This is a genomic window from Amycolatopsis sp. NPDC047767 (assembly GCF_040704195.1).
GTDB lineage: Bacteria > Actinomycetota > Actinomycetes > Mycobacteriales > Pseudonocardiaceae > Amycolatopsis.
Genome location: NZ_JBEYSJ010000003.1, coordinates 337,579 through 394,500 on the forward strand (window position 1 = coordinate 337,579; position 56,922 = coordinate 394,500).

Consider the following 56,922-nt stretch of genomic DNA (forward strand, 5'->3'; position numbering starts at 1 on the left):
TGCCGTCGTGTTCCACCCATTGTTCGGCGAATCCGCCATAACGTACGTATAACGGTCCGGATTCGTAACGAAGGTCGCTGAGCACATAAGCGCCGTGTTCGCCACTCAGCCGTTCGGAAAGATCTTGAAGAACTCGCGCCAGTTCGCACTCGTCGACCGGATAAAGCGTGATCAACTTGCCGCTTCCGTCGCGCGGTGCGTATTTCGAATTCCGCGCCAGGAGGATGGTTCGGGACCGCAGGTGCTTGAACGCCACGCGACGGTCCACGCAGTACTCGTGCACCGCCGCCAGCACGCGGTCCGCATTGTCCATTCCGGCCGAAACGTGGACCTTCCAGCCCTGTTCGGGCAGGTCACCGCCCTGCGGGTGCAGCACGCGCCAGATGCCGCGGGTGCCCACCGTCCACATCGGTCCCGGCGCCGGCAGCGCGGCGGCGAAGTCGTCGGAGGGCGCTCCGGTTTCGCGTTGTTCGTCGAAGAACAGCGGATCCGCGAAGCAGAACGCTTCATACCGCATGTCCATGAAACCGCACCCTCCGCGTACTTCCGCACTCCCTGACGAGGAATATTCCCGCACGTCGGAGGTGCACAGGCCAATCCGCCAACCCGGGGGTTCGGCTGGGCTGATCAGGGTAGACAGAAGTGCCGCCGGAGTCCGAAACCGGGGACCCTGTGTGATTTCACGGATTACTCGACCACTCGGTCGTGGTGTAACACCCGGCGCTGCGCATTGTTCATGCAGGTCCCGCGAAGTGCGGCGTACTGTGCCGATCGTTACTGATCCGACCACAGTCACGGCCGAATGCCTTCGTGGCGGCGGTTACGTGCCGCGTGGGGGTCGGCCTACTTTTGGCCGGATCAGTAACTGTACCGTGAAATTGGCAGAATGCCATCAACGGATTCCCGTGTCCGATTTCGACGGCCGCGTGGACCTGGGGGAGGGCTCAGTCCACACGAGACCGACGGCCGTGGCGCCGGCCACGTCGGCAGCCCTCGGCGAACAGCCCCGGAAACGCCAGCGGGTACCTTGTGGCCAGCGCGGCAGAAGGAGGAACGGGTGATTCTCGGTTTCGCGGTGGCGGTGGCGGTGTGCGCACTGCTGGTCGCGCTGTGGAGCTTCGTGCAGGCCGCGCGCAAGCGCCTGCCGGACACCCCGCTGCTCGTCGCGCTCGGTGTGGTGGAGGTGCTGCTCGTCGCCCAGCTCGTGGTCGGCATCGTGCTGCTCGTGAGCGGTGAGAAGCCGGGCAGTCTCGCCACGTTCCTGGCCTACCTGATCGGCTGCCTGGTCGTGCTGCCGGTCGGCGCGGCGTGGGCGCTGGCCGAGCGGAGCCGGTCGAGCACGGTCGTGCTCGGCATCGCCTGCCTGGCCATCCCGGTGATGGTGCTGCGACTGAACGAGGTGTGGAGTGGAGCAAGCGCGTAAGACGGCCACGGGCCCGGGCCGGGTGCTGGTCGCGGTCTACGCGATCTTCGCGCTGGCCGCGACGTCGCGCGCCGGCGTCCAGATCGGCACGAAGTTCCACGAAGCGCCGTTGGCCTACGTGCTCTCGGCCTTCGCCGCCGTCATCTACATCCTCGCCACGGTCGCCCTCGCCAAAGGCGGCGAACGCTGGTGGCGCGTCGCCCTCGTCGCGTGCAGCATCGAGTTCCTCGGCGTGCTGACCATCGGCACGCTCAGCATCTTCGACCGCCAGGCCTTCCCCGACGCGACCGTGTGGTCGGTCTACGGCCAGGGCTACGTCTTCATCCCGCTCGTCCTGCCGCTGGTCGGCCTGTACTGGCTGTGGCGGACCGCCCCCAAGCGCGTCTCGGCCTGAGCCCCGCAGCTGGTTCTCGCAGGTCGCGGGCGTCTGACGGATCGTGACCACGCCGCTGCCCGCCGGGGACGGTGGCCCGGGCCCGCCCGCGACGGGAAGGGTCCGCGCCACTTCGTCGTTACGCACTACAGAACCCGCAGCGGAACGAGGAGACCCATGTCCCAGGCAACGCAGCAGAAGATCCCCGGCCCCGACCACCCCATCACGGTCGAGGTCAACCCGGCGCGCGTGGTCGTGAAGCTGGGCGACACGGTCATCGCCGACACGACGCGGGCGCAGGTGCTGCGCGAGTCCACGTACCCGGCGGTGCAGTACATCCCCCGGGAGGACGTCGACTTCGCCGCCCTCGCGCGCACCGAGCACCACACGTACTGCCCGTACAAGGGCAACGCGTCCTACTACTCCCTGACCCCGGCTGGCGCCCAGGGTGACAACGCCGTCTGGACGTACGAGGAGCCCTACGACGCGGTGTCCCCGATCAAGGGCCACCTCGCGTTCTACGCCGACCGCGTCTCGATCGAGGAACTGCCCGCCTGACGCAGGAAAAAAAGCCGGGCGCGCCCCCAAGGAGCGCGCCCGGCAATAGAACTCAGCGCGTCACAGTCAGCGACGCCGAACCCGTCACGCCACCGCTGGTCACCGAGATCGTCACCGTGCCCGCGCGGCGAGCGGTGATCTTGCCCGTCTTGGCGTCCACCGAAGCGACGCGAGTGTCGCTCGACGACCACACGTGCGAGGCCGGATCGGCGATCGGCATCGTGGCCGCAGGGAGGTTGTCACCGCCGACCTCGGCACCGGTGGCCGAAGCCACTGCCGAGGCGCCCACCTGCAAAGAGGGCACCGTCACGGCGATCGACGACAGCACCGGCTCCACCGAGAACTGCACGTCACCGCGAGCGGTGTGCAGCAGCACGAAGTGGTAGATGCCGCCCTCGTCCGAAGGCGCGTACGCCGGCATGCCGAGGTCCGCGATCGTCAGCTGCGGGATGCCCCCGGCGGCCGGCGACGTCGGGTTGCCCAGCGGGTCGATGACCTGGTCGGCGAACCCGCGCGCGTGGCCGTAGAGCATCACCACGTGCTTGTCCGGGTGCGTCTGCTGGTAGCGCTGCACCAGCCGCACGTACATGCGCGCTTCCCACCGGTCGCTGAACTGGCTGTTGGCCACCGGGTGCGGGTCGTACGCCGGCATGTGCGTGGTCACCAGCACGGTCTGCGACGAAGCGTCCGTGAGCTGCTTGACCAGCCACGGGTACTGCGCTTCGGCCGGCGACTGGAACGCGTCCGACGACTGCAGGCTGCCGTGCGCGTTGTCGGTGACGATCACCTGCGCGTCGCCGGCTTGGTACTCGTAGTGCGTGGCCCCGAAGACCTGGGCGAAGTTGCCGTTCTCCGGCAGCACGCCCTGGCTGATCTCGTGGTTGCCCACCACGTCGTGGTACGGCACGCCCAGCGCGGCGATCTTCTGCTGAGCGAACTGCAGGTCGGGCACCGCACCGTCGTCCGACATGTCACCGAGCGCCTGCACTGAAGACGGCCGCGCCTGCGAAGGCAACGCCGGCAGCCGGCCCTTGATCGTGTCCATCACGTTCGACGACGCCGAACCCGGGTCGCTCGCCACCAGGTGCGCGTCGTCGCCCAGCAGCATCGTCGAGCCCGACCGCGAGAAGTCCGCCGCGTTCTCCGAGAACTTCAGCCACGACGGGTTCTGCGGAATCGCCTGGTACGGCGGCGTGACCAGCGGACGCGGTGAGTACAGCGCCTGCAGACCGCTCACGTTCAGCGTGCCCGACGTCGTCTGGCTCGGGTTGATCGTGAGGAAGTCGACGAAGCTGATCCGCAGCGGGAAGTTCAGCCCCGGCGGCAACGTCGCGATGGCGAGGCGCCAGTCCTTCCACGTCACCGTGGTCGGGTACAGCGTGGTGGTGGCGCCGTCGATGCCGATGTACGACTCGGCCAGCTGGATGCCGGTGCCGTCGCCCTTCACCCACACGCCGATGCCGGTCGGGTTCTGGCCGCCGGCGTTGGCGCCGGCCGTGATCGTGGCCTTCGGCGACAGCACGAGCTGCTTCACGCCGGAGCCCGCGGGCATCGTGTACGTCAGCTGCGTCGAGGCCGAAGCCGTCGACCCCGGCGGGACGACGCCCGGCGCGGCGACCATCGTGGCCGGCTGGCCCGTGGTGTTGCGCAGGTTCCACGCCGACGGGTCGCTGAAGTCGTTGAGCTCCTGCGACACACTGCCGATGGCCACGGTCGCGGTCGCCGTGGCGCCGCCGACCTTCGCCGTCACCTTCTCCAGGCCCGAGTTCACCGCGTCCGCCGTGAACACCCCGGACTTGTCGACGCCGCCCAGCGACGCGTCGCTCACCGACCACGAAGCCGCGGCCGCGGGGATGGCGACCGCGGTGCCGGAGGACGTCGAACCGGACAGGGTGAACGTCTGCGTCCCACCGTTGTTCAGATCCGGGTCGGTCGGGGAGATCTGCAGCGACCCGAGCCGGTCGACGACGCGCAGCGGCTGCACGGAGACCGCGATGCCTGCGTGGGCGATCAGCACACCGGTGCCCGCGCGGCCCGCGGTGAACTGGCCGTCCTGCCACGAACCGAGCGTCGACGGCACGACCTGCACGGACGCCTTCTCCCGCGCGGGGTTGCCGAGCGAGTCGAGGCCGAACGCGGGGACCGGCACGGTCGCGCCGGGCACGGTGTCCACGCCCTTGTTGCCGTTGACGACCATCGACCGCGCGAAGCCCGGGGCCTGCTCGGTCGAGTAGATGAACAGGCCGTTGGCGACGGGCCGCTCGTGGCCGTCGGACGGGCTGTTCATCACCGAGACGGCCGGGTCACCCGGCTCTCGGGCCACCATCTCGGTGGAGCCGCCGCCGTCGAAGAGCACCGCGTTGTACGCGCCGTGGGCCACCATGTAGCCCGCGACCTGCGCCGGCGTCACGCCCAGCGCGGCGCTCGCGCCGAGGCGCCCGTCGAGCGTGGCGATGATCGTGTGCTTGCCGTCCTTGCTCACACCGACCACGGTCTCGGGGTTGACGCCGCCCGGCGGGTTGCCGGTGGGGTCGTTGTAGACCGCGCCGTCCTTGACCAGCATGGTCGAGCCGGACAGCAGCTGCTTGAGACCGCCGGTGTCGGCCGTGACCGAGACCGAGTCTCCACTGTGGACGGTGGTCGACAGCCACGTGCCGCCCGCGCCACCGCCGAGGAGGCCGAGCTGGCCCTTCGTCAGGGCCGGCGCCGCGGTGACGCCCGGCTGCACGGAGTCGACGACGAAGGTGCCCGCCTTCGTCTCGTGCCCGAGCACGAGCGTGCTGGCCGGGAGAGCCGTCGCGCCGCCGAGGTCGGGGGTGATTTCGGTGATGCCGCCGGACGCCACGTCGTTGACAACGTTGACAGAAGTCAGGGGAGTGCTGGCGGCGCCGTCTGTGATCGAGCCGGAGAACGTCTGCGGGCCGAGCACCATGGTGCCGTCGGCGCGCACGCCGAGCTGCGCGTTGAAGTTCGGGCGCGGGCTCTTGAGCAGCTTGCCGTTCGTGATCACGCCGCCGAGCGGGCGGCCGCTGGCGTTGATCTCGAAGAAGTCGCCGTTGACGCCGGCCACCGCGTGGGTGCGGGCGGCCATCGAGCCGACCGTCTCGTCGGCCGGGTTGGTGATCACGTCGCCGGCTTCGACCACGCCGAGGCGCACGTTCGGGTCGGCGAGGTTCACGTCGAGCACCTGGGTGTGCTGGCGGCCGCCGACGGTGTCGTAGGTCTCGGAGTACTGGGTCACGCCGCGCGTGACGGTCACCGGTGTCGTCTTCGTCTGATCGACGACGAGGCTCCAGTTCGCGGGAGTGGCCGGCAGCCACGGCTTGGGTGCCGCGGCCTCCGCCGTTCCGGTGGCCCCGAAGGTGACCACGCTTCCCGCGAGCAGAGCGGCCACCACCGCGCTGCTTCTTCGACTGCGTTTCAAGACAGCTCCTCGTTCCGGTGCACGGGGATGTGCGCACGTCACCCCAGCACCGCCCCGTGAAAACAAGATGTCCCGTCGTCGGCGCGCAGGGGTGCGGCAGGGAACGGGCGGCTCCGATCCGGGCGAAACGCCGCGTGGGTTGCGCCACATGAGCGGGGGTAGCCGTGAGAAGCGCCGCTACGCGCTGGTGTTGCCTAGGTCATAACGTTGATACGGGAATGCTCTAGCGCGGATACGAGTTCAGATGTAACGTTGGTACCAACAGAACGAAACGACGATACGGAGACTGAGATGACCAGCAACGAGACCACGCAGCGCGTCGCGATCGTGACCGGCGGGTCGGGCGGGATCGGCCGGGTCGTGGCCGAGCGCCTGGCCAAGGACGGCATGCAGGTGCTGGTGCACTACTCGGGCAACCCGCAGCGCGCCGACGAGGTCGTGGCCGCGATCACCGCCGCCGGTGGCACCGCGAGCTCGGCGCAAGCCGACGTGGCGGACGAGGCCCAGGTAGAGGCCCTGTTCGACATCGCGGAGCAGCGTTACGGCGGGGTCGACGTGGTGGTGCACACCGCCGGGATCATGCTCCTGGCCCCGCTGACCGAGCTCAAGCTCGACGACCTGGACCGCATGCACCGCGTCAACATCCGCGGCACCTTCGTGGTCGACCAGCAGGCCGCCCGCCGGCTGCGCTCCGGCGGCGCCCTGATCAACTTCTCGACGTCGGTGACCAAGCTGGCGCTGAACAACTACACCGCCTACGCCGCTTCCAAAGGTGCGGTCGACGCGATCACCCTGATCCTGGCCCGCGAGCTGCGCGGACGTGACATCACCGTCAACGCCGTGGCCCCCGGACCCACCGCGACCGCCCTGTTCCTCGAAGGCAAGCCGCAGGAGGTCATCGACCGCCTCGCCAAGGTCCCGCCGCTCGAGCGCCTCGCTGTGCCCGAAGACGTCGCCGAAGCCGTCGCCTTCCTCGCCGGCCCGGCCCGCTGGGTCAACGGCCAGGTCATCTACGCCAACGGCGGAGCCATCTGAGTCAGCCCGTCCCGGCAACTGAGGCTTCGAAGGAGAACTCCCATGTCCCAGACCATCGTCATCACCGGTGCTTCCAGCGGCTTCGGCGCCCTCACCGCCCGCGCCCTGGCCGACCAAGGCCACACCGTCTACGCCGGCATGCGCGAGACGACCGGCCGCAACGCCCCGCAGGTCCAGGCCGTCGCCGACTACTCGAAGGAGCACGGCGTCGACCTGCGGGCCGTCGAGCTGGACGTGAACTCGCAGGAGTCCATCGACGCGGCCGTCGCGAAGATCGAGGCGGAGAGAGACTCGATCGACGTGCTGATCCACAACGCGGGCCACATGGTCACCGGCCCGGCCGAGGCCTTCACGCCGGAGCAGCTCGCGGAGCTCTACGACGTGAACGTGCTCAGCACCCAGCGCGTGAACCGCGCCGTGCTGCCCGGCATGCGCCGCCGTGGCGAGGGCCTGGTCGTGTGGGTCTCCAGCTCCAGCGTCAAGGGCGGCACCCCGCCGTACCTCGCGCCGTACTTCGCCGCGAAGGCCGGCATGGACGCCCTCGCCGTGAGCTACTCGACCGAGCTGACCCGGTGGGGCATCGAGACCTCGATCGTCGTCCCCGGCGCGTTCACCTCGGGCACCAACCACTTCGCGCACTCGGGCCGCCCGGCCGACGACGCCGTGGTCGCCGACTACGAGACGAAGTACGCCGGCCTGATGGAGCAGGTCTCGGGCAAGCTCGCCGCCCTCGAGCCGGCCGACGCCGACGTCTCGTCGGTCGCCGCCGAGATCGCCCGCATCGTCGCCCTGCCCCGCGGCGAGCGCCCGTACCGCGTGATCATCGACCCGTCCGACGACGGGTCGGCCGAGGTCTCGGCGGTCGCCGACCGCATCCACCGCGAGTTCTACGAGCGCATCGACCTGGCGGATCTGCTCACGATCCGGAAGTGACCGTCCGGAAGGGACCGTGGGTAAAGGGAGGGGAGCTCCGGCTTCCCTCCCTTCGCCGTGTCTACTTCACCCGGATGACGATCCCCGTGAGTCCACTCAGGATGCTCGCCACCCCCGCGCGCACGGCCGCCGCCGCCCGGGCCGGGGTGAAGGACCCGGGGTCGTCGCCCGTGGCCGCGGTGAGTCCGGAGCCGCGGAAGGTGGCGCCCGCCCAGTTGGCGGCGGTGACGTTGAAGGTCGGTTCGGCGATCTCCGCGCCGAGCACGAGGAACTGCCGGTCGAGGTGGCTGGCCGTGACCACCGTCACCGCGTCGATCAGCTCGCTGCCGGCGGTGATGATGAGGTCCGGGGCGAGGTTCATGGCCTCGACGATGCTGTCGATGTGGCGGGCGGGGTCGTCGGCCGTGACGACCTTGAGGCTCACCTTCTCCTGCGCGGCCCAGTCCTTGACCGCGCCGACCAGCGTCTTCGTCTGCGGGTCGGCGCCGGCGGTCAGGAGCACCACGCGGTAGCCGGGCGCCGGGTGCACGGTGTCCCACGAGCCCGGCCGCGGGGTGATCGTCGCTTCCGGCGTCGGCGGCGTGCTGGTGAAGCCCTGGCCGAGCACGCCGACGGCGGTGGGCGCGGGGTGTGGTCCCGACCAATCGTCGGTGGCACCGCATCCGCTCAGCAGCACTGCCGTCAGTGCACCGACGACCACGAATCGTGAACGCAAGCCGGATCGTCCTTTCAGGGCAGTGGTGAGCGAGTCGGCCTCCTTCCTACCCGATCGCCGCCGGTTTCCGGTGCACCGCTTTCTTCCGTCGGAATCCGGTCGCTGCATGTTCGCCCGCTCTCCGCCAGTTGTTCGCTTGAGCCCAGCAAAGTGCGGGCGAGCAACCGGGAAAGAGGAAGTCCATGCCCCGCCGCATCAGAAGTTTCGCCCGCCTGGCAACAGTTTTCGCGTTCGCCGCGCTGGCGGTTATTCTCGGTACTTCCACCGCTTCGGCGCATGGTTTCTCATCGGTCGTGTACGCCGGCGTCACCTCACCCGGCTCCGGACAGGTGCGGGCGGAGCTCGGCCTCGAGTACGACCTGCTGGTGGTTTCCGTCGCGGACGCCGAACACGACGACCCGCTGTTCCAGCAGGGCACTGCTGCGTTCGACGCACGCGATTCGGCCGCACAGGCGAAAGCGCTCGAAGACCATTCGGCCGCGGTGATCAAGTACGTGACGGAACGCTTCCACGTGAGCACGGAGAGTCCCTGCGCGCCAACGAAAGACGGCGGCTTCCGCATGGAGCAGCGGGAAGGCGTCCCGTACGCGGTGCTCGACCTCGACTACCGCTGCGGCAGTGCCGACGCCCACGAGGTGCGCAGCGCGCTGTTCGCCGACGCCGAGGGTTACGTCCGCGACACCAAGACGGTCGTCACCTACGACCTCGACCTGACCTCGGGCAGTGCCGCGCTCGATGCGCACCAGCCGTCGTTCTCCACGCAGCAGTCGTTCGGCGAGCGGTTCTGGGAGTTCTTCCGGCTCGGCGCGGAGCACCTGCTCACTGGTCTCGACCACATCCTCTTCCTGCTCGCGCTCATCGCCGGCTCCCGGCGCCTGCGCGAGATCGTGCTGGCGGCGACCACGTTCACCCTCGCCCACTCCGTCACCTTCGTGCTGGCGGCACTCGGCCTGGTCACGGTGCCCGCAGCGATCATCGAACCCCTCATCGCCCTGTCGATCGCGGTGGTCGCGGCCTGGCCGCTCTGGCGCCTGTGGCGGCGCAAGGTCAACGGCATCGACGACGACCTCCTCGGCGAAGGCCACTTCAGCCTCGACCGCACCGGGTGGACCCGGCTCGCCGTGGTCTTCTGCTTCGGTCTCTGCCACGGCCTCGGGTTCGCTTCGGCGCTGGGCATCGACACGGCGTGGTCTTGGACGCTCCTGTGGTCGCTGCTGGTGTTCAACGTCGGCATCGAGACGGTGCAGCTGGCGATCATTGCGATCGTTTTCCCGCTTCTCGTGCTGATCCGCCGCCGGGCGACCTTCGCTCCACAGTGGACGACCGGCGTGATCGCCGCGGCCGTTTCAGTGATGGGGCTCACCTGGTTCGTGCAGCGCATCGCGGCTGGGTGACCGCGCTATTCCTGGGTGGTCCACCCGTCCTTCGGGTGAAGTTCACCTACCGCACACCGAGGGCGATAACGCTACCAATCGGTCTTCCCGACCCATTGACCCGAAAGGGAAAGCAAATCCGATGAAACCACTCAGAACCGGGCGTAACCTCGCCTTCGGTGTCGCCACGGTGGGCGTGAGCCTCCTGCTGGCGTTCGGCAACGGTTCGGCGACCGCCGCCACCTGGACGCCGACCGCGCCGGCCAAGGCGAACACCATCGTCCTCGGCGTCGGTGCCAAGGAATCGCAGCGCGTCTTGTCGTGGTACACCGACACCAACGCCGACCAGACGGTCGAACTGGTGCCGACCAACTGGCTCAACCACGGCAAGTTCCCCACCAACGCCAAGAAGTTCGCGGCGGTCATTGGCAGCAACGCGGTCAACGGTGGGTTCAACGCGCACGCCACGCTCGACGGCTTGCAGCAGAACACGGCGTACTCCTACCGCATCGGCAACGGTGACGGCTGGTCGCCGACGTACTCCTTCAAGACGCAGTCCTTCAAGGGCGACTTCGACTTCCTGTTCTACGGTGACCCGCAGATCGGTTCGTCGGGCGACGTCGCGAAGGACGGGGCCGGCTGGGCCGACACCCTGAACGTGTCGCTCGCCGCCAACCCGAAGGCCGAGCTCCTCGTGTCGGGTGGCGACCAGGTCGAGACCGCCAACACCGAGGCGGACTGGGACGCGTTCCTCGGCTCGGACAAGCTGCGCCAGTACCCGTGGGCCGCCACCATCGGCAACCACGACGTGGGTGGCAAGTCCTACGAGCAGCACTTCTGGACGCCGAACACCGACCGTTCGACGCCCTTCTACAACGGCTCGCAGAACACCAACTCCGGTGGCGACTACTGGTACACCTACAAGGGTGTGCTGTTCATCGACCTGAACAGCAACGCCTACGCCAACGGCGCGGACGACGCGCACATCGCGTACGTCACCGACGTGATCAAGAAGCACGGCAAGGACGCCAAGTACACGGTGCTCGTGTACCACCACTCCATCTACTCGCCGGCCGACCACGCCAACGACGGTGACAACCAGCTGCGTCGCCAGGACTTCCCGACGGCGTTCTCGAACCTGGGTGTCGACCTGGTCCTGCAGGGCCACGACCACAGCTACTCGCGTAGCTACGTGATCAAGAACGGCAAGAAGGCCAACCCGGCCGAGCAGCCCGGCGCCACCTCGGTGGTCCAGGGCCCGGGTGGTGTCGTCTACGTGACGGCGAACTCCGCGTCGGGGTCGAAGTACTACGACCTCACCGACCCGGACACCACGAAGGACCCGAACTACGGGGCCGACCCGCTCAACCCGGACAACCACTGGGCCAACTCCGTCGAGAACCAGGAGCACGTGCGCACGTACGTGAAGGTCCAGGTGCGGGACGACAAGCTCGAGGTCCAGGAAGTCCGCAGCGGCACCTGCGCCGCTCCGAACGCCGCCGTCGAGCGCGGCAACGTCAAGTGGTGCGGCCCGAACGAGGGCGCTTCGCCCGCGGGCAAGGTCGGTTCCGTGATCGACCAGGTCGTCATCCACACCAAGGGTGACAACGGCCACGGCAACAACGGCGGTGGCAGCAGCAACGGCGGCCACGGCAACGACGGTCACGGTCACGACGACCACGACGGTCCGCGCTGGGTCAGCCAGACCCTCGGCAAGCTCGGCTCCACGCTCACCGCGTTGAACTGAGTCGCCTGATCCCCCAGGCAGGGGCGGGTGCTCGCCGGCACCCGCCCCTGCCGCCCACCCCGCTCTGCCCACCTGCCCGAGGACTGCACATGCGTTCCACGCTCACCCGCGCGCTCGCCGCGGTGCTGCTCGCCGCCGGGTTCGCCGCCACGGCGGCGATGCCTGCCGCCGCCCAGGACACGGCTTCCCAGGACACGGCTTCCCAGGACACGGCTTCCCAGGACACCGTCCCCTGGGCCGTCAGCACCGCGGCCAACGAGTTCGGCGCCGACCGTGTCAACTACAGCTACACCGCCGGGGCCGGGGAGCAGGTGCACGACGGCCTCAAGGTCGTCAACAACGGCACGGCGCCGCTGGAGCTGGCCGTGTACACCGCGGACGCGTTCACCCGGCCCGACGGGCAGGTCGACCTCCTCGCGCGCGACAAGAAGTCCAGCGGCGTCGGCGCGTGGGCGCGCGCGGCCGCCGACCACGTGAAGCTCGGGCCCGGCGAATCGGCCGACGTGCCCTTCACGATCACCGTTCCCTCCGGCACGAAGGCCGGTGACTTCCTGGGCGGCATCGTGACCTCGGTGCAGCAGGGCACCGTCGAGCGCCGCCTCGGCATCCGGATCCGCCTGCGCGTGGGCGGTGACCTGGCTCCCGCGTTGTCCGTCGAGGACGCGCACGTCGACTACTCGGGCACGGCGAACCCGTTCGGCTCGGGCGACGCCACGCTGTCCTACACCCTGCACAACACCGGCAACGCCATCACCGCCGCGCGCCAGAGCGCGTCGGTCTCCAGCCTGTTCGGCGCCTGGACCGCTCCGGCCGCCACGATCCCGGACTCGCCGCAGCTGCTGCCGGGGGAGACGTGGCACGTTTCGGTGCCAGTCCACGGTGTGGTTCCGGGGGTGCGGCTGTCCGCCGACGTCTCGCTGACGCCGTTGCTCACGGACGCGTCCGGCTCGGTCGCGCCGCTCGCGGTCGTGACGGGTTCGGCCGGTGGCTGGGCGATTCCGTGGACGTTGCTGGTCGTGCTGGTTTTGCTGGTGCTCGTTGTGGTTTTCGTGATTCGCCGGCTGCGGAAGCGCCGGGCGGGCTCGGCGGAAGGAAGCCCGGCCGAGCTCCCCTCCGAGACGCCTGAAACCGCTGCCGAGCCCGAAACCGCCGAGTCCGAAGCTGCTGTGTCCTAAACCGCTGTGTCCTCAAGGTTCGGGTGTCGCTGCGCCCATGGTGCGACAGCTTCGAACGCCTTCGCCGCCGAGAACACCGTCTCGTCGTGGTACGGCTTGCCGACGATCTGCAGGCCCGTCGGCACTCCCGAGTCGCTGACGCCCGACGGCACGGTGAGCACCGGCAGCTGGCTCAACAGGTTGAACGGGTAGGTCAGCGCCCACGCGAGGTACGCGTCGACCGGTTTTCCGTTGACGGTGAAGGACTTGTCGTCGTTCTGGTGGTCCGCGGCCAGCGCGGGCACGGCCTGCGTCGGGCACACCATCAGGTCGTGGTTCGCGAACACGGCGGACCGCTTCGTCCACATTTCCGTGCGCACGAGCTCCGTCTTCTTGACCCGCACGTGGTCGAGCTGCTGGCCCTGCCGGATGAGCCGGCGCACGAACGGGTCCATTTTGTACTGCCACTGCGGGATGTGCTCCCCGGCGATGGCCGCGAACAGCCCCTGCCAGTGCGTGACCCAGGCGTCGTACGTGCTCTCGTTCCAGCCGAGGTCCACCTGCTCCACCACGGCGCCGGCCTCGGCGAGCTTCGCGACGGCTTCCTCCGTCTTCCGTGCCACCTCGGTGTCGACCTCGACGTAACCCAGGTCCGGCGAGTACGCGATCCGCAGGCCCTCGACAGAGCCCGGACCGGCGGGAATGGTCACGCGCTCGCGTAGCGTCGTGATGTCGTCCGGGTGCTGGCCGGAGACGACGTTCTGCGCGAGCGCGACGTCGCCGACGTTCCGGCCGAGCACGCCGACGTGCACGATGGCCTCGAACATCGTGTCCAGCAGCGCCGAGGGGTTGCGCCCGAACGGCGCCTTGTACCCGACGATCCCGCACGACGACGCGGGCATGCGCAGCGAGCCGCCGCCGTCGTCACCGCCGGCCAGCACGGCCATGCCGGTCGCGACGGCGACGGACGAGCCGCCGGACGAGCCGCCGCTGCTGAAGTCGAGGTTCCACGGGTTGCGGGTGATGCCGTAGAGCGGGCTGTGGCAGTGGCCGCAGTGGGCGAACTCCGGCGTGGTGGTGCGGATGTGCATGATGGCGCCGGCGTCGAACATGCGCTGCATGGCCGGCAGCGTGTGGTCGGCTTCGACGCCTTCGAAGATCTTGGAGCCCCACGACGTCGTCACGCCCTTCACCGGGTGCAGTTCCTTGACGGCGAAGGGAATTCCCTCGAGCGGGCGCGCGGTTCCGTCGCGGTAGCGCTGGTCGGCGTCGGCCGCCTGCTGCCGGGCCTGGTCGTAGAACCGGTTGGTGATCGCGTTGACGTGCGGGTTGACCTCTTCGCAGCGCTCGATCACGGCGGCCATGAGTTCACTGGGTGCGAGGGTGCGATCCTTGAACCGGCGCAGGGCTTCTTCGGCGGGCAGGTAACAGAGGGACTCGTCAACAGCGGCGGTGCTGCTCATCGCGGTGCCCTTCCTGTTCGGCTGGTGGGCTTTTCGAAGGTAGGACACCGCGGTGCCATGACACAAGGTTTCCTATCGTCAACCGTGTATCATTATGAGACATCGACCAGGTGAGAGGCTTCGACACGTGAGGACCCTGCGGATGCTGCGCCGGGAACGCGGCTGGACGCTCGACGAGCTCGCCCGCCGGACGGGCCTCACCAAGTCGTATCTGTCCAAAGTGGAGCGGGGAAACAGCACGCCCTCCATCGCTGTCGCGATCGGCCTCGCGGAGGCCCTGGGCGTCGACGTCACCCAGCTCTTCGGCGACGCGCAGGACAGCGCCAACCTCGAAGTCCGCCGCGCCGGCGCCGCTGCGGACCCGACGGTCCCCGACTCCGGCTCGAGCTTCGTGCACCTCGCCGGCGGCGTGGTCGGCAAGCAGATGCTGCCGTTCCTCATCCACCCGCCGACCGACGAGGTCGAGTGCCTCTACCGCGCCCACTCCGGCGACGAGCTCATCCTCGTGCGCTCCGGTGAGATCGAGATGCGCTTCCCGGACCGCACGGAACGCCTGGCCGCGGGCGACTCGGTGTACTTCCGCGGCGGGATTCCCCACTACGTCAAGTCGATCAGCGCCGAGCCCGCCGAGGTGCTCGTGGTGATCGCGGCCCCGGAGGAGCAACCGTGACCAGGCGCGCGTTGGCGGTGCGACACGTGGCTTTCGAGGACCTCGGCGTTCTCGAACCGCTGCTGTCGGCCCGCGGCTACACCGTCGACTACCTCGAAGCCGGCGTCGACCCGATCACGCCGGAGCTGTTGTCCGCCCCGGACCTCGTGGTCGTCCTCGGCGGCCCCATCGGCGTCGGCGACACCGCGTTGTACCCCAACCTGTCGGCCGAACTCACCGCGATCGCCGCGCGGCTCTCGACGGGCCGCCCCACCCTGGGCATCTGCCTCGGCGCCCAGCTCATCGCCGCCGCCCTCGGCGCCGACGTCACCCCGACGGGCAAGAAGGAAATCGGCTACGCGCCGCTGACCTTGACCCCCGCCGGCGGCGACTCCGTTCTGTCTCCTTTGGACGGTGTCCCGGTCCTGCACTGGCACGGCGACCAGTTCGCCATCCCCGCCGGCTCGACGACGCTGGCCGAAATCCCGGGCTTCCCGCACCAGGCATTCAGCCCCGCCCCGGGCACCCTCGCCCTCCAGTTCCACCTGGAGGCCGACCACACCCGCCTCGAACCCTGGCTCATCGGCCACAGCGTGGAACTGGCCGCCGCGGGCGTCGACCCCCGCACCCTCCGCGCCGACGCCGCTACCCATGGCCCGGCCTTGGCCCGCGCGGCGCGAACCGTCTTCGCGTCGTGGCTCGAAGAAGCCGAAGAGATGCTCGCCGGTCTCGCGTGACCAGGTAAAATCGGGAAAGTTCCGTTGGGATCCCAGCGGCTTCACGGAGGCCGGCGGGATCGGAACCCGCCTGCACGGGCACGACAGGAGAACAGGCGGAGTGGATGAGGAGAGGAAGATGTCGGAAGAGCTCGACGAGCTCACCGAGGCCATGCACGGGCTCACCCGCGCGCTCGAGGACGACGAGCAGGGAACCGCGCTCTTCGAGGTGATCTGCGCGGAAGCCGTGCGCGCCGTGCCGGGCGCCGACTTGGCCAGCGTGACCGTGATCCGCTCGGGCAAGGGCGAGACCGCCGCGACCACCGACCCGCGTGCCACCCAGGTCGACGCCGCGCAGTACGCCGCCGGCGAAGGCCCTTGCCTGCAGGCCGCCGACACGGGCGAGATCGTGCGCCTGTCGCTGCCCGCCGCGGACTACCGCTGGCCCGAGTTCACCGACGTCGCCAAGGAATTCGGCCTCGGCAGCTACCTCGCGGCCCCGCTGCGCATCGACGAGGAGCTCTCCGGCGCCCTCAACCTCTTCGGCTTCGGCGACCACGGCTTCCGCGAGCTCGACAGCCAGCTGCTCAAGGTCTACGTCACCATGGTCGCCTTCGGCCTTCGCACCCACCACCGCTACCGCGCCGCCCGCGGCCGCGCCGAACAGCTCGACCACGCGATGCAGTCGCGCGCCGTGATCGAACAGGCGAAGGGCATGCTCATGGCCATCCACCGCATCACCGCGGACGAAGCCATGCAACGCCTGATCACCGAATCGCAGACGACCAACACGAAACTCCGCGACATCGCCACGCGTTTCGTGACCACGGTCTCCGACCGCTGACCCATCCCGCCGCGGCGACGGCGAAACCGGTACCACCGGATCGACCGGACATTCCCGCGCAGCCGCGATTCCTGTGCGGCTCAGCCGGGGTGCGCACGTCCGAGTCGCACTGCGAGACCGTGGAGCTGGGGGACCCGCGACGGGTAGCGTGCCGGTCGTGGAACCCATCGCGATCCCCCTGGGCGGCCCGCGCGAGGAGCGCGCCGACGCGGCCCGCAACCGCGCGCACCTGATCGAGGTCGCGCGCGCGATGGTCGACGAACTCGGCGCCGACAAGGTCACGATGGACGGCCTCGCCGAGCGCGCCGGCCTCGGCAAGGGCACCGTCTTCCGCCGCTTCGGCACGCGCGCCGGCATCTTTCTCGCGCTGCTCGACGTGGAGGAGACGGCGTTCCAGGAGCGCGTGCTCAACGGCCCGCCGCCGCTGGGTCCGGGCGCGCCCGCCGTCGAACGCCTCGTCGCCTTCGGCCACGCGCGCATGGCATTCCTCATCGAGCACACGGTGCTGGCCCGCGCGGCACTCGACCCGGGGCAGCCCATCCCGGTCTCGGCGAGCCCGTCGCTGTTCCACGTGCAGATGCTGCTGCGCGAGGCCTGCCCCGACGTCCCGGGAGTCCACGCGCTGGCCCTGCAGCTGACGGCCGCGCTCGAAGGCCCGCTCCTGCTCTACTTGCGCGCCCCGGACGGCACCGCGCCCGCCACCATGCCGCGGGACCTCGCGGCCGGCTGGAAAACCCTGGTCGAACGCGTCTGCGGCTGATCTTCACCGTCGGTGTTGCCGCGGTCACGTCCACTCGGCGAAGCGGGGTATAGTCCGTTTAAGGGTCTCAGGCCGAGGCCCCCGATACGAAAGGTGCGGACATGCCGCTGACCGGCGAATACGAGCCGAGCCCCTTCGATTTCAGCCGTGACCAGGCGGAGCTGATCGAGAAGTCCGGTGGCCAGGACGGCACGGACAACCAGGGCAAGCCCGTCATCGTGCTGACCTCGGTGGGTGCCAAGACCGGGAAGCTCCGCAAGACCCCGCTGATGCGCGTCGAGCACAACGGCGAGTACGCCGTGGTCGCCTCGCTCGGCGGCGCGCCGAAGAACCCGGTCTGGTACTACAACGTCGTCGCGAACCCCCACGTCGAGCTGCAGGACGGCCCCGTCAAGAAGGACTACGAGGCCCGCGAAGTCCACGACGCCGAGTACGCCACCTGGTACGACCGCGCGGTCGAGGTGTGGCCCGACTACGCCGAGTACCAGACCAAGACCACCCGCAAGATGCCGATCTTCGTCCTCAGCCCGATCGAGGCCTGAGCGCTCTCGACTTCGTCGCGGGCGTCGGTGGCCAGAACTGCCCGTCGCACGGCACGTTCTGGACCATCGCCCGGGCATCGGTGGCAGTTGGAACCCACGGGCCGGCGATCAGCGCCGGCCCGTGGAGTGTCTTGGGAGTGCCTTCGATGTCCTCAGCGTTGCCCAGCACGGCGTCCCCCGCTGCCGCCCGGAGACGGTGGTGGGGGCTGATCGTCCTCGCCGTGGCGCAACTGATGTTGTTGCTGGACACCACCGTCGTCAACGTCGCGCTCGCCCCGATCCAGCACGACCTCGCCTTCTCCCACGTCGGGCTTTCGTGGGTGGTCAACGGCTACACGCTCCCGTTCGGCGGTCTCCTGCTGCTGGGCGGGCGGATCGCCGACGCGCTCGGGAGGCGCCGCGTGTTCCTGGCGGGCTCGCGTTGTTCGCGGTGGCGTCGGCGATCGGCGGCGTGGCGGTGACGCCGGCGATGCTCGTCGTGAGCCGCGTGCTCCAGGGTGTCGGCGGCGCGTTGGTGGCGCCCGCCGCGTTGTCGCTGGTCACGGTGCTGTTCACCGAACCCGCCGAACGCGCCCGCGCGCTGTCGACGTGGGGCGTGCTACGCGGTTTGGGCGCCGCGCTCGGTGCGGTGCTGGGCGGCGTGCTGGTCACGTACCTGTCGTGGCGCTGGGTGTTTTTCGTGAACCTGCCGATCGCGGTGGTCGCTTTCGTGTGCGCGCCCGCGTTGGTGCCGGAAAGCCGGAGCCCGCGGCGCGGCCGTCCTGACATCGCGGGCGCCGTGCTCGCGACCGTGGGCCTGACCCTGATCGTCTACGGCCTGCTCGCGTCCGCCGGCCGGTGGGCCGCGGTGGTGGGTGTCGTGCTGGTCCTCGTGTTCGGCTGGTGGCAGTCGAAGGCGAGCAACCCGTTGGTGCCACTGGGTTTCCTGCTTTCCCGGCGCCGCGCGATCGGCAACTTCGTGTTGCTGACGTTCAGCGCGGCCATGGGGGTGCTGTTCTTCACGATGGCGCTGTACCTGCAACAGGTCGCCGGCCTGAACGCCCTGTACTCCGGGTTGTCGTTCCTGCCGATCGGCCCGTTGTTCATGCTCACCGGCTGGCTCACGGCCCGGCTCATCCCGCGCATCGGCCAGCGCGCGGTCATGGTGCTCGGCCTGCTGCTGCTCACCGCCGCGTTCGTGATGTTCGCGGGCGTGGACGTCGGTGGTTCCTATGTGCGTGACGTTCTCATCGGCATGCTGCTTTTTCCGCTCGGCGCCGGCTTCGCGGTGATCTCGGGGATGATCGCCAGCGTCGACGGCACCACGGGCGCCGACGCGGGTACGGCCAGCGGAATCAACAACACGTCCCAGCAGATCGGCATGGCCCTGGGCCTGGCCACGCTCGTCGCGGTCGGTGACGCGCCCACCCGTTCGCTGCTTTCGTCCGGGGCCGACGGCGCCCATGCCGCCGCCGGTGGTTACGCGCTGAGTTTCGCCGTCACCGCGGGTCTGATGGCCTTCACCGCGCTGGTCGCGCATCGTGCGCTGGTCGGGTTCGCGTCGTCGTTGGGCCGTGCGTTCGCCCGCCGGTTCGGTGCGACCCCCACGACCTTCCGCGAGCGCTCACAGGCACTGGCGGCCAAGTTGGTCGGGCGACGGCGCGATCGCCACCAGTGTGCGCGAGGTCGGTTTTGGTTCGCCGTCGTCGTTGGGCCGCGCGTTCGCCCGCCGGTTCGGTGTGGCCCCAGCGGCCTTCCGATCGCCACCATTGCGCGCGAGGTCAGGTTCGCTCGGACGTTGTTGCGGCGCGCTTTCGCCTGCCGGTTCGGGCGACCACCGAGCCTTTCGCGAGGCGGTTCACCAGTACTGGCGGTCGAGTTAATTGTTTGCCGCAGTCTGCGTGGTCTTGTCTGATCGGGCCATGTCGATCGTGCTGAGCACCCCGGCCGTCGCTGAGCTGCCCGAGGTCGTGGACGCGCTGCGCGGGTGGCAGCGCGACCGCGCCCCGTGGCAGCTCCACCCGGGTGACGTGGGCTGGTTCTGGCGCGCCGGCGCTGCGCGGACGGCCGAGGCCCTGCGCACCTGGCGCCGCGCCGGGCGGCTCGTCGCCGTCGGTCTTCTCGACGGCCCCACACTGCTGCGCCTCACCACGTCGCCCGACACCCGTCGCGACGACGGCCTGGCCCAGCGGCTCTTCGCCGACGTCACCTCGCCTCATCGGGGCGTCCTCCCCGCGGGCCGCGTCAACCTGGAGGTCCCCGCCGACGCCCTGCTCCACGGCCTGCTCGCCGACGCCGGCTGGCCGCTCGACGAGCCGTGGACCCCGCTTCGCCGCGACCTTTCGGCCCCGATGGAGGCCCCCGGTGTGCGCTTCGAGATCGTCGGCCCGTCGCAAGCGACCGCGCGTGCCGCCGTCCAACGCGCCGCCTTCACCGCGTCGACGTTCACCGCCGATACCTGGCACACGATGGCCGCGGGCGCCCCCTACGCCGACGCCCGTTGCCTCCTCGCCGCCGACCCCCACGGGACCCCGGTCGCCGCCATCACGGTCTGGTCGGCCGGCCCCGGTCGCCCCGGCCTCATCGAACCCCTCGGCGTCCACCGCGACCACCGCCACCAGGGCTACGGTCGCGCGATCACCGTCGCCGCGGCCGCCACCCTCCGGTCGCTGGGGTCGTCGAGCGCCCTCGTCTATACGCTGAGCTCCAACACGGGCGCGGTGGCCACCTACCGGTCCGCGGGCTTCGAGGCCCTGCCCGAAATCCACGACCGCTACCGCCCCGCCTAGCTCGGCGACGTCTCGCTCACCTCACCCGCGGGCAGATCGACCATCGTCCGCAACGGCGACAAGACGAGCGGCACCGCGGCCAGCAGCATCCCGCCGCCCGCCACCCACAGCATCGGCCGCAACCCGATCCCCGTCGCGAGCACGCCCGCAAGCAGGCTGCCGACCGGCGCGGCGCCCCAGTAGAGGAAGTTCATCGTCGCGTTCATGCGGCCGAGCAGGTGATCCGGGCACAGCGTCTGCTGGAAGCTCACCTGCACGACGATCACGATGATCACGCACGTGCTCGTGAACAGCCCCGCCACCACGTACCACGCCAGCTGCCACCCGGGCCCGGTCAGCGGGACCAGCAGGTACGCCAGCCCCTCCACCACGGCGACCGTCACCAGTAACCTCGCCGCGCCGACCTTCCTGCTCAGCCGTCTGGCCAGCACCGACCCCAGCAACGCCCCCACCAGGCCGAGGCTCCCCAGCAGCCCCACCGCCCCGGCGGACAGCCCGATCACCCGCACCAGGAACAGCGTCGAAATCGCCAGGTACGCGCTCGAGAACAACGCCGACACCATGTTGTTCAACGCGATCGCCCGCAACACCGGATGACGCAGCACCAGCCGCAACCCCTCCCGGATCTGCTCCCGCAACGCCGCTTCCCGCTGTTCAGGCCCGACGACCTCCCGCACCCGCACCGTCCTCAACCACGCTGCCGACCACAGATAACTGACCGCATCCACCAAAACGGCCACCGGCGCCGCCAGCCACTACACGAGCAGCCCACCCAGCCCGGGCCCCACCAACGCCGCCGCGGACGTGCTGAACTTCAGCTTCGCGTTCCCCTCGATCAAATCCGCTTTCGCCACCAGCCTCGGCAGAAACGACTGGTGCGCCACATCGAAAAACACCGTCAACACCCCCGCGACGAAAACCGCCGCGTACACCTGCCAGATCGTCAACGCCCCGAACACCGCGGCCACCGGAATCGACCCCAGCGCCACCGCCCGCCCCAGATCCGCACCCACCAGCACCGGCCGATTCCGCACCCGGTCACACCACGCCCCCGCCTGCAGTCCGATGAGTAAGTACGCCAACGTCTGCAGCGTCCGCAGCACCGAAACCTCGAACGTCGTGGCGTGCAGCGTGATCACGACCAGCAGCGAGATCGCGGTGCCACTCACCCTTGTGCCGACTTGGCTGATCGCGTCGGCCAGCCAAAAATGCCGGAAATCGCGATGTCGGAACAGTCCACCCATTTTCTGTTTCGCCACGCTCGACACCGAATGATCTTACCGTGCCGAGCATTGCAATTGCCAGGCTTGACAATCAGCGGTTCTACCTGGCTGGGTTGATTATGTGGCGGTTATCGTCGGAAACAATGGTTCGCGCCCTTCTTGGTTTCCTCTGACGTAGAGACGAGCACTGCATTCTTCCGAAAACGCACCCCATCCCGGCCGACGGTTGAACCGTCGATGATCGTTGCGAAGTGAGCACGAGGGCACTAGCGAGCCGTCTGACGTCGGAAGACCCCAACTGCCGAGGCTGACCTGTCCGAAGCAAGCCGATTACTCGACTACCGTGAACGCTGGGTTTCGCGCGGACAGCACCTTCCAGCAGATGGCCACGAAAGTTGACACGAGGAGCCATGGGGACCAGTCCTGATGTCGACAAGTCGCTCACTCTCGAGCAGATCGAAAACAGTCACTGGGGCAACCCACCGGCCGATGCAACCCGGCTGGTCGAAACCGTCTACGAGCTGCGGCAGAAGCCAATCGGTGCCATGGACACCGAAGACCTTCGCGTGCTGCTGCTTCAGCAGGAAAGCGTTGACGTCCTGATGCCCCTTGCCCTGTCCCGCCTCGACCAGCGCCCACTCTCCGAAGGCGACTTCTACCGTGGCGACCTGCTCGTGGCTGTCCTGAAGATCCCACAGCCGTACTGGCAGCAGCACCCCGACCAACATCGTCGTGCGTCGGCCGTGATCGGAGCAGTCGAAGCCTTGGGCAACCTTGACGACCACGACGCACCACGCGACACCATCTGGCACCAGATCGACGAGTTCCGTCGCGCCGAAAGCGACCCACGAGACACTCGGGCAGAACACGCCACGAAGACAGGTCGTTCGACTCAATCAGAGCTCTGACCTGCGGAAAGTGGTGGGCCGCCAGGGGCTCGAACCCTGGACCCGAAGATTAAAAGTCTCCTGCTCTACCAACTGAGCTAGCGGCCCGCGGGGTCAGTTTAGCGGGCGGTCGCCGTCTCATCAGCAGGGTGGGCCTTGATCCTCGTCACCTTGTGGGTGGGGTGGGGGATCCACAGTGGACAGGGGCTCACCGGGCCCGGTCGTAGACCATGGCCATCTCGCCGAGGGCGCCGGTTTCCTGCAGGGAGAGCTGCCACTTGGTGGCGGGCAGGCCGTCGTCGAAGAGGCGTTGGCCGGCGCCGGCGATTTCGGGGGTGAGCATGAGGTAGAGGCGGTCCAGGAGGTCGGCTTGGAGGAGGGCCTTGATCACGGTGGTGCTGTTGTTGACCAGGATGTCGCCCTCGCCGCTGGCCTTCAGGTCGGTGATGACGTCGGCGACGGGGGCGTTGGCGATGCGCGCGTGGGGCCACGGGGCCTCGGTGAGCGTGGTCGACAGGATGACCTTTTCCGTGTCCACCAGCCACTTCGCGTAGCCGCGGTCGCGGGGGTCGGCGTCCTCGTTGTCGATGACGGTCGGCCAGAAGCCCAGGAAGCCTTCGGCGTTCACGCGGCCGAGGACGGCCGTGGTGGCGCCCTCGTGGAGGCGGGCGAGGTGGTTGCGGGCGACCTCCGTCATGGCGTACGGGACGATCGCGGCGAGGTCGCCGGGGCCGCCCGCGCCGTTGTAGCGGCCGTCGAGGGTGATGCTGATGTTGGCGGAAACCGTGCGGGTCATTTCTGTGCTCCCAGGGTGTCGGTCTTGATGGTGTCCATGAGGTTGTCGAGGACCTGGCCCCAGCCGGTCGCGATGCCGGCGATGTGCGGCGCCGCCTCGACCGTCGTGTCGGTGATGCGCAGCCCGAGCCGCAGGTGGGTGCCTTCGGCGACTTCGTCGAGCTCCAGGTCGTACTCGGTCGTGAACGACGCGTCGCCCAGCACGGCCAGGTCGAACACGAGCCGCTCGTTCTCGGTGGCTTCCCGCACCTGGCCCTCGGACCGGTAGCTGGCCTCGGCGTCGCGGAACTCCGCCACGGCCGCGCCACACGGCACCGGGTCGAGCACGACCTCGACCACCGAGAACGCCGGCGGCGCCCACCAGCCGGCCAGCTTCGCCGGCTCCACCCAGTACCGCCACACCACGTCCGGCGGCCCGGGCACCAGGCGCTCGAACGAGAACTCCCGCCCGTCCGCCCACTTGTCCCGATCCGCGGCCGCCGTCTCGGCCTCGACGGCCGCCCGGTACCGCTCGAGCACGTCTCGCTCGCCGGCGTGCGCCTCGACCTTGCCGAGGATGACCTCCAGCCGATCCGTGAACGCCCTCAGCGGCACGGCGTCGACCGCGTACACCCGCCTCTGCCCGAGCGGCGTCACGGACACCAGCCCGACCTTCGCGAGTGCCTGCAGGTGCTTCGTCGTCTGCGGCTGACGCAGCCCCGTGAGCTCCGCAAGCTCCCCCACGGACCTCGGCCGCCCCGCCAGCAACTCGACGATGCGCCACCGCGCCCCGTCACCCAAAGCTGCTGCGATCTCGTTCATGCGGAGAAGTATTCCTCGGCAAGAATATTCTTGTCAAGGAATATACGTAACCAGACCTCTGACCTGTAGGTTCACCAAGAAAAATCAGCCGACAGAAGCCTGTGGAGCCCGAAGACTCAGCCTTCCGACCCCTTCACCCGAGCCGCCTCCCGGCGCACCTCAGCCTGCGTGGCGCGTTCCCGCTCCAGCCACTCCGGCTCCGCGGCCTTGATCTCGTCGATCTGGGCCGTCGTCAGCGGCTCGGTGAGGCCCGCGCGCGAAAGGCCGCCGATGGAGATGCCCAGCTTCGCCGCCACCACGGGGCGCGGGTGGGGGCCGTTGCGGCGCAGGTCGCGGAGCCATTCGGGCGGGTCGGTCTGCAGGGCGTTGAGCTCGTCGCGCGACACGGCGCCCTCCTGGAACGACGAGGGGGTCGCCTCCAGGTACACGCCGAGCTTCTTCGCGGCGGTGGCGGGCTTCATCGTCTGAGGGGTCTTGCGCGAGGTCATGGGGCCCAGGGTAACCACCGTCGGTAACCTGGCCTGCGTGACCGGCCCGGACGCACCGCCCTCGTTCACGCTCGGCTACGTCCCGGGCGTGACGCCCGGCAAGTGGGTCCGCACCTGGCAGGAGCGCCTGCCGAAGGTGCCGCTGATCCTCAACACGATCGACCCACCCGAAGCGACCCAGAAGATCCACGATCGAGAAGTCGACGCCGCGCTCCTGCGCCTGCCCATCGACCGCACCGGGCTGCACGCGATCCCGCTCTACATCGAGACCACCGTGGTCGTCGTGCCGAAGGACCACGTCGTCGCGGCCGCCGACGAGGTCACGCTCGCGGACCTGGCCGACGAGCTCTTCCTCCACCCCCACGACGACACCCTCGACTGGCCCCACCCGCCCGGCAAGCTCGCCGAGCACCGGCCCGAGACCACGGCCGACGCGATCGAGCTCGTCGCTGCCGGCGTCGGGCTGCTCGTGGTGCCTCAGTCGCTCGCCCGGCTGCACCACCGCCGCGACCTCACCTACCGGCCTCTCGCCGACGTCCCGGAATCCCAGGTCGCGTTGTCCTGGCTCGAAGACGAGACCACGGACCTGATGGAACAGTTCATCGGCGTCGTCCGCGGCCGCACCGTCAACAGCACCCGCGGAAAAGCGCCGGAACCCAAACAACCCAAGGCCAAAGCCAAAACCAAGAACCCCAAGAAACCCCAACAGCCTCCCAAGCGCGGCAAACCCCGCCGCCGCGGCTGACCCCGCCTCGGCCATTCGGCCGAACCTCACCCGCGAACCCCAGCCGAACGGCCAGCCCACCCCGGCCGTTCAGATGATCAACAAAAACGCCGTTCCCAGCAGGCTCGGACTCCGGATCAAGCACACCGGAGCACGAGGTGACTGGGGACATGCTGCAAGACCAACCCGCCAAGCGAAAACTGCTCTTCGCTGCCGCCGCAGCGGTGATCGTCGGGGGAGTGCTCGCCGTCGTCGGCAGCTTCGGCCCCGTCGACCTGCAGGTCTACCGCTTCGGCGCCGACGCGGTCCTCCACGGCGGGGACCTCTACGGACAGCTCCCCGCCACCACCGCCGGCACCGCTCTGCCCTTCATCTACCCACCGTTCGCGGCCGTCGTCTTCACGGTCATGACGCTCCCGCCGCTCGCCGTCTCGGCAGTGCTGATGGACCTCGTCTCCGTCGTCGCCCTCTGGGTCACGCTCTACGCGACCGTCCGCCGCGTGAAACCGAGCCTCAACGCCGTGCTCCCGGCCACCGCGCTCACCGTCGCCGCGCTGGCCTTCGAGCCCGTCCGTTCCACGCTCTCCTTCGGGCAGATCAACCTCGTCCTGATGGCCCTCGTCGCCGTCGACATCCTCATGCCCCACCCGCGCCGGCCCCGCGGCATCGGCGTCGGCATCGCGGCCGCCATCAAGGTCACCCCCGCGGGTTTCCTCCTGTTCTTCCTGCTCACCAAGGACTTCCGCTCCGCCCGCAATGCCCTGATCGCCGGCGCCGCGGCCACCGCCCTCGGTTTCCTGGTCGCCCCGGCCGCCTCCGCGAAGTACTTCTTCCACGGCGGCCTCACCGGCGCGGCCGGCCTCAGCGGCTCGCCCTACGCCACCAACCAGACCATCGAAGGCGCGCTCCACCGCCTCAACCTGCCGCCGCTGGCGTACGACGTGCTCTGGCTCGGCATCTCCGCTTTCGTCATCGCGGCCGCCGTGGCCGTGATGCGCCGCGTCGACCCGCCGCTCGCCTTCGTCGTCAACGCGACGGCCGTCCTCGTCCTCTCGCCGATTTCCTGGTCCCACCACTGGGTCTGGGTCGCCCCGGCGCTGATCATCCTGGCCACCCGCGTCCGCACCACCCGCCAAGGCGCGGCCCTCGCCGCCGGCGCGCTCGTGTTCATCGCCGCGCCCCACGCCTTCCTGCCCAACAGCGACATGCGCGAACTCGCCTGGACACCCTGGCAGCACGTCGTCGGCGACTCCTACCTCCTGCTCGCCCTCGGCTTCCTCACCTGGCTGCTGGTCGTCACGCAACCGGCCGCGGTCCGCCTCGAAGAACCGGCGCAAACCGCCACCGGACGCTTTTCCCCACTCACCGAACAGAATTCATAATCGCGACCGCCGAAACAGAACAATTTCCCTCCCCGTCGAGTGACCGCGCCAAACAATCGGTCACCCCGCCGCGAGCCCGCCAGGGCTGAGTCGGTGAACGCACTGCTCTGTTCGGGGGAATTGCCACGCACAACGTCCGGGCCGCGCGAAAGGTCCCGCGGTGCGCCGTGATCACACGCAGCGTCACATCGGGAAACGCGAAGAGTGGCGACAGGCCGGAAATCCCTCGTCAAACCACTGCCGTGAGGCCCTATTAGCACCTCGCCAGGGCACTGGTGCTCGCAGCCTGGATGTGATGGCGCTAATATCCGGGTCCCGTCATCCAGGCATGGGGGAGCGGCGCCACCGGCGGGAAGCGAAAACCGCGCTTTTGCCGAAAGCCGTGAACCAGCGAAGAGCCCGAACAACGAGCCAGAACGACGAACCGGAACAGCAAGCAACACCACCAACCCGGCGCACGGCCTGCCACCAACCGGACGCGAGGACTTGAAGCCATGTCGGAACAACTGCCCGCCCGCCACGCGCAGCAGCGCGGGCGCGCCGTCCCGGCCGCGGTCGCGGTCCCGGTGACGGCGGTCGTCGCCGGTGCGCTGTGGGCGTGGGTGACGCTGGAGGTGCCCGAGCAGAACCGGGTGCTCGTCGCGGTCGTCGCGGCCGTCACCTGGGTCGCCCTCGTCGTCGCCGTCTACCTCGCCACGCGCGGGTCGTCGGCGCTCACCGAGATCGAGGAGCGCGCCCGCCACGCCGAGCATCGGGCCGAGGTCGAGGCCCGGCACACGACGGCCGTGAACCTCGAGCTCTCCATGATGGTCGACCAGATCCTGCCGGCCGTCGCCAACCGCCTGCGCGACGGCACGAGCGCCGCCGACGTCTACAACTCCACGCAGCTGCCGGAAGACCCGTTCCAGAACCGGATCATGCGCCTGTTCATCGACGAGGTCGCCCAGGGCGAACGCCGCCGCGCCGCCGCCACGGCCGCGTGCGCGAACGCCGCCGGCCGCGTGCAGGCGCTGTCCACCAGCATCCTCGCCGACCTGCGCGAGATGGAGAACCACTGCCCCGAGGACATGCTCGGCGAGGTCCTCAAGGTCGACCACAGCACCGCCCAGGCCGGCCGCCTCGCCGACTCCATCGCGGTGCTCACGGGCGCGCGCTCGGGCCGCCGCTGGGCGAAGCCGATCCGCATGGAGAGCATCCTGCGCGGCGCCATGGGCCGCATCGGCGCGTACACGCGAGTCCGCATCCACTCCACCAGCGGCAGCGCCATTGCTGGTTACGCCGCCGAGGACGTGATGCACGCGCTGGCCGAGCTGATGGACAACGCCACCAAGTTCTCCGCCCCCTCCGAAGAGGTCCACGTCTACGTCGAGGACCTCCACAACGGCGCCGTGATCACCATCGAGGACGGCGGCCTCGGCATGAAGCCGCAGGCGCTCATGCGAGCCGAGCTCGCCGTGGCGCAGAACGAAAAGCTCGACCTCACCACGATCTCCGGCACGCGCCTCGGTCTCGCCGTCGTCGGCCAGCTCGCCCGCAAGCACCAGCTGCACGTGTTCTTCCGCCCGTCCTCGCGCGGCGGCACGGGCGTGGTCCTGCGCATCCCCAACCACCTGATCACGCAGCCGCGCACCGACCCGTTCTCGGACCCGGTCCTGGACACGCCGTCGCGCCGCGAAGCGGTGGTCAGCGCCGTGCGCGTCGAGGAACGCGAGTCCACGCGCGGCACGCTGGAGCCCGCGCTCAGCGAGTCGGGCGGCCTGCCGAAGCGCCCACGCGGGCAGACGCTCGCGGCGTCGCGCCAGCTGGCGCCGAGCCCCGGCCCGCGGCCGACCAACCGCAGCCACGGCGACAGCGGCGCCCGGTTCGGCGCGTTCCAGCAGAGCCGCACCCGCAGGGTCGCCACCAGTCCGGCCGAGTCGCAGGCGGACGCCGATGACAACGACTGAGCCCCTGCCGCACCGGAACCCCCAGATTGGAGTGAGGGGGCGCGCGTTTTCCGCCCCCGGATCCTCGATGACCCAGAACACGAACCTCGAATGGCTCCTGGAGAACCTCGTCGGCAACACGCCGGGAGCCGTCCACGCGCTGGTGCTGTCGAAGGACGGCCTCAAGCTTTGCCACACCGCCGGCCTCAGCGTCGACAAGGCCGACCAGCTGGCCGCGATCGCCGCGGGCGTGCAGGCGCTCTCACACGGCGCGTCGGCCGAGTTCGGTGACGGCAGCGGCGGCATCCGCAACTCGATGACCGAGTTCCACGGCGGCATCCTGTTCATCGTCGAGGCCGGCATCGGCGCGCACCTCGCGGTGATCGCCGCCGAAGACGCCGACGTCGGCCTGATCGGCCACAACATGGACGAGCTGGTCGAGCAGATCGGCGCGTTCCTGACCGCCGCTCCGCGCTACGCGCAGGCCGGTCCGACGGCATGATCCGCCGCGCTGTCGAGGAAGAGGACCCCGACCGCCTCTACACGCTCACCGGCGGGCGCAGCCGCACCGACGACATCGAGCTCGACCTCGTCACGATCATCGTCGCCGAGTCGGCGCCGTCGGCCGGGATGCAGTCCGAGCAGGTGCGGATCCTGCGGATCACCCTGCACCCGACGTCGGTCGTCGAGCTCTCCTCGGAGCTCTCGCTGCCGGTGAGCGTCGTGAAGATCCTGGTCACGGATCTGCTCGACAGCGGCAAGGTCTCGGCCCGCCACCCCTCGTCGGCGCTGCAGCGCGCGTCCATCCCCGACTCCGAATTCCTCAAGAAGGTGCTCGTTGGACTCCGCAATCTCTGAACGCACCCCTCGCGCCCCGCTGGCCGCCACCGCCGCCGACGGGCTGAAGATCGTGATCGTCGGGGGCTTCGGCGTCGGCAAGACCACGATGGTCCGGTCGGTCAGCGAGATCCGGCCGCTGAGCACCGAGGAGACGATGACGCAGGCCGGTGTCGGTATCGACCAGGGCCTGCAGGGCAAGACCACGACCACGGTCGCGTTCGACTTCGGCCGCATCAGCCTCGACGAGCGCATGGTGCTGTACTTGTTCGGCGCGCCCGGCCAGGAGCGCTTCTGGTTCCTGTGGGACCGGCTGTTCTCCGGCACGCTCGGCGCGGTGGTCCTCGTGGACACCCGCCGCCTGGCCGACTCGTGGTACGCGATCGACCGGCTGGAGCACCACGGCACGCCGTTCATCGTGGCGCGCAACAACTTCGAGCCGCCGGCCCACGATCTCGACCAGGTCCGCGACGCGCTGGACCTCTCACCCGACGTGCCCCTGATCGACTGCGACGCGCGCCGCCGCGACTCGTCCAAGCAGGTGCTGATCTCGCTCGTCGACCACCTCTACTCGTTGTCCACCGCCCGGGAGAACCAGCCGTGACCGAACACCGGCCTGAAGTGTCCACAGAGGACTTCATCAAGCTCTACGGCGCGCAGTTCCAGGAAGATCCGGCCACCCTGTACGGGCGGATCCGCCAGGAGTACGGCGGTGTCGCCCCGGTGCTGCTCGACGGCGACGTCCCCGCGTGGCTGGTCTGCGGCTACCGCGAGGTGCACCAGGTCACCAGCGACTCCCAGCTGTTCGCCCGCGACACGCGCCGCTGGAACCAGTGGGAGAACGTGCCGGCCGACTGGCCGCTGCTGCCCTACGTGGCGCACAACCCGTCGGTGATGTTCACCGAGGCGCTGGAGCACCGCCGCCGCGCCGGCGCGATCGGCGACGCACTGTCCGCAGTGGACCAGTTCGACCTGCGCGCGCACTGCGAGCAGATCGCCGACCGGCTGATCGACACGTTCGCCGGCGCCGGCGAGGCCGATCTCATCAGGCAGTTCGCGATGCAGATCCCCTTGCTGGCCATCGCGAAGATGTACGGCATGCCCGAGGCCGAGACCCCGGCGCTGGTGCGCGACGTCGCGATCTCCCTCGACGTCGGCCCCGACGCGATCCCGGCGTACGGCCGCGTGCAGGAGGCGATGGGCCGGCTGCTGGCGCTCAAGCACCGGCAGCCCGGCCACGACGTTCCTTCGCACATGGCCCAGAACCCCGCGGGGCTCACCGACGCCGAGATCGTGCAGGACCTGCTGGTGGTCACGGCCGCCGCGCAGCAGCCGACGGCCAACTGGATCGGCAACACCATCCGGCTGATGCTCACCGACGACCGCTTCGCGATGACGCTCTCGGGCGGGCGCGGCAGTGTCGGCGAGGCCCTCAACGAGGTCCTCTGGCACGACACGCCCACCCAGAACTTCATCGGGCGCTTCGCCACGCGCGACACACAGCTCGGCGGCCGCCGCATCCGCACCGGCGACCTGCTCGTGCTCGGCCTCGCCGCCGCGAACGCCGACCCGCACGTGCGCCCCGACCTCGCCGGCGGCGCCGTCGGGAACCACGCGCACATGTCGTTCGGCCACGGCGAACACGGCTGCCCGCACCCCGCACCCGAGGTCGCGGAGGTCATCGCCCGCACGACCGTCGAGGTGCTGCTCGACCGGCTGCCCGACCTGTCGCTGTCGGTTCCGGACGAGTCGCTGAAGTGGCAGCGGTCGATGTGGATGCGCGGGCTGGAGTCGCTGCCCGTCACGTTCACGCCGACGTACGTCGCGAGCCACGTCGCCAGCTGGGGCTGATCAGTTGGGCGTGAACCGCACCGGCAACGCCGACGGCCCGCGCGTGAACACCCCCGCTTCGTGGGTGTCCGCGTTGTCGGCGAGCCGCACGTTCGGCATCGCGTCGAGCAGCTGCGCCACGCCGACCTCGATCTCCGTCTTCGCCAGCAGCGCGCCGACGCAGAAGTGCCGGCCCAGCGCGAACGACAGGTGGTTCGCGGCCGCGGAGAACGCGGTCTCCGTCGGAAGGTCCGTGCGGAAGATGTCGAACTCGTTCGGGTTCCCGAACCGTCGCGGGTCGCGGTTGGCCGCACCGATCAGGCAGGTCACGGTGCTGCCGGCCGGCACGCGCTCGCCCGAGATCTCGATGTCCTCGGCGGGCTGGCGCATGATCATGTGCACCGGCGGCGTGTAGCGCAGCGTTTCCGCGAACGCCTTCGGGATCAGTCCGTGGTCGGCTTGCACGGCCGCGAGCTGCTCCGGATTTTCCAGCAGGTTCTTGAACACGCTGGCGATCGCCTTGTCGGTGGTCTCCCCGCCGGCGGCGAGCAGCAGGCTGCAGAACGCCTTGATGTCCTCGTCGCTCATCCGCGTGCCGTCGACCTCGGCCGAGCAGAGCGTGGAAAGCAGGTCGTCGCCGAGGTTTTCGCGGCGGGCCCGGATGATCGGGATCAGGTACTCCGCCAGCTCCTCGCGCGTGCGCACGCCGGCCGCGGCGACGTCGGGGTCCTGGCTGAGGTTGCCGAGGAAGCCGATGATCGCGGTGTACCAGTGCTGGAACCGCTCGTGGTCGCTCTGGTCCAGACCAAGCATGTCCACGATCACGTTGATCGGGAAGTGGCGCGCGTAGTCCTGCACCAGGTCGGCTTCGCCGCGGCCGCGGAAGCTGTCGATGAGCTGACGGGAGTTCCGCTCGATCACCGGTCGGAACTTCTGCTCCAGCTCGTTGCCGCGGAACGCCGGCACCACCAGCGCCCGCCGGATCGAGTGCTCGCGCCCGCTCATCTGCAGGATCGTGCGCCCGTGCGCGGGCTCCAGCTGCCAGCTGTAGTTGTCCGTGGTGAACACCGGCTCCCGAAACGCCCTGGCGACGTCGTCGTAGCGGGAAACGATGTAGCTCTGCATACCTTCATGCCAGACGATGGGCTCGTCTTCCAACATGATGTCGTACGCGGAATACGGGTCGGCTGCGAATTCGGCGGAAAGGATGTCCGGCGCGTGACGTGCCGTGGTCATGGAGCTCCCTCGCTCTGGCGGTGGAACATCCACGTTATCGACGGACGTTGCGTGTGCGGGGAAAATTCAGGCCATTGGAGCAGACCACTGCTCCAGGTGGATTACCGGCCGAACACTGTCCGGTGTCGGCGCGTAGTGATCGGGGACCGCGCGTCACTCACTAGAGTTTTTCCGGTCATCGGGATTACCGAACCGGGAATTACCGGACCGGACGCCTTCAGCCCCTCGGCGCGATCGAATCCCACGTGCTCAGCAGCTGATCGGCGTCCATCACCGCGCCGAAGTACTTGTCGATGTTCATCAGCGCGGCGTCGTGCTCGGCTTGGGTGAAAGCCGCGCAGCAGTCGCCCATGAACGCGATGTGGTAATCGAGCATGTAACCGTGCCGCGCGGTCGATTCCACGCAGACGTTCGTGCTCACGCCGGCCATCACCAGCGTCTCGGCCCGCAGCGTGCGCAGCACCGAGTCCAGCCGCGTGTTCACGAATCCGCTGTACCGGTGCTTCAGCACCACGGTTTCCCCTGGCAGCGGCGCCACCTCGAACGGCTCCGCGCCCCACGTCCCCGCCCGGCAGACCACCCCCGAACGGCCGCCGGACCGCGCGGTCAACGCCGCCGAGTCGGTCGCCTTCTCGTGCGCCGTCTGCACGAACACGACCGGCACCCCGTGCGCCCGCGCCCCGGCCAGCAGCGCCTGCAGCCGGGGGACCATCTCCTTGGCCGCGCTCACGTCCTCACCACGCCGGGCACACGCGCCGTCGGGGTGGCAGTAGTCGTTCTGCACGTCCACCACCACGACGGCCGCCTTGGCGGGGTTCAGCTTTTCCTCGTCGAATCGCACAGTCGCCACCTCGGTCGAGCCACTTCGGGAGCCGCTTCGGGAGTCGGGAACCTACCGGCCGGACCACACCCCCACCAGGAGGGTTTCCACTGGCTGAAAATCAACCGGCCGGGGCCAGCTCCGCCAGCGCTTCCCGCAGCTTCCCCGTCACCTCGACCGGCCGCCGCGACTCCCGGTCCACGAAGACGTGCACGAACTGCCCCTCCGCCACCAGCACCTCGGCGGCGGTGTACATCCCGATCTCGTACCGCACGCTCGACCGCCCGAGGTGCGCCACCCGCAGCCCGACCCGCAACGACCCCGGGAACGACACCGAAGCGTGGTACTGGCACCGCGACTCCACGCACAGCCCGATCACCTCGCCGGCTTCGATGTCCAGCCCGCCGCGGTCGATCAGCCACGTGTTGATGACCGTGTCCATCAACGAGTAGTGCACCACGTTGTTCACGTGGCCGTAGACGTCATTGTCCTTCCACCGCAAGGGAACCGTCTGCCAGAACGGGTAACTCACCACAGCTGCACCGAGGATCGCAGGATCCCGGCCAGGTCGGCCTCGGAAGCCTCCCGCGGCGCCGTCGCCAGCAACCGCTGCTGCTTCAGCGTCCCGGAGACCAGCGAGTCCACATCGGACTCGGCATACCCCACCGCACCGATGCCGGCGGGAATCCCGATCTCCCGCATGAGGTTCACCAGCACCGCCGGCAGGTGGTCCTCGAAGTCCCCGGCCCACTCGAAGTCCGGCGCCAGCAACCGCGCCACCCGCAGGTGGCGCTCCGGTGCGGCGGAGAACGTGAACCGGAACGCCTCCGGCGCCGTCAGCGACACCGCCATCCCGTGCGGCACCATCGCCTCGTCGCCCGGGTAGCCGTCCGGGTGGAACTCCCGCACCTGCCCCGCGATCGGGTACGCGTTGGCGTGCGGGATGTGCACCCCGGCGTTGCCGAACCCCAGCCCCGCGAAGGTGGCCGCCAGGGCCATCGCCTCACGCGCCTCCAGGTCCGAACCGTCGCGCACCGCCCGGGGCAACGCCCACGACAGCAACGACAACGACTTCTCCGCGAACATGTCCGCCAACGGGTTCGACCCGCAGTACGGCACCCGCTGCTCGGGCTTCTTCCGGTCGAACGACGTGTACGGCTTCGCCGTGTAGCTCTCCGCCGCGTGACAGAGGATGTCCATCCCGGACGCGGCGGTCACCCCGGCCGGCTGCGTCACCGTCAGCCGCGGGTCCACGACCGCCAGCGTCGGCCGCAGCCGCAGGTGGCTGATGCCGCTCTTCACCCGCAGTGACAACACATCGAGCACACACACCGTCGTGCTCTCCGACCCGGTCCCCGTCGTGGTCGGCACCGCCACGAGCGGCTTCAACGGGTTCGACGGCGCCCGCCCGCCACCCACCGGCGCGTTGACGTAGTCCATCAGCGAGCCCTCGTTGGACGTCAGCAGGTTCGCCGCCTTCGCCGTGTCGATGCTCGACCCGCCACCCACGGCGACGAACGCGTCGTACGGCCCGCTCCCGCGCGCGAAGTCCACGGCCTTCTGCATGCTCACGTCCGTCGGCTCCACGTGGACGCCGTCGAAGATCTCCGTCGCGATCCCGTACGACTCGATCCCCGAGGCGATCCGCGTCGGCCACCCCGTCTCGGCGACGGTCGGATCCGTGACCACGAGTACCCGGCGAACGCCGTACTGCGTGAGGTCGTAACCGATCTCGTCGCTGGATCCCGTGCCGTACTTCAACGCGGGGGCGCCATACGTGAAAACGGTTTCATGCTCGGGGGACGTCAAGGCCGTGGTCCTCGCTTCCTGCCAGCGGGCGGTCAAAGCGGACATTCGTCCCATTTTCGCAGTCATTACCCGAAGATCACTTGACTGCGGTGAACCGTGCCGCCCTAAGCTCTCCTCATTAGATACCAATTGGGAGCGACCGTCGCCCAGACGGCCGTGCGCATCCTGACCGAGGCCCAGGTCCGCCGGGTGTACGCGGTCGTCGGCGAAGCGTTCCTGGAGCTGCTCGACGCGTTGCAGCGCGAACGCGAAGTGACACTCGTCTCCGCGCGCCACGATTCGGGCGCCGCGTTCATGGCCGAAGCCGAGGGCAAGCTCACCGAACGGCCCGCCGTGCTGCTCGCGAGCCGCGGCCCGGGTGCCGCGAACCTCGCCATCGGGGTGCAGACGGCGTACCAGGACGAGACGCCGATGGTCGTCCTCCTCGAGACGCCGGCGCTCGACCGCACGATCACCGGCGAGCTGCCGACGTCCGACCTCACGGCGATGTTCGAGTCCATCGCGAAGTGGTGCGTGCGCGCCGAAGACCCCGACGCGGTGCCGGGCTTGCTCGCCGAAGCGCTCACGCGCTGTCGCGAAGGTCGTCCGGGACCGGTCGTGCTCGGCGTGCCCAGCGACGCGTGGGGAGTGCCGTACGACTCGGCCAAGCCGGTGGCCAAGGTGCGCCCGCCGGTCACGGGCACGCTGGGCCGTTCGGCCGAAGCCGTCGCCGGGCTCGTCGACGAGGCCCGCTACCCGGTGGTCGTCGTCGGCGGCCGCGCGCGTTCGGCGCGCGACGAGCTGATCGCCGTCGCCGACGAGCTCGCCCTGCCCGTCTACAACGCCTTCCGCCGCCAGGACGCCTTCCCCGAGACGCACGCGCGTTACGCCGGCCACCTCGGCCTCGGCATCCCCGCGCGTCAACTCGACGCCCTCGAACGCGCCGACCTCGTGCTCGCCCTCGGCACCCAGCTCGACGAGGTGACCACCCAGGGTTACCGCTACCCGACGGCCCAGCAGACGCTCGTGCTGGTCGGCACCGGTATCGACGAGCAGCGTCGCCGCGGCCTCACCTTCCGCGTCGACTCCGAGGTCGAGCCGTTCCTGCGTGAGCTGCGCACGATCGCGACGCCGCGCACGCGTCGGGCATCGGCGGCCAACGCCGCCGTGCACACCTTCATGACCCCGCCCGACACGAGCGGCAACACGCGCGTGCACCCCGTCGACGTGATCCGCGCCCTGCGCAAGCTCGCGCCCGAGGACACGATCGTCACGAGTGACGCGGGCAACTTCGCGCAGTTCATGCACCGCTACTGGTGCTTCACCGCACCGCGCAGCCAGCTCGGCCCGAGCAACGCGGCCATGGGCTACGCCGTGCCCGCCGCCATCGCGGCCAAGCTCGCCGAACCGCGCCGCGCCGTCGTCGCGATGGTCGGCGACGCCGGCACCCTCATGACGGGCCAGGAGATCGAGACCGCCGTCCGCTACCGCGCGCCCGTGATGGTGGTCGTGTTTCAGAACGGCGTCCACGGGGCATTGGCCATGCACCAGGCCCGTGCACACGGGCGGCTCTCGGGCGTCACGATTCCGCTCACGGACTTCGCGTCGTGGGCGCGCGGGCTCGGCGCTGCCGGGTACACGGTGGACGATCGCGAAGAGCTCGAAGCGATCGTCGCGAGTGCGTTGGTGCGCCAGCGTCCGTGTGTGATCGATGTGAGGACGGACCCGGACGTCGTAACGCCGGACGTCCGCCTGAGCACTTTGCTGAGCGCGGTTCGCCCGCAATCGCCCGGGCAGTGATTTTCCTCCGGCGCGCAACGGGAAACGCCGGGAAAGTTCAGTGGCCGCAGGGGGGTGGCTCCGGTAGCCTGGCGGTGTTCCCAGGGGTTCGCGGGAGAACCGGGATCCGGCAGAGTCACATGCACGGTCATATCGGGACGCGCCGCGCACACGGATCAGCTTCCGTGGCGCGAGGGTTACCGATTCAGTGGTCTGGTCCGGACGGGAACAGCCGGTTTCTGTCGGTGCCGGATGACATCATCACGGCATCGCCCGCTGGGAGGCGGGTGGGAACGAGGGGAGTTCAACATGGCCGACGAAAAGACCACGGTTTCGCGTGGTTCGTCAGCCCGCACCGCCGCGGCGCGCGCCGCCGGGGCGCGCACGGCGACGGAGCAGGTCCGCGAGACCTCGGGTGTCGTGCCGGTGCTGTTCAGCGCCGTCGCGGAGGCCCACGACGTGGCCGTCGTGGTCGGTGACCAGGACGCCGGCTGGCGTTCGCCGTTCGGAGGCGGTCTGCGTCCGGCGAGTGGCGAATAGCTCACCCCGGCCCGGCTCCGGCCTGGTCACGAGGGTGAGCGCGGGTGACTCGGGTTGTCCCTGTGCCACGAGCTGTGCTTTACTTTAGATGGTCTCGATTTTTGTGAGTCACGCTCGCAGATTTCAGCGGGCGTAGTGTCTCCTCACTCGAGGAAGCAAACCGCCCGGGTTTGACCCGGGATGCTGATGTGGCTTCCCGTTTGGTGTTATGTATGGAGATATTTAATGACTCAGGGCACTGTGAAGTGGTTCAACTCCGAGAAGGGGTTCGGCTTCATCACCCCCGACAACGGTGGCGGCGACGTCTTCGTTCACTACAGCGAGATCCAGGGTAGCGGCTTCAAGAGCCTCGAAGAGAACGCTCGCGTGGAGTTCGAGATCGGCCAGGGCCAGAAGGGCCCGCAGGCCACGTCGGTCACCGTCATCTGACCTAGACCTTCGTGAAGGGGCCGTCACCCACGCTACGGGTGGCGGCCCTTTTCGTATGTCAACGCTGTCGTAAGTCAGCGCCGCCGTCTTGTCGGCGCTGACTTACACCATACCGTTGCGCGCTTGGGGTTGTCCCACGATCTGGTTTCCCTTGCCGGACAACGACTTCCGTGCCTCCGGCTCACCCCGCTATCACCCGATCGTGTCCGACGTGGACCTCGTAGGCTGCGCGCCATGATCGAGAACGGCTACACCGTCTCCGGGATGTCCTGCGGCCACTGTGCACAGTCGGTCACCGAGGAAATCACCGAACTTCCGGGCGTCGAAAGCGTCGAGGTCGACGTCGAAACCGGCCGCGTCGTCGTGCGCAGCGCCGAAGAGCTCAGCGAGGACGCCGTCCGCGGTGCCGTCGAAGAAGCGGGTTACACCTACGAAGGCACCGCGGCACTCGTCTAGCCGATCGGAATCAGCCGATCAGAGCACGGCGTCCGCGAGCCGCTTGACGTCGGCCACGTCGTCGGTGCCCGGGTTGAAGATCAGCTCGTCCACGCCGAGGTCGGCGAACGACGTCATGGTCGCCTTCAGCTTTTCGGGCGTCCCGCACAGGCCGGACACGGCGAGCTCGGTGAATTCGCCCGCGCCGGCGTAGTAGTCGCCGACGTTCGCCCGGCCCTGGTCGGGGTCGCCGAGCGCGAAGTAGGCCAGCGCCACCAGGTAGGGCTCACCGGCGCGGCCGGAGTCCTTCCACGCGGCGCGGGCCTGCTAGAAGTGCCCGGCCACGAACTGCGCCGGGGCCGAGCCGCCGACGTAACCCTGGCCCCACTTGGCCATACGCGCGAACGACGCCGGCGCCATGCCGCCGAAGAGCATCGGCACCTCGCGGGTCCCGGCCGGCACGCCCGGGTTGTCACCGCCACCGACCGGCTGTCCTGTCCACATCGAACGGTACGTCTCGAGGTCGCGGTCGATGCGCGCCCCGAGGCCCTTGGTGCCGAGTCCGTCCACGACGAAGTCGTCCGGGCGGATGCCGATCCCGAAGCCGACGGTCAGCCGGCCGCCGGAAACGCCGTCGATGGCGGCGAGTTCCTTCGCCAGCAACGGCGCCGGCCACACCGTCGCCAGCAGGACACCGCTCATGAGCCCGATCGACTTGGTCGCGCCCGCCGCCGCGGCCAGTGCCACCGTGTCCATCACGCCGGGGTAGGCGATCCGGCCGACGGTGGCCAGCGACGAGAATCCCGCCTCCTCGGCCTGCGCCGCCCATTCGGGGATGACCTGCGGGCGGACGTCGCGCACCTGGTTCGGGATTCCGACACCGATCTTCATGCTCACCGCTTTCCGGGTAAGGGATTTACCGGTCGGTCTAACACGATCGACCCGTTTGCCGGGCCGCGTCACCTGATCGGCGCGCGTCCTGCCGCGCGGGGTGCCCCTTCATCCCCTGCCTCGGCTGGGTGATTCCCCCGGCCGAAGTACTGGGCCGTCCGGGTGAGCATTCGAGCTGCAACCCTCCGCAACCCTTCCCCTATCCCGCTTCACACGGTCTGCTGAACCGGCACAAGCAGGACAAGGAGATCTGTGGTGGGCCCAGGTGTGGCGGGCATCGTTGCCAACCCGGCGTCGGGGCGGGACATCCGACGGCTGGTGGCGCAGGCGTCCGTGTTCCCGACGGCCGAGAAGGCCAACATGGTCCAGCGCGTGCTGGCCTCGCTGGCCATCACGGGCGTGGGGAGAACGCTCGTTTCCACGGACCTCGGTGGCATTTCCGCGGCTGTTCTCCGGCAGCTCGGACGCCATCCGCTGCCGGGTGTCGAGTTCTGCGACAAAGACCCGCTCACGGGCACCGCGGAGGACACGATGAACGCCGTCCGCCGCATGGTCGACGCGGGCGCCGGCGTGATCGTGTGCCTCGGCGGCGACGGCACGGCCCGGGTCGCCGCGAAGGCGTGCGGCGAGGTGCCGCTGCTCGCGCTGTCCACCGGCACCAACAACGCCTTCCCGCAGATGCGCGAAGCCACCGTCGCGGGTCTCGCCGCCGGCTTCATCGCGAGCGGTCAGATCGACCCCGACCTGGTCACCCACCGCGTGAGCAAGCTCGAAGTCGTCACCAAGGCGCGCCGCGAGATCGCCCTGGTGGACGTCGCCGTGACCCTGAGCAAGCACGTCGGCGCGAAGGCGCTGTGGGATCCCGCGTCGCTCACCGAGCTCTACTGCACCTTCGCCGAGCCCGACGGCATCGGCCTGTCCAGCATCGCGGGCCAGCTCTGCCCGAGCCCGCGGTCCAGCGCCGACGGCGTCGCCCTCAAGCTCGGGCCCGTCGGCGTCACCCCGCACGTGGTCCACGCGCCCATCGCCCCCGGCCTGGTGAAAGCCGTCGGCGTGCGCGGCTGGGGCGTGCTCCAGCAGGGCATGCGCGTGGACCTCGCCGCCGGCGGTGGCGTGATCGCCGTCGACGGAGAGCGCGAGCTCGAACTCAAGCCAGGGGAGAGCGCGTACGTCGAGCTCCGGTCCGATGGGCCGTGGTGCGTCGACGTCCGCGCGGTGATGGCCGAAGCGGCCAGACGGGGGTTGTTGCGCACCACGTCCGCGAACGAACCGAATAAGGAGCGTCGACGATGACGGAAACCTTGCTGGAGGCTTATCGCACCATGCGCACGATCCGCGCGTTCGAGGAACGCGTGCACGAGGAGTTCGCCAGCGGCGACATCCCCGGCTTCGTCCACCTCTACGCCGGCGAGGAGGCCTCGGCCGCCGGCGTCTGCCGCCATCTCGACCGCCGCGACACCATCGCCAGCACCCACCGCGGCCACGGCCACTGCATCGCCAAGGGCGTGGACGTGAAGGCCATGATGGCCGAGATCTACGGCCGCACCACGGGATCTTGTCACGGCAAGGGCGGCTCGATGCACATCGCCGACCTGTCGAAGGGCATGCTCGGCGCCAACGGCATCGTCGGCGGCGGCCCACCGCTCATCTGCGGCACCGCGCTCGCCGCGAAGCAGCAGGGGACCGGTGGCGTCGGCGTCGCCTTCTTCGGCGACGGCGCCAGCAACCAGGGCACCACGCTCGAAGCCCTCAACCTCGCGTCCGTCTGGAACCTGCCCGCGCTCTTCGTCGCCGAGAACAACGGCTACGCCGAAGCCACGTCCAGCACCTGGTCGGTGGCCTCGGACAACATCGCCGACCGCGCCGCGGGCTTCGGCATGCCGGGCGTGATCGTCGACGGCTACGACTTCTTCGCCGTCACCGAAGCCGCCGGCGAGGCCATCGACCGCGCCCGCAACGGCGGCGGTCCCACGCTCCTGGAAGTGAAGTTCACGCGCTACTTCGGCCACTTCGAAGGCGACCAGCAGAGCTACCGCGCCGACGAGGTCGCAAACGCCCGCGAAAACCTCGACTGCCTCAAGCGCTTCCGCACGCGCGTCGTCGAAAGCGGCGAGCTGTCCGCGGAAAGCCTCGACGAGGTCGACACCGAAGTCGCGAAACTCGTCGAAGAAGCCGTGGCGGAAGCCAAAGCCGCACCGAAACCCACCCGAGCCGACTTGGAGACCGACGTCTACGTCTCGTACTGAAGGGAGCGCGAGTCATGGCACGCACGATCAGCTACCGCGAAGCGATCAACGAGGCCCTCGCGCAGGAGATGCAGCGCGACGAGTCGGTGATCGTGATGGGCGAGGACAACGCCGGCGGCGCGGGCAGCCCCGGCGAGGACGACGCGTGGGGCGGCGTTCTCGGCGTCACCAAAGGGCTTTTCCACCAGTTCCCCGGCCGGGTGCTCGACACGCCGATCTCCGAATCGGCCTTCATCGGCGCGGCCATCGGCGCCGCGACGGCCGGCCAGCGGCCCGTGGCCGAGCTGATGTTCATCGACTTCATGGGCGTCTGCTTCGACCAGATCTTCAACCAGGCAGCCAAGTTCCGCTACATGTTCGGCGGCAACGCGCGCACGCCCGTGGTGATCCGCACGATGTACGGCGCGGGCCTGCGGGCGGCCGCCCAGCATTCCCAGTGCCTGTACCCGATCTTCACGCACATCCCGGGTCTGAAGGTCGTGGTGCCCTCCAGCCCGTACGAGGCCAAGGGGCTTCTCATCCAGTCCATTCGCGACGACGACCCGGTGATCTTCTGCGAGCACAAGGCTCTTTACGACACCACCGGCGAAGTCCCCGAAGACAGCTACACGATTCCGTTCGGCGAAGCCAATGTCCTGCGCGACGGCGGTGATATCACCATCGTCGCGATCGGCCGCATGGTCGGTGTCGCCGAGGAAGCCGCGCACGAGCTGTTCGAAAGCGGCATCGAGGCCGAGGTGATCGACCCGCGCACGACCAGTCCCCTCGACACCGAGACGATCCTCGAAAGCGTCGAGAACACCGGCCGGCTCGTGATCGTCGACGAGGCTTCCCCGCGCTGCAACCTCGCCACGGACATTTCCGCGCTCGTGGCCCGTGAAGGGTTCGCGTCGCTGCGGGCGCCGATCGAGATGGTCACGCCGCCGCACACGCCCGTGCCCTTCTCCGACGCGCTCGAAGACCTCTACATCCCGGGCCCCCAGCAGGTGGTCAACGCGGCGAAAGCCGTGGTCGGCTGGACCCGCTGATGGCCGACATCCAGCGTGTCACCATGCCCAAGTGGGGCTTGTCGATGAAGACGGGCCGCATCACCGACTGGCTCGCCACCGAAGGCGACGAGATCACCGAGGGTGACGATCTCGTCGACATCGACACCGACAAGATCACCGGCACGCTGGAGTCCCCGGGCTCCGGCGTGCTGCGCCGGGTGATCGCGCCGGCGGGGGAGGACGTGCCCGTCGGCGCCACGATCGCCCTGGTCGCGCCCGCCTCCGTCGCCGACGCCGAGGTCGACGAAGCCGCCGAGGTCGCGTTGCGGGAGCTGGCCGAAGGCGTGGTCGAGGAGGCGGCTGGACCGGTCACCGGCACCGTCGAGGTCGACGGCCGCAAGCTCAGCTATGCCACGCTCGGTGACGGTGGTGGTGCGGACGGCGAGGTTGTCGTCCTCGTCCACGGCTACGGCGGCGACAAGAACTCCTGGCTCTTCGTCCAGGAGCCGCTCGCTGACGGCCGCACCGTCCATGCCCTCGACCTCCCCGGTCACGGTGAGTCCACCAAGGACGTCGGCGACGGCTCGCTCACCACCCTCGCCAACGCCGTCCTCGGCTTCCTGGAAACACTCAATGTCACCCGAGCGCACCTCGTCGGCCACTCGCTCGGCGGCGCCGTCGTCGTGGCCGCCGCCGCGGCGCAACCCGCGAAGGTCTCTTCGCTGACGCTGGTGGCCCCGGCGGGCTTCGGCGACCGCATCAACGCGGGTTACCTGCGCGGGTTCGCCACCGCCACGTCGAGGCGAGAGCTGAAACCGCACCTGGGTGCCCTCTTCGCCGACCCGGACCTGGTCACGCGCCGTCTCGCCGACGACCTCCTCAAGTACAAACGCCTCGACGGCGTCGACCGCGTCCTGGAGAAGCTCCTCACCACCCTGCTCGAAGACGACGACACCCCGGGTCTGCACGTCGCCCCGCTCCTGGCGCAGTACGGCGGCCCGGTCACCGTGGTCTGGGGCAGTGAAGACGCCGTGCTCCCAGCCGAAAACGCCGCCGGTCTCCCGGACGTCCACCGCGTCGAAGGCGCCGGTCACCTGGTGCACTTGGAGAAACCGTCGGCTGTGGTCGAAGCCGTGGTCGAGGTTGCCGGGGGAGCGACGGAGGGATCGTCACGGCCGTGATCGGCCCTGGACCGCCCGTCTGATCGGCCCTGGATCGGCCCGAGATCGACGCCGTTACGCCCTTGATCGACTCTGTCGGTGAAGTCACCGCCTCTTCCGATCACGGCCCGCTCACCGGCACACTGGCGCCGGAAGCCGGGTGAGGAGCACCCCAATGTGGCGTTGGGTGCGTTGGGGGAGTCGGACGAGGAGCGGTGGTTGGGCCAGCAGCACCTCGAGGCAGCGTTGCCGGTCGGGGTCGACCCCCGGCGGCACGCGCGCGCTCTCGCCCGCGTCCACGAGGCAGCCATCGCCGGCGAAGAGCTGCCCAGTGCGCCGCGGTCGGTGATCAGCGAGTCCTGGTCGCGGGTGCAGGCGCTCGGCGTCGATCCGGACCGTGGCGCGTCGTCGCCGGTGCTCGACGTCGCCGAGCTCGAAGAACGCCGCCGCGAAAGCGGACTCGCGCCCCTGCTGCCGATCCTGCGCGGCGGCCTGCTGAGCTTGGCCGATCAGGCCGCGCACATCATGGTGATCGTCGACGCCGCCGGCCACGTCCTCTGGCGCGACGGCTCCGTCCCGGTCCGCCGCCGCGCCGACCGCCTCGGGTTCGTGGAGGGCGTCGACTGGCAGGAAGAAGCCGTCGGCACCAACGCAATCGGCACGGCGCTCGTCGCCCGGCGGCCGGTGCAGGTCTACTCCGCCGAGCACTACGTCCGCGCCCAGCACGACTGGACCTGTGCCGCCGCCCCGCTGCACGATCCCCGCGACGGCCGGCTCCTCGGCGTCGTCGACCTCTCCGGCCCCGCCTCGACGGTCCACGCCACCACCCTCGCCCTCGTCGACGCCGTCGGCCGCCTCGCCGAGTCCCAGCTGCGCACCTCGCACCTGACCGACCTCGAACGCCTGCGCGGCATCGCGGTTCCCTTGCTGGCCAAGGTTTCCGGCCGCGCGCTGGTCACCGATCCACACGGCTGGATCGCCGCCGCCACCGGCTTGGCGCCCGCCGGCCGGCTGCCGCTGCCCGCGTCCGTGGGGCCGGGTCCGCTGTGGCTGCCGGCCCACGGCCACTGCGTGGTCGAACCACTGCCCGGCGGCTGGCTCATCCGCCTGGCCGACTCCGAAGCCGCGCCACCGACCCGGGTTTCCCTGGACCTGCGCGTCCCCGGCGAACCGATGCTCACGGTCTACGGCGCCACGAGCGAATGGACCCACCGCGTCTCCCCGCGTCACGCACAGCTCCTGCACGCCCTCGCCGCCCACCGAAACGGCTGCAGCGCCTCACAATTGTCGTCCGTCTTGTTCGGCGACGCGACGCGCACGGTCACCGTCCGCGCCGAGGTTTCGCGGCTGCGGCGGATCGTCGGCGGGATCATCGTGGGGCGGCCGTACCGGTTCGCCGACAACCTCGAAGTCGTCGTGCACGGACCTGACGGATCTGCTGTAGCGGGCTAGTTTTGGCCTGCGAAGCAGTGGCACGCGCGGGTTGCCCCGCGTACGCGCAACCACCATTGGTGTGAGTGATCTTTCTTGCCCGCGTGGCAAGCGGCGATGGTGTGCACCATGACCAAGCGAACATCGGTGCGGCAGCGCCGGGTCTCCGCGGAGCTGCGGACGCTGCGCATGGCGGCGGGCATGACGTGCAAAGAGGTTTCCGACGGCCTCGGCTTCTCGGAGAGCAAGATCAGCCGCATGGAGACCGGCGACCGCGGCCTCTATGCCGACGACGTCTCCGCCATCCTCGGCTTCTTGCGCGCACCGCAGGACAAACGCCAAGAGCTGCTGCAGCTTCTCCGCGACGGCGAACAACGCAACTGGCACGAGACGAACGGACCGCTACCGCCGCGCTGGAAGGACCTGATTCGCTTCGAGGAGACTGCCTCTGCGATCTCGAACTTCGAGACGATGGTGGTTCCGGGGCTGGCGCAGATTCCCGAATACTCGCGAGCCCTGATTCATGGAGTCAACTCGCAGCTCGCCGACCACGAGGTCGAGCGGTTGCTTGCCGCGCGCGCCACTCGCCAGACGATCGTGAGTCGCCGAGATGGGCCCGCAGTGCATCTGCTTCTCGAAGAAATGGTGTTGCGGAGATCGGTTGGCGGCTCTGAGATCATGGCTGCGCAGCTGGAACATCTATTGCGGATGGGCCGCCGTTCCAACGTCACGATTCAGGTGGTTCCGTTCGCTGCGACACCGCACCCCGGCCTGACCGGACCGTTCGTGGTCCTGGAGTACGCCGACGAACCCGCCCTCGCCTACGTGGAGAGCCGAGGCACCAGCAGCTTCCTCGAAGAAACAGACCTGGTCAGCAGTATTCGTCTTGCCTGGCGTGAGCTTCGTGCCATCGCCATGTCACCAGAGGACTCCTCTCGGCTGATTGCCGATACGATCGGCTTGCCGACACAGGAGGAGCAATCACCATGATGACCCCCGGGTTTCAGCCCGTTTGGCGCAAGAGTTCTTTCAGCACTGACCAGGCCAACTGCGTTGAGGTTGGGGCCTGGCACAAGAGCTCCTACAGCACCTCCGAAGCGAACTGTGTTGAGGTGACCGCCACCCCGTCGATCGAGATCGGCGTGCGGGACACGAAGGATCGTGGTGCGGGTCACCTCACCGTTTCGGCTGAAGCCTGGACCGCGTTCTTGGCGGCTGCTGCTTCCCCTGCCGGGCGCTGATCGAGATCACGTGCTGGTGACACCTTCCGGGTGAGGTTCGCCCGGCTCTCCGCGACCGGCTACCTTCTGCGGGTGGCGTACGGGGAGGATCGGGGATGACCAGCACGGTGACGCGGCCGGAGACGTCTGCGGGCACTGGCGGTACGGGTGCTTCCGCGCCCCCGCCTGAGGAACCGGAGGGCCGCAGCGGCATCGCGGGCTTGCTGGAGCTGCCGGGCCAGGCGGTGCGCGCGGTCGTGAGATCGGCGGCGACCACGCCGGGCCGGCTTTCGGTGATCGCGGTGGGGTTGGTGTTGCTGTCGCTGGTGGCGGGGCTCGTGGGCACGCTGTCGGCGCAGAACAAGGACGACACCATCTCCGGCCTGATCAGCTACCGCGAACCGCTCGCGTCGGCGGCGCAGCAGGTGTTCCGCTCGCTGTCCGACGCGGACGCGACGGCGGCGACCACGTTCCTGTCGGTGGGCACCGAGCCGCCGGAGCTTCGCAAGAAGTACGAGCAGGACATTGCGGAGGCCGGTTCGGCGCTGGCGAAGGCCGCGTCGGACACCACTGATGTGGGTGACGCCGCTCACCAGGTGGACATCCTGAATCAGAAGATCCCCGTGTACACCGGGATCGTCGAGACGGCGCGGGCGAACAACCGTCAGGGCTTCCCTTCGGGTGCTTCGTACCTTCGCGAGGCTTCGCAGCTGATGCGGACGACGATCCTGCCCGCGGCCGAAGCGCTGTACCGCGCGGACACCGACAAGCTCGCCGCCGAGCAGGACGACAGCACCGGGTTCCCGTGGGCGGCCGTCGCGCTGTTGCTGGCGCTGGTGGCGGCGCTGGTCGTCACGCAGGTGTACCTCACGCGCAAGACCAACCGCGTCATCAACATCGGCTTGCTGGTGGCGACGGCGTGCATCGTGCTGTCGATGCTGTGGGGCGCGGTGGCGCTCGTCGTGCAGGGCAGCCTGGTCGGCGCGGGCAAGACCGACGGCAGCTCGCAGGTCGACGTGCTCGCCCGCGCGCGCATCGCCGCCCTGCAGGCCCGTGCCGACGAGACGTTGACCCTGGTCGCCCGCGGCGACGGCGCCAGCTACGAACAGCAGTTCATCAAGCTCGCCGAGCAGCTCGTCGGCGCCGACGGCCAAGGCGGCCTGCTCGGCCAGGCCCGTGACCTCGCCGCCGGCACGCCCGGCCAGCAGAAGATCGAGGCCGCCGAACAAGCCGCGCGCGAGTGGTCGCTGGCGCACCTGGAAGTCCGCAAGCTGGACGATTCCGGGCAGTACCAGCAGGCCGTCGATTTCGCGACGTCCGTCAGTCAAGGCAGTGCCGCGGCCGCGTTCGCGCGCCTTGACGCCAACCTCCAGGACGCCATCGAGGTGTGCCGCCAGGAGTTCCTGGACGACACCCAGGCCGGCGGCAACGCGTTGACGGCCCTGGCCCCCGGTGTCGGCGCCCTCGCGGTGCTCGCGGCGGGCGGCGTGACGGTCGGCGTCCGGGAACGTCTGCGGGAGTACCGGTGACGTCGGGTGCGCGCGTGAGACGGAGATCGACGGCAGCCGGCAGCGTGACCTGCGGACGGCGGAGATTGAGGGAGTACCGGTGATTCGGTCGCGTCACTTGTTCCGGGCGGCCGCATTGGCAGTGGTCGCGGTATTGGCCACCGCGTGCGGCTCGGCAGCTCAGCCGATCGACCTGGCCCCGGTGAGTGACGCGGCCTGGCCGATGCCCGCGGACGTCGGCGGCCCCGACGCCTCCGCCGGCGGCTCGTCCGACACCAGCTGCGACCCGACGGCCAGCCTGTCGCCGGCCGGTGCGTCCGCGTCGTCGCCCTCGGTGGCGAAGATCAAGGCCCGCGGCAAGCTGATCGCGGGCGTCGACCAGACCACGTACCTGTTCGGCTTCCGGAACCCCAAGACGGGCAACCTCGAGGGCTTCGACATCGACATGGTCAACCAGATCGCCGCCGCGATCTTCGGCTCCGCCGAGGGCCACGTGCAGTTCCGGGCGATCGCTTCGTCGCAACGCGAGCAGGTGCTGAAGGATCACCAGGTCGACATCGTCGTCCGGACGTACTCGATCACGTGCGCGCGGTTGAAGGACGTGGCTTTCTCGTCGGTGTACTACGTCGCCGGCCAGAAGATCCTGGTGCCCAAGGCCTCCAACGCCGAATCCCTGTCGGACCTCAAGGGCAAGCGCGTCTGCGCCACCAAACAGTCGACCTCGCTGGCCAAAATCGCCACCGATCCGGCCCACCCCACCGCCGTCTCGGTCGACAACTGGTCCGACTGCCTCATCATGCTCCAGCAACACCAGGTCGACGCCGTCTCCACCGACGACACCATCCTCGCGGGCATGGCCGCCCAAGACCCCACCGTCAAGGTCGCCGGCGCCCCCATGACCACGGAGAACTACGGCATCGGCATCCCCAAGGACCAGCCGGACCTCGTCCGCTACGTCAACTCGGTCCTCGAAACCACCCGCACCAACGGCACGTGGGCTGCCAGCTACCAGAAATGGGTCGGCGCCCGCCTCGGCCCGGCCACGCCGCCTTCGCCGAACTACAAGTAGTCCGATGCGCCGCGCGACTGGGCCTCTCGCGCCTGGCAGGCCCGCGCGAATGGACCGCTTGCGCCGCTCAAACCGTGCGAGGGGACCGTTCGGGTCACCGCTGCGAGTGAGTGGACCGGCCGCACCGGTCCGGGCGCGCGACTGGACCGGTGGCTGCGGCGCGCGCGACCGGACCGGCCGACCCGAATCCGTCCGCGAGTGGTCCAGTCGCACCGGTTCCCAGCTCCGCAGGCGGTTCCGTCGGCCGAGCGCCGGGGTGCGGCAGGTCCCTTCGGGCGGACCTGAGGCGTCTGGGCCCCGGCTTCGCGGTGCCCGACTAGGATCAATGAGGGACTTTTTCCGCGGGGATCTCGGGAGGTAGTTGTGTCGGAGGAGCCGCGCCGTCCTCGGCACGCCGCGCCGGACGAGAACGCGGGTGCCGAGACGCCCTCGTGGACTCCGCCGCCGCCGGTTCGCTGGGACACGCCGGAGCCGTCGGTGTCCGGCCGCCTCGACCCGGCCGCTCGGCCGGACCCCGAGTCGCCGACCGTGATCAACACTCCGGTCTACCGCCCGCAGACCCCCGCGCAGGGGGTGCAGCAGCCGTACCAAGGTGGTCCGGGCCAGCCCGGTCAGCCGCAGGGTGGCCAGGGGCAGCCTGGTTCAGGCCAGCAGATGCCGGGCGCTCCCGGTCAGCAGGGCCCGGGCCAGCAGGGGCAACCCGGCTACCCCCAGCCTCCCTACGGCCAGCAGCCCCCGTCGCAGAACCAGCCCTACCCGCCGCACCCGCAATCCCCGCAGTCCCAAGCCCGCGCGTACCCCCAGACACCCGGCTACCCGCCCCCGTCCCACACGGGCCAGCAGCGCCACCCCGCCCGCCCTGGAACCCAGGGCCAGCCGTACCCCGGCGGGCAGTACGCTCCCGGCCGACCGGCTCCCGAGCAGGCCAACCGCGTCGCCGAGCCCTCTTCGCAGCCCGGCCGCCCGGCGGACCCAGGCGTGACCGGCACCCCGGGCCAGGGCATTTCCGCTCAGCCGAACCGCGCCGCTGAGCCGGGCGCCACCGGCACCCAGAACCCAGGCACGTCTTCGCAGCCCGGCCGCCCCGCCGACTCCGCGATCCCCTGGAAGCAAGTCCAACCAGGGCAAGGAACCCGTACCCCCGAAAGCTCCGCGCAGCAGCCGTCCGACGCAGGAAACCGCAGCAGCGAAGCCACGGACCCGAACCAGAGCAGCCGCCAGCCGTCCGAGCAGGCCAACCGCGTGGCCGAACCGAACGCGACCGACGCCGCCCAGCAGCAAGAATCAGGTCCGCAGCAAGACCCGGCCCACGCCGAAAACCCCGAAGCCAAGCCGGAAGACCCCACCCGACCCCCGGGTGACCTGGCTCCGGTCATCCTCCCGCAGTCGCAGCAGCCGGTCGCACCCGTCGATCCGGCGGCGCCGATGCCCACCAGCGTCCTGGCCAACCCGAGCCCCGGTACGCAGAGCATCATGCCGCCGTCGCCGCGTCTGCAGCCGCAGGAGTCGTTGCCGGATCCGGGCACGGACAGCGTCGTCGCCGCAAGCCGCAGCGAAGGCCACGGCACGGGAACCCGCAGCGAAGGCGGTTCCCAGGGTTCTCAGGGCAGCGGCACCGGCTCGTTCCCCGGAACCTCTCGCCGCACCGGCTCCCGGACCTCCAGCCGGCGCTCCCGCCGCGGCCGTCTCGGCGCGGGGCTCATCGACGTTCCGCCCGTGCCGTACCGCGACCCCGCGACGGCCGTGCTCGCGAACCCCGTCGTCTCCGAGGAAAAACGCTTCTGCGGCAACTGCGGTGCGAAGGTCGGCCGCGCCAAGGACGGCAAACCCGCCACCCCCGAAGGCAAGTGCGACAACTGCGGCACGTCCTTCTCGTTCCTGCCGAAGCTTCAGCCCCACGAGCTCGTCGGCGGCCAGTACGAAGTGCTCGGCGCTCTCGCGTACGGCGGCCTCGGCTGGATCTACCTCGCGCAGGACCACAACGTCTCCGATCGCTGGGTCGTCCTCAAGGGCTTGATCGACACGGGCGACGCGACCGCGATGGCCGCCGCCGCCAACGAGATGCGGTTCCTCGCCGAGGTCGAGCACCCGAACATCGTCAAGATCCACAACTTCGTGCAGCACCCGGACGCGCAGACCGGCAACTCCGTCGGCTACATCGTGATGGAGTACGTCGGCGGCCAGTCGCTGCGGCAGCTCGCGCTGCAGCACCACCGGGAGAGCAAGCGGCCGGAGCCGTTGCCGATCGGGCAGGTCATCGCGTACGGCCTCGAGATCCTCCCCGCGCTGGGCTACCTCCACAGCCAGGGCCTGCTCTACTGCGACCTCAAGCCCGACAACGTCATCCAGACCCACGAGCAGCTCAAGCTGATCGACCTGGGCGCCGTCCGGCGGCTCGACGACTACGAGAGTCCGCTGTTCTTCACCACCGGCTACAGCGCGCCCGAGCTGGCGACGCAGGGCGCGTCGATTTCGAGCGACCTCTACACCGTCGGCCGGACGCTCGCCGTGCTGAGCTTCGAGTTCCAGGGCTACACCACGAAGTTCAAGTCGTCGCTGCCCGGCCCCGACGCCGTGCCGCTGTTCGCGCTTTTCGGTTCGTACTACCGCTTCCTCAAGCGCGCGACGCACGTCGACCCCGACCGTCGTTTCCTCGCCGCCGAGGACATGGCCGACCAGCTCACGGGCGTGCTGCGCGAGATCATGGCGCTCGGCACGGGCAAACCGCGGCCCGCCGCGTCGACGGTCTTCGGGCCGGAGAGCCGCGCGTTCGGCGTGCACCTCGTCGTCCCCGAAGCCGGCACGAGCGTGCCGCTGCCCGAGCCCGCCGAGGTCGTCGCCGGCCTGCCGATCCCGCAGGTCGACACGGACGACCCCGCGGCCGGCGTCCTGGCGACCACCACCGCCCTCGACCCGCGCGAAGCCATCGAAGCCCTCGCCGGCGCTCCGCGCGAGTCCATCGAGGTGCGCCTGCGCATCGTCCGCGCGCGCATCGAGCTGGGCGAGTTCGTGGAAGCCCAGCGCCAGCTCCAGGCGGCCCAGTACCTGGCCATCCGCAACGGTTTCCCGCACGACTGGCGCATCGACTGGTACCGCGGCCTCATCGAGCTGGCCGGCGCCCGCCCGCGCGTCGCCCACGTCGCCTTCGAAGCCGTCTACGACGACCTCCCCGGCGAAATCGCGCCGAAGCTCGCCTTGGCGGTGAGCGCCGAGGGCGTCGGCGACTACTTCGGCGCCGCGCGCTACTACGAACTGGTCTGGCGCACCGACCGGACTTACGTCAGCGCCGCCTTCGGCCTCGCCCGCGTCTACCTGGCCCAGGGCGCCCGCGCCGGCGCCGTCGAGGTCCTGGAGATGGTCCCCGCCACCTCCACGCACTACATCGACGCCCAGGTCGCCGCCATCAAGATCAAAACCCAGTCCGGCGCCGCCTCCGAGCAGTCCCGCATCTCCGAACAGGACCTCCTCGACGCCTCCCTGCGCCTCGAACGCCTCAACCTCGACGCCGAACGCCGAACCCGCCTGTCCGCCGAAGTCCTCGAAGCCGCGTACGACTGGCTTCGCACGCCCTCCGCCCCTTCCCCGGCGGAAACCTCGAAGGTCCTGGGGTATGCGCTTGAGGAGCGCGATGTGCGCTTCGGGTTGGAACGGTGCTACCGCACGTTGGCTCGACTGGCGGGATCGACGGAGGACCGGGTCGCGCTGGTGGACAGGGCAAACTCGATCCGACCGAGGACGTTTACGTAGGCCTGCGTCTCGGGGTGGGCTCTGCCTGGGGCGGACCTTGTGTTGAGTGGGCTCTGTCCGGAGCCCGGTCGTGGGCGCGAGCCCTGGCGGGTCGATTGCGGGCCCTGTCGCGGACCCTGTCTTAGGGGCCCTTGTCGTGGGCGCGGGCCCTGTCGGGGGACGGCTATGTCCGAGGCGGGCCGTGTCTCGGGGGCCGCTGTTCAGGCGGACCTTGTCTTGGGTGGGCTCTGTCCGGGGCAGGCCCTGTCTCAGGAGGCCTCTGCTGGGAGCGGCCTCTGTCCGGGGCTCCTGCAGTGGGCGCGGGCAACTCTCGGGGGAGGGCTCTGTCCCGGGGCGGGCCCTGTCTTGGGAGACCTCCGTCGGGGGCTCCTGCCGTGGGCGCGGGCAACTGCCGGGGGCGGAAGGTGAGCTCCCGCAGCGCGGTTCCGCTCGCGTAGGCCCACCCGGAGTTTGCGTGGCCGGCGCCGTAGTGGGCACGGGCCTTGGCGGGGGAGGCATCTGTCCGGCGGTTCGTGTCGCGGGCCCCGATCCTGGGCGCTCACGAGGCCTTCTGTCCAGCTGTAACCGCTCCGCGGCTGACTCTGCCGCCTCCGCCGCAATCACTCTTCCGGGTTGTGGATAACTGCCCCTCCGGAGGTTCTCACCAGCGTTTTTGTCGGTGGGGGCCGATAGAATGGACTCGGGGACGCCCCCCTCGGGAGGGCGGGGGCCTGTCCTCCTGGCTGGGCCCAGGGCAAAAGAGCCGAGTCGGATGTCCGGCTCTGCGTCAGCCCCAGCAACCCTCGGCACCAAGCCCGCCGTCGTCGTTGCTGCATTGCCGGAGTGTGTGCGGGGCGCGGAAGAAGACCCGTGGCCTGAGTGGGCTGGCCGTGCCGGTGCGTGGGTCCGCTCGGCTTGGCGCAACACTTTCGGCGAGACCTCCACCGGCACCGATGGTGTTCATGCTGCTCGGGCGGCTCGCCGGCGGTTCGCGGTCGGGTAGTCGATCCCGGCCTGCCCGGTGGCCTCTCTAGCGCCAGTACCTGCAAACAGGTCGTTCATACCTCAGCCAATCCCCTGCCCGGCGAACGAGGCCGCCCAAGGGACGGGCCTCGCGCCGATCTGGACACTGCAGCAGCCAAGTTGTGCAGCGATCCCGGAGAGTGGGGACCTGTCCTCCCGGCTGGGCCCACGGGCAAAGGAGCAGAGCCGGCCATCCGGCTCCGCTCCAGCCCCCAGCAATCCCCAGTACCAACCAGCCGTCACAGGCTGCGTGCGTTGATGTCCCCGTACTCCGTCGTCGCCTCGATGGTCAGGGCGGCGTCGCCGGTGTTCTGGAGCGAGTTGCGCACCCGGCCGTAGGACGTGCCCGCGTCCAGGGTGGCCGAGACGCCCGGGGCGGCGGCCACCGAGACGTCGCCGGCCGAGGTGCGCAGCACGACCGAGCCGCGGACGGCTGAAGCGATGTCGATGTTTCCCTTGCCCGTCGTGATCGAAGCGGGGCCGTTGAGGCGGCCGACGGAGACGTCACCGGCCTGAGTGGACAGTCGCAGGCCGGCCGTCTCGTCGAGCTTGACGGCGCCGTGCGAGCCCTCGAACGAGACTTCGCCGAGGCGGCCCACGCCGCGGAAGTCGGCGGCGGCGGCCGAGGCCGAGACGCGCGAGTCGGCGGGCAGTTGCACCGTCACCTCGATCGAGCCCGACGCGCCGAGCATCTGGTTCTTCGCGGTGGCCTCGATGCGCAGCACGCCGTCCGTGAAGGAGACCGTGGTCTGCTCCGCGACCTTCACGTCGCGGGCCTTCGAAGCGTCCGCCGGCCGGACCTCGACGGTGGTGTCCGCGCGGTCCGCGGCGATGACCTGAACACGCCCCGCGGGGATGGCGACGAAGGCGGAGATCGGGGCGGTGGTGGTGAACTTCTGCATCTGGATCAGCTCCTGTGCTCGTTGTTTCTGACATGAGAAACGCTACGTTGCGTTCAAGAATCACGCAACAAACTCGTTGCACAACACCAGCATAAGACCAGCTCAGAGACCCACAATCATTGCAATGGAGTAAAATCTAACGCAACAAAGCCGTTGCAATGAACTGAAACAAAACGCTACGCTGAAGATCCAGGCAACCACCACGAGGGAGAACCACATGCCCGGCGGCCGCCTCACCCGGCAAGAGCGTCAGCAGATCGCGCTGGGCCTCGCCGACAGCCTCGCCTACGCGGAGATTGCCCGGCGCCTCGATCGCCCCACGTCGACGATCACCCGCGAGGTCATGCGCAACGGCGGGCCCACCTCGTACCGCGCCGACCTGGCCCACCACGCCACGGAGCACCGCACCCGCCGTCGGAAGAAAGCCGCACCGCCACAGCAAGCAGTCCCGCAAGCCCACGGCCGCGACGCCGAAGCCGTCCGCGAGTACGAGGAGACGTTCACCGTCCTCCTCATGCAATCCGGCCTGCCCCGGATGGCCGCCCGCGTCCTGACCTGCCTCTACATCAGCGACGACGGCAGCGTCACCGCCGCCGAACTCGTCCGCCACCTGCAGGTCAGCCCCGCGTCCGTCTCCAAGGCTGTCTCACTCCTCGACGGCCTGGGCCTGCTCAGCAGGGAACGCGACGAGCGCCGCCGCGAGCGCTACGTCGCCGACAACGACGTCTGGTACCAGTCCGTCCTCGCCAGCGCGCGCGCCAACGCCCAGCTCGCCGAGACCGCGCGCCAGGGCGTTGCGATCCTTGGCCGCGACACCCCAGCCGCCGCGCGCCTGGAGAACATTGCCCGGTTTGTCGATTTCGTCGGCGAGAGCATCGCCCGCGCCGCGGAGCAGGCCCGCGAAATCCTGTACGCGAAACCCGAGGTCAGGGATTGATCTCCCACTCCTGACCGTCCTGCGCGCGCCGCTGCTTCTCGCGCGCGTCGGCCAGCTTCTGCAACGCCGCCGAGTCACCGTGCGTCGTGAAGTGCTCGAACCCGACCGCCACGAACAGGGCGCGCGCGGTCACGGCGATGGGACCGTCGGGGGCGTCGAGGTGACCGTCGGCGGAAACGTAGATCTTGCGCCCCGCCGTGCCGTCCAGGCGGGCCTCGATGTGCAGGGTCGAGCCGACGGGAACGGGCCGGCGGAAGTCCGTCTCGAGCTTGCCGGTCACGGCCGGGCGCCGCAGCAGGTTGCCGACCGCGCTGCCGAGGGCCTCGTCGAACGCGCACGCCAGCAGTCCGCCGTGCGCGAGGCCGGGCGCGCCCTGGTGGGCGGGCGTCACGGTGAACTTCGACAGCACCGTGTGCCCCTCGCCGACGACCGAACGCAGGCGCAGACCCGCGTCCACCTCGTCGCCGCAGCCGAAACACTCGTCGAAGTGCACGCCGAGCTCGGTGCCGGCGGCGGGGGCCTTCGGGTGCACGGCGGGTGGCTCCACGGACACCGGCGGCCACGGTCCAGAAACACGACTCATGCGCTGACGTTAACCCGCGAGTAGCCGTTCGCGGTACACGGCCTGACCTGCGGTGCGCGTTTTCCTCAGCGCACAGTAGTCGGAAAATTCCGTACGGTAGAACTTTCGCGACTCACGCTGCCGATTAATCCCAGCCGGACAACACTCGGGAAATGAGCTGTATCGGAGCTACTGGGTCGCGTACGAGGAGGTCGTCGCGGGGATGAGTGAGGCAACGGCGAAGAAATCAGACGTCGACCAGAGAACCGTCAAACGGGCAGTCCTCGCGTCGGCGATGGGTAACGCCACCGAGTGGTACGACTACGGCGTCTTCACCTCGGGCGCCATCGCCACGAGCATCGGCACGGTCTTCTTCCCCGGCGAAGGCAACGCTGTGCTGAAGTCGCTGGCGCTGGTCGCGGTCGGGTTCATCGTGCGGCCGTTCGGCGGGGCGTTCTTCGGCCCGCTGGGCGACAAACTGGGGCGGCAGAAGGTTCTCGCGATCACCATTCTGCTGATGTCGGGCTGTACTTTCCTGGTCGGCGTGTTGCCGACGTACGCGGGGCCGTACAGCATGGGCATCGCGGCACCGATCGCGATCTTGTTGCTGCGCTTGATCCAGGGCTTCTCCACCGGCGGTGAGTACGGCGGCGCGGCGACGTTCATCGCCGAGTACGCGCCGACGAAACGCCGTGGTTTCTTCGGGTCGTTCCTGGAACTGGGGACGTTGAGCGGCTACGTGCTGGGCAACGTCGTCGTGCTCGCGGTCACGCTTTCCCTGCCGGCCGACCAGGTCGAGGCGTGGGCGTGGCGGATCCCGTTCTTCGTCGCGCTGCCGCTGGGCCTCATCGGGCTGTACCTG

53 protein-coding genes, 1 tRNA gene and 2 pseudogenes (2 of these 56 cut by a window edge) are annotated in these 56,922 nt (G+C 69.5%); 39 read left to right on the forward strand and 17 right to left on the reverse strand.

What is annotated here, in order from left to right:
* Positions 1–523: the beginning of a class III lanthionine synthetase LanKC gene (gene lanKC / locus AB0878_RS07745; protein ID WP_366577555.1), read on the reverse strand. Its footprint begins 2,024 nt before the window's first position; 523 of the gene's 2,547 nt are visible here — the first part of the coding sequence; the start codon lies at positions 521–523; the stop codon falls past the left edge of the window.
* Positions 524–1,057: 534 nt separating this feature from the next.
* Between lanKC and AB0878_RS07750 the strand changes: the two genes are divergently transcribed.
* From AB0878_RS07750 to AB0878_RS07760, 3 genes are all read left to right on the forward strand, one after another.
* Positions 1,058–1,423 (forward strand): hypothetical protein, encoded by a 366-nt coding sequence (locus tag AB0878_RS07750; RefSeq protein ID WP_366577557.1) that lies wholly within the window; start codon positions 1,058–1,060, stop codon positions 1,421–1,423.
* 22 nt (positions 1,424–1,445) lie between these two features.
* Positions 1,446–1,817, forward strand: coding sequence for a hypothetical protein (locus tag AB0878_RS07755; protein WP_366577910.1), 372 nt, complete (start codon positions 1,446–1,448; stop codon positions 1,815–1,817).
* 156 nt (positions 1,818–1,973) lie between these two features.
* Positions 1,974–2,354, forward strand: a complete 381-nt coding sequence (locus AB0878_RS07760; RefSeq protein WP_366577559.1) for a DUF427 domain-containing protein — start codon at positions 1,974–1,976, stop codon at positions 2,352–2,354.
* Positions 2,355–2,406: 52 nt separating this feature from the next.
* Here AB0878_RS07760 and AB0878_RS07765 read toward each other — a convergent pair whose 3' ends face one another.
* Positions 2,407–5,748 carry a phosphodiester glycosidase family protein gene (locus AB0878_RS07765; RefSeq protein ID WP_366577561.1) on the reverse strand — a complete coding sequence of 1,114 codons (3,342 nt, stop codon included), beginning with the start codon at positions 5,746–5,748 and terminating at the stop codon, positions 2,407–2,409.
* 321 nt (positions 5,749–6,069) lie between these two features.
* Here AB0878_RS07765 and AB0878_RS07770 point away from each other — a divergent pair, with 321 nt between their 5' ends.
* A complete protein-coding gene (locus AB0878_RS07770; protein ID WP_366577563.1) occupies positions 6,070–6,813 on the forward strand; it encodes an SDR family oxidoreductase in 744 nt (247 codons plus the stop codon).
* A gap of 42 nt (positions 6,814–6,855) precedes the next feature.
* Positions 6,856–7,746 carry an SDR family oxidoreductase gene (locus tag AB0878_RS07775; protein ID WP_366577565.1) on the forward strand — a complete coding sequence of 297 codons (891 nt, stop codon included), beginning with the start codon at positions 6,856–6,858 and terminating at the stop codon, positions 7,744–7,746.
* Positions 7,747–7,807: 61 nt separating this feature from the next.
* On the opposite strand, the gene AB0878_RS07780 is transcribed toward AB0878_RS07775, so the two are convergent.
* The gene (locus AB0878_RS07780) at positions 7,808–8,461 is read right to left on the reverse strand and encodes a hypothetical protein (RefSeq protein WP_366577567.1); all 654 of its coding nucleotides are present in this window, start codon (positions 8,459–8,461) and stop codon (positions 7,808–7,810) included.
* Between the two features lie 293 nt (positions 8,462–8,754).
* On the opposite strand from AB0878_RS07780, the gene AB0878_RS07785 reads away from it, so the two are divergent.
* The 3 genes from AB0878_RS07785 (at position 8,755) to AB0878_RS07795 (ending at position 12,756) form a co-directional block, all read left to right on the forward strand.
* Positions 8,755–9,855 (forward strand): HupE/UreJ family protein, encoded by a 1,101-nt coding sequence (locus tag AB0878_RS07785; RefSeq protein ID WP_366577569.1) that lies wholly within the window; start codon positions 8,755–8,757, stop codon positions 9,853–9,855.
* Between the two features lie 121 nt (positions 9,856–9,976).
* Complete coding sequence (locus AB0878_RS07790) at positions 9,977–11,581, forward strand: metallophosphoesterase family protein (RefSeq protein ID WP_366577571.1); 1,605 nt, start codon at positions 9,977–9,979, stop codon at positions 11,579–11,581.
* A gap of 89 nt (positions 11,582–11,670) precedes the next feature.
* On the forward strand, positions 11,671–12,756 hold the full coding sequence (locus AB0878_RS07795; protein ID WP_366577573.1) for a DUF916 domain-containing protein: 1,086 nt from the start codon (positions 11,671–11,673) through the stop codon (positions 12,754–12,756).
* Here AB0878_RS07795 and AB0878_RS07800 read toward each other — a convergent pair.
* Positions 12,753–14,198: an amidase gene (locus AB0878_RS07800; protein ID WP_366577575.1), complete on the reverse strand. Its 1,446-nt coding sequence runs from the start codon at positions 14,196–14,198 to the stop codon at positions 12,753–12,755. The genes AB0878_RS07795 and AB0878_RS07800 overlap by 4 nt on opposite strands.
* A gap of 127 nt (positions 14,199–14,325) precedes the next feature.
* Between AB0878_RS07800 and AB0878_RS07805 the strand changes: the two genes are divergently transcribed.
* The 7 genes and pseudogenes from AB0878_RS07805 (at position 14,326) to AB0878_RS07835 (ending at position 20,477) form a co-directional block, all read left to right on the forward strand.
* Positions 14,326–14,868: an XRE family transcriptional regulator gene (locus tag AB0878_RS07805; protein WP_366577577.1), complete on the forward strand. Its 543-nt coding sequence runs from the start codon at positions 14,326–14,328 to the stop codon at positions 14,866–14,868.
* The gene (locus tag AB0878_RS07810; protein WP_366577579.1) at positions 14,865–15,584 is read left to right on the forward strand and encodes a glutamine amidotransferase; all 720 of its coding nucleotides are present in this window, start codon (positions 14,865–14,867) and stop codon (positions 15,582–15,584) included. Before AB0878_RS07805 ends, AB0878_RS07810 begins: the two co-directional genes overlap by 4 nt.
* Positions 15,585–15,702: 118 nt before the next feature.
* The gene (locus AB0878_RS07815; RefSeq protein WP_366577581.1) at positions 15,703–16,407 is read left to right on the forward strand and encodes a GAF and ANTAR domain-containing protein; all 705 of its coding nucleotides are present in this window, start codon (positions 15,703–15,705) and stop codon (positions 16,405–16,407) included.
* A 157-nt stretch (positions 16,408–16,564) separates the two neighbouring features.
* The gene (locus AB0878_RS07820; protein WP_366577583.1) at positions 16,565–17,167 is read left to right on the forward strand and encodes a helix-turn-helix domain-containing protein; all 603 of its coding nucleotides are present in this window, start codon (positions 16,565–16,567) and stop codon (positions 17,165–17,167) included.
* A 101-nt stretch (positions 17,168–17,268) separates the two neighbouring features.
* Positions 17,269–17,709 carry a nitroreductase family deazaflavin-dependent oxidoreductase gene (locus AB0878_RS07825; RefSeq protein WP_366577585.1) on the forward strand — a complete coding sequence of 147 codons (441 nt, stop codon included), beginning with the start codon at positions 17,269–17,271 and terminating at the stop codon, positions 17,707–17,709.
* A gap of 233 nt (positions 17,710–17,942) precedes the next feature.
* Positions 17,943–19,603 (forward strand): annotated as a pseudogene (locus AB0878_RS07830) (MFS transporter).
* A gap of 7 nt (positions 19,604–19,610) precedes the next feature.
* Complete coding sequence (locus tag AB0878_RS07835; protein ID WP_366577587.1) at positions 19,611–20,477, forward strand: GNAT family N-acetyltransferase; 867 nt, start codon at positions 19,611–19,613, stop codon at positions 20,475–20,477.
* Here AB0878_RS07835 and AB0878_RS07840 read toward each other — a convergent pair.
* Positions 20,474–21,721, reverse strand: a pseudogene (locus AB0878_RS07840) (MFS transporter). The gene AB0878_RS07835 and the pseudogene AB0878_RS07840 sit on opposite strands and share 4 nt — an antisense overlap.
* 389 nt (positions 21,722–22,110) lie before the next feature.
* Between AB0878_RS07840 and AB0878_RS07845 the strand changes: the two are divergent.
* Positions 22,111–22,608 (forward strand): contact-dependent growth inhibition system immunity protein, encoded by a 498-nt coding sequence (locus tag AB0878_RS07845; RefSeq protein ID WP_366577589.1) that lies wholly within the window; start codon positions 22,111–22,113, stop codon positions 22,606–22,608.
* 11 nt (positions 22,609–22,619) lie between these two features.
* Here the strand turns inward: AB0878_RS07845 and AB0878_RS07850 are convergent.
* From AB0878_RS07850 to AB0878_RS07865, 4 genes are all read right to left on the reverse strand, one after another.
* Positions 22,620–22,695: transfer RNA gene (locus tag AB0878_RS07850), tRNA-Lys, on the reverse strand.
* Positions 22,696–22,795: 100 nt separating this feature from the next.
* Entirely contained in the window at positions 22,796–23,383 is a 588-nt protein-coding gene (locus AB0878_RS07855; protein WP_366577591.1) for a dihydrofolate reductase family protein, read from the reverse strand.
* A complete protein-coding gene (locus AB0878_RS07860; protein WP_366577593.1) occupies positions 23,380–24,183 on the reverse strand; it encodes a metalloregulator ArsR/SmtB family transcription factor in 804 nt (267 codons plus the stop codon). Before AB0878_RS07860 ends, AB0878_RS07855 begins: the two co-directional genes overlap by 4 nt.
* A gap of 116 nt (positions 24,184–24,299) precedes the next feature.
* The gene (locus AB0878_RS07865) at positions 24,300–24,671 is read right to left on the reverse strand and encodes a DUF5997 family protein (RefSeq protein ID WP_366577595.1); all 372 of its coding nucleotides are present in this window, start codon (positions 24,669–24,671) and stop codon (positions 24,300–24,302) included.
* Between the two features lie 37 nt (positions 24,672–24,708).
* Between AB0878_RS07865 and AB0878_RS07870 the strand changes: the two genes are divergently transcribed.
* The 7 genes from AB0878_RS07870 (at position 24,709) to AB0878_RS07900 (ending at position 31,390) form a co-directional block, all read left to right on the forward strand.
* A complete protein-coding gene (locus AB0878_RS07870; protein WP_366577597.1) occupies positions 24,709–25,416 on the forward strand; it encodes a LysR substrate-binding domain-containing protein in 708 nt (235 codons plus the stop codon).
* A gap of 149 nt (positions 25,417–25,565) precedes the next feature.
* On the forward strand, positions 25,566–26,777 hold the full coding sequence (locus AB0878_RS07875; RefSeq protein WP_366577599.1) for a glycosyltransferase 87 family protein: 1,212 nt from the start codon (positions 25,566–25,568) through the stop codon (positions 26,775–26,777).
* A 494-nt stretch (positions 26,778–27,271) separates the two neighbouring features.
* Positions 27,272–28,723 carry an ATP-binding protein gene (locus tag AB0878_RS07880; RefSeq protein ID WP_366577601.1) on the forward strand — a complete coding sequence of 484 codons (1,452 nt, stop codon included), beginning with the start codon at positions 27,272–27,274 and terminating at the stop codon, positions 28,721–28,723.
* Positions 28,724–28,790: 67 nt separating this feature from the next.
* A complete protein-coding gene (locus tag AB0878_RS07885; protein ID WP_366577603.1) occupies positions 28,791–29,204 on the forward strand; it encodes a roadblock/LC7 domain-containing protein in 414 nt (137 codons plus the stop codon).
* Positions 29,201–29,560 (forward strand): DUF742 domain-containing protein, encoded by a 360-nt coding sequence (locus AB0878_RS07890; protein WP_366577605.1) that lies wholly within the window; start codon positions 29,201–29,203, stop codon positions 29,558–29,560. The genes AB0878_RS07885 and AB0878_RS07890 overlap by 4 nt, the downstream gene beginning before the upstream one ends.
* A gap of 52 nt (positions 29,561–29,612) precedes the next feature.
* Positions 29,613–30,143, forward strand: a complete 531-nt coding sequence (locus tag AB0878_RS07895) for an ATP/GTP-binding protein (protein WP_366577912.1) — start codon at positions 29,613–29,615, stop codon at positions 30,141–30,143.
* Positions 30,140–31,390 carry a cytochrome P450 gene (locus AB0878_RS07900; protein ID WP_366577607.1) on the forward strand — a complete coding sequence of 417 codons (1,251 nt, stop codon included), beginning with the start codon at positions 30,140–30,142 and terminating at the stop codon, positions 31,388–31,390. The genes AB0878_RS07895 and AB0878_RS07900 overlap by 4 nt, the downstream gene beginning before the upstream one ends.
* Here the strand turns inward: AB0878_RS07900 and AB0878_RS07905 are convergent, their stop codons facing one another.
* From AB0878_RS07905 to AB0878_RS07920, 4 genes are all read right to left on the reverse strand, one after another.
* Positions 31,391–32,605 carry a cytochrome P450 gene (locus AB0878_RS07905; RefSeq protein ID WP_366577609.1) on the reverse strand — a complete coding sequence of 405 codons (1,215 nt, stop codon included), beginning with the start codon at positions 32,603–32,605 and terminating at the stop codon, positions 31,391–31,393.
* Between the two features lie 217 nt (positions 32,606–32,822).
* On the reverse strand, positions 32,823–33,446 hold the full coding sequence (locus tag AB0878_RS07910; protein WP_366577611.1) for an isochorismatase family cysteine hydrolase: 624 nt from the start codon (positions 33,444–33,446) through the stop codon (positions 32,823–32,825).
* 100 nt (positions 33,447–33,546) lie between these two features.
* Complete coding sequence (locus tag AB0878_RS07915) at positions 33,547–33,960, reverse strand: thioesterase family protein (RefSeq protein ID WP_366577613.1); 414 nt, start codon at positions 33,958–33,960, stop codon at positions 33,547–33,549.
* The gene (locus AB0878_RS07920) at positions 33,954–35,234 is read right to left on the reverse strand and encodes a hydroxyacid-oxoacid transhydrogenase (protein ID WP_366577914.1); all 1,281 of its coding nucleotides are present in this window, start codon (positions 35,232–35,234) and stop codon (positions 33,954–33,956) included. The genes AB0878_RS07915 and AB0878_RS07920 overlap by 7 nt, the downstream gene beginning before the upstream one ends.
* Positions 35,235–35,363: 129 nt before the next feature.
* Here AB0878_RS07920 and AB0878_RS07925 point away from each other — a divergent pair, with 129 nt between their 5' ends.
* From AB0878_RS07925 to AB0878_RS07940, 4 genes are all read left to right on the forward strand, one after another.
* Positions 35,364–37,013, forward strand: a complete 1,650-nt coding sequence (locus tag AB0878_RS07925) for a thiamine pyrophosphate-dependent enzyme (protein WP_366577615.1) — start codon at positions 35,364–35,366, stop codon at positions 37,011–37,013.
* A 288-nt stretch (positions 37,014–37,301) separates the two neighbouring features.
* Positions 37,302–37,532, forward strand: coding sequence for a hypothetical protein (locus AB0878_RS07930; RefSeq protein ID WP_220247900.1), 231 nt, complete (start codon positions 37,302–37,304; stop codon positions 37,530–37,532).
* Between the two features lie 225 nt (positions 37,533–37,757).
* On the forward strand, positions 37,758–37,961 hold the full coding sequence (locus AB0878_RS07935) for a cold-shock protein (protein WP_086855961.1): 204 nt from the start codon (positions 37,758–37,760) through the stop codon (positions 37,959–37,961).
* Positions 37,962–38,195: 234 nt separating this feature from the next.
* Complete coding sequence (locus AB0878_RS07940) at positions 38,196–38,417, forward strand: heavy-metal-associated domain-containing protein (RefSeq protein ID WP_366577617.1); 222 nt, start codon at positions 38,196–38,198, stop codon at positions 38,415–38,417.
* 18 nt (positions 38,418–38,435) lie between these two features.
* Here AB0878_RS07940 and AB0878_RS07945 read toward each other — a convergent pair whose 3' ends face one another.
* Both AB0878_RS07945 and AB0878_RS07950 read right to left on the reverse strand, forming a co-directional pair.
* On the reverse strand, positions 38,436–38,672 hold the full coding sequence (locus tag AB0878_RS07945) for a hypothetical protein (RefSeq protein ID WP_366577619.1): 237 nt from the start codon (positions 38,670–38,672) through the stop codon (positions 38,436–38,438).
* A 51-nt stretch (positions 38,673–38,723) separates the two neighbouring features.
* Complete coding sequence (locus AB0878_RS07950; protein ID WP_366577621.1) at positions 38,724–39,287, reverse strand: LLM class flavin-dependent oxidoreductase; 564 nt, start codon at positions 39,285–39,287, stop codon at positions 38,724–38,726.
* Between the two features lie 255 nt (positions 39,288–39,542).
* Here AB0878_RS07950 and AB0878_RS07955 point away from each other — a divergent pair, with 255 nt between their 5' ends.
* The 10 genes from AB0878_RS07955 (at position 39,543) to AB0878_RS08000 (ending at position 52,657) form a co-directional block, all read left to right on the forward strand.
* Entirely contained in the window at positions 39,543–40,580 is a 1,038-nt protein-coding gene (locus AB0878_RS07955) for an NAD(+)/NADH kinase (RefSeq protein WP_366577623.1), read from the forward strand.
* Positions 40,577–41,533, forward strand: a complete 957-nt coding sequence (locus AB0878_RS07960) for a thiamine pyrophosphate-dependent dehydrogenase E1 component subunit alpha (RefSeq protein ID WP_366577625.1) — start codon at positions 40,577–40,579, stop codon at positions 41,531–41,533. Before AB0878_RS07955 ends, AB0878_RS07960 begins: the two co-directional genes overlap by 4 nt.
* Positions 41,534–41,547: 14 nt before the next feature.
* Complete coding sequence (locus AB0878_RS07965) at positions 41,548–42,561, forward strand: alpha-ketoacid dehydrogenase subunit beta (RefSeq protein WP_366577627.1); 1,014 nt, start codon at positions 41,548–41,550, stop codon at positions 42,559–42,561.
* Positions 42,561–43,703, forward strand: coding sequence for an acetoin dehydrogenase dihydrolipoyllysine-residue acetyltransferase subunit (locus tag AB0878_RS07970; protein WP_366577629.1), 1,143 nt, complete (start codon positions 42,561–42,563; stop codon positions 43,701–43,703). Before AB0878_RS07965 ends, AB0878_RS07970 begins: the two co-directional genes overlap by 1 nt.
* A 198-nt stretch (positions 43,704–43,901) precedes the next feature.
* Positions 43,902–45,134, forward strand: a complete 1,233-nt coding sequence (locus tag AB0878_RS07975; RefSeq protein WP_366577630.1) for a GAF domain-containing protein — start codon at positions 43,902–43,904, stop codon at positions 45,132–45,134.
* Positions 45,135–45,242: 108 nt separating this feature from the next.
* Positions 45,243–46,103 carry a helix-turn-helix transcriptional regulator gene (locus AB0878_RS07980; protein ID WP_366577632.1) on the forward strand — a complete coding sequence of 287 codons (861 nt, stop codon included), beginning with the start codon at positions 45,243–45,245 and terminating at the stop codon, positions 46,101–46,103.
* Entirely contained in the window at positions 46,100–46,354 is a 255-nt protein-coding gene (locus AB0878_RS07985; RefSeq protein ID WP_366577634.1) for a DUF397 domain-containing protein, read from the forward strand. The genes AB0878_RS07980 and AB0878_RS07985 overlap by 4 nt, the downstream gene beginning before the upstream one ends.
* Positions 46,355–46,449: 95 nt before the next feature.
* Positions 46,450–47,862: a hypothetical protein gene (locus AB0878_RS07990; protein WP_366577636.1), complete on the forward strand. Its 1,413-nt coding sequence runs from the start codon at positions 46,450–46,452 to the stop codon at positions 47,860–47,862.
* 79 nt (positions 47,863–47,941) lie between these two features.
* Positions 47,942–48,910: a glutamate ABC transporter substrate-binding protein gene (locus AB0878_RS07995; protein WP_366577638.1), complete on the forward strand. Its 969-nt coding sequence runs from the start codon at positions 47,942–47,944 to the stop codon at positions 48,908–48,910.
* Positions 48,911–50,335: 1,425 nt separating this feature from the next.
* Entirely contained in the window at positions 50,336–52,657 is a 2,322-nt protein-coding gene (locus tag AB0878_RS08000) for a tetratricopeptide repeat protein (protein ID WP_366577916.1), read from the forward strand.
* 1,241 nt (positions 52,658–53,898) lie between these two features.
* Here AB0878_RS08000 and AB0878_RS08005 read toward each other — a convergent pair.
* Complete coding sequence (locus AB0878_RS08005; protein ID WP_366577640.1) at positions 53,899–54,561, reverse strand: DUF4097 family beta strand repeat-containing protein; 663 nt, start codon at positions 54,559–54,561, stop codon at positions 53,899–53,901.
* A gap of 217 nt (positions 54,562–54,778) precedes the next feature.
* Here AB0878_RS08005 and AB0878_RS08010 point away from each other — a divergent pair, with 217 nt between their 5' ends.
* Positions 54,779–55,498 (forward strand): helix-turn-helix domain-containing protein, encoded by a 720-nt coding sequence (locus tag AB0878_RS08010; protein WP_366577642.1) that lies wholly within the window; start codon positions 54,779–54,781, stop codon positions 55,496–55,498.
* On the opposite strand, the gene AB0878_RS08015 is transcribed toward AB0878_RS08010, so the two are convergent.
* Positions 55,488–56,081 (reverse strand): PaaI family thioesterase, encoded by a 594-nt coding sequence (locus AB0878_RS08015; RefSeq protein WP_366577644.1) that lies wholly within the window; start codon positions 56,079–56,081, stop codon positions 55,488–55,490. The genes AB0878_RS08010 and AB0878_RS08015 overlap by 11 nt on opposite strands.
* A gap of 202 nt (positions 56,082–56,283) precedes the next feature.
* On the opposite strand from AB0878_RS08015, the gene AB0878_RS08020 reads away from it, so the two are divergent.
* Positions 56,284–56,922, forward strand: partial view of an MFS transporter gene (locus AB0878_RS08020; RefSeq protein WP_366577646.1) — the 5' portion only. It continues 720 nt past the right edge of the window; the window shows 639 of its 1,359 coding nt (coding positions 1–639); the start codon lies at positions 56,284–56,286; the stop codon falls past the right edge of the window.

Excerpts from the sequence above, each read along its gene's own strand:
- AB0878_RS07825 (WP_366577585.1), top strand. The coding sequence starts at position 17,269 with ATGCCGCTGACCGGCGAATACGAGCCGAGCCCCTTCGATTTCAGCCGT.
- AB0878_RS07845 (WP_366577589.1), top strand. The coding sequence starts at position 22,111 with ATGGGGACCAGTCCTGATGTCGACAAGTCGCTCACTCTCGAGCAGATC.
- AB0878_RS07770 (WP_366577563.1), top strand. The coding sequence starts at position 6,070 with ATGACCAGCAACGAGACCACGCAGCGCGTCGCGATCGTGACCGGCGGG.
- AB0878_RS07880 (WP_366577601.1), top strand. The coding sequence starts at position 27,272 with ATGTCGGAACAACTGCCCGCCCGCCACGCGCAGCAGCGCGGGCGCGCC.
- AB0878_RS07815 (WP_366577581.1), top strand. The coding sequence starts at position 15,703 with ATGTCGGAAGAGCTCGACGAGCTCACCGAGGCCATGCACGGGCTCACC.
- AB0878_RS08000 (WP_366577916.1), top strand. The coding sequence starts at position 50,336 with ATGCCCACCAGCGTCCTGGCCAACCCGAGCCCCGGTACGCAGAGCATC.
- AB0878_RS07965 (WP_366577627.1), top strand. The coding sequence starts at position 41,548 with ATGGCACGCACGATCAGCTACCGCGAAGCGATCAACGAGGCCCTCGCG.
- AB0878_RS07860 (WP_366577593.1), bottom strand. The coding sequence starts at position 24,183 with ATGAACGAGATCGCAGCAGCTTTGGGTGACGGGGCGCGGTGGCGCATC.
- AB0878_RS07985 (WP_366577634.1), top strand. The coding sequence starts at position 46,100 with ATGATGACCCCCGGGTTTCAGCCCGTTTGGCGCAAGAGTTCTTTCAGC.
- AB0878_RS07795 (WP_366577573.1), top strand. The coding sequence starts at position 11,671 with ATGCGTTCCACGCTCACCCGCGCGCTCGCCGCGGTGCTGCTCGCCGCC.
- AB0878_RS07790 (WP_366577571.1), top strand. The coding sequence starts at position 9,977 with ATGAAACCACTCAGAACCGGGCGTAACCTCGCCTTCGGTGTCGCCACG.
- AB0878_RS07865 (WP_366577595.1), bottom strand. The coding sequence starts at position 24,671 with ATGACCTCGCGCAAGACCCCTCAGACGATGAAGCCCGCCACCGCCGCG.
- AB0878_RS07800 (WP_366577575.1), bottom strand. The coding sequence starts at position 14,198 with ATGAGCAGCACCGCCGCTGTTGACGAGTCCCTCTGTTACCTGCCCGCC.
- AB0878_RS07990 (WP_366577636.1), top strand. The coding sequence starts at position 46,450 with ATGACCAGCACGGTGACGCGGCCGGAGACGTCTGCGGGCACTGGCGGT.
- AB0878_RS07875 (WP_366577599.1), top strand. The coding sequence starts at position 25,566 with ATGCTGCAAGACCAACCCGCCAAGCGAAAACTGCTCTTCGCTGCCGCC.
- AB0878_RS07960 (WP_366577625.1), top strand. The coding sequence starts at position 40,577 with ATGACGGAAACCTTGCTGGAGGCTTATCGCACCATGCGCACGATCCGC.
- AB0878_RS07970 (WP_366577629.1), top strand. The coding sequence starts at position 42,561 with ATGGCCGACATCCAGCGTGTCACCATGCCCAAGTGGGGCTTGTCGATG.
- AB0878_RS07950 (WP_366577621.1), bottom strand. The coding sequence starts at position 39,287 with ATGAAGATCGGTGTCGGAATCCCGAACCAGGTGCGCGACGTCCGCCCG.
- AB0878_RS07775 (WP_366577565.1), top strand. The coding sequence starts at position 6,856 with ATGTCCCAGACCATCGTCATCACCGGTGCTTCCAGCGGCTTCGGCGCC.
- AB0878_RS07855 (WP_366577591.1), bottom strand. The coding sequence starts at position 23,383 with ATGACCCGCACGGTTTCCGCCAACATCAGCATCACCCTCGACGGCCGC.
- AB0878_RS08010 (WP_366577642.1), top strand. The coding sequence starts at position 54,779 with ATGCCCGGCGGCCGCCTCACCCGGCAAGAGCGTCAGCAGATCGCGCTG.
- AB0878_RS07885 (WP_366577603.1), top strand. The coding sequence starts at position 28,791 with ATGACCCAGAACACGAACCTCGAATGGCTCCTGGAGAACCTCGTCGGC.
- AB0878_RS07905 (WP_366577609.1), bottom strand. The coding sequence starts at position 32,605 with ATGACCACGGCACGTCACGCGCCGGACATCCTTTCCGCCGAATTCGCA.
- AB0878_RS07890 (WP_366577605.1), top strand. The coding sequence starts at position 29,201 with ATGATCCGCCGCGCTGTCGAGGAAGAGGACCCCGACCGCCTCTACACG.
- AB0878_RS07930 (WP_220247900.1), top strand. The coding sequence starts at position 37,302 with ATGGCCGACGAAAAGACCACGGTTTCGCGTGGTTCGTCAGCCCGCACC.
- AB0878_RS07760 (WP_366577559.1), top strand. The coding sequence starts at position 1,974 with ATGTCCCAGGCAACGCAGCAGAAGATCCCCGGCCCCGACCACCCCATC.
- AB0878_RS07935 (WP_086855961.1), top strand. The coding sequence starts at position 37,758 with ATGACTCAGGGCACTGTGAAGTGGTTCAACTCCGAGAAGGGGTTCGGC.
- AB0878_RS08015 (WP_366577644.1), bottom strand. The coding sequence starts at position 56,081 with ATGAGTCGTGTTTCTGGACCGTGGCCGCCGGTGTCCGTGGAGCCACCC.
- AB0878_RS07835 (WP_366577587.1), top strand. The coding sequence starts at position 19,611 with ATGTCGATCGTGCTGAGCACCCCGGCCGTCGCTGAGCTGCCCGAGGTC.
- AB0878_RS07980 (WP_366577632.1), top strand. The coding sequence starts at position 45,243 with ATGACCAAGCGAACATCGGTGCGGCAGCGCCGGGTCTCCGCGGAGCTG.
- AB0878_RS08005 (WP_366577640.1), bottom strand. The coding sequence starts at position 54,561 with ATGCAGAAGTTCACCACCACCGCCCCGATCTCCGCCTTCGTCGCCATC.
- AB0878_RS07940 (WP_366577617.1), top strand. The coding sequence starts at position 38,196 with ATGATCGAGAACGGCTACACCGTCTCCGGGATGTCCTGCGGCCACTGT.